A 57671-nucleotide genomic window follows, 5' to 3' on the forward strand; every position below is an offset into this window, starting at 1 on the left:
CGAGCGGTTGACGCGGGCGAAGACCTGCGTGCCGAGCCGCGTCTCGATGGCCGTCATTGTCTCGCGCAGCATGAGCCGGCCGGAGACAAGATGGAGCATGACGTAGTTGTCCGCCGCCTCGACGCGCACGATCTCCTCGGGCTTGAGGAATACGAGGCGTCCGTCGGCCTTGACCGTGATGCGATCAGGGGGCGCCTCGGGCGCCGGGGCGGGCACGGCGGCGCGCCGGCCGTGGACGACGGCCTGCGCGCGGCGCAACGCCTGCTGGCAGCGCTCGCGGTCGAAGGGTTTCAACAGGTAATCCACCGCCGCCACGTCGAAAGCATCGAGGGCGAACCGATCATGGGCTGTGGCAAAAATAACGGCCGGGCGCGTCTCGGCCGGAAACTCCGCCAGCACCTGCAGGCCGTCGCAGCCGGGCATCTGCATGTCGAGGAACAAGAGATCAGGTGCATCGCGCCGGATGGCGGCGATGGCCTCGGTGCCGCTGCCGCATTCTCCGATGATCTCGATGGCCGGCTCGGCCTTGAGGAAGCTGCGCAGGCGGTCGCGCGCCAGCGGCTCGTCATCCACGATGAGGGTGCGGATTTTCATGGTGTGAATATGGGACTCATGGGGCCTATGGGACGTATAGGGCCTATAAGGGGATCAGTATCCGCACCTCCAGCCCGCCCTCGGGATGGTTCGCGAGCGTGAACTCGTGCCGCTCGCCGTAGAGTTCGCGCAGGCGGGCACGCGTGTTGGCGAGGCCAATGCCCTCGCGGGTGAAGCCGCCGGGAGGGATGCCCGCGCCGTTGTCCCGCACGGTGAGCAGGATCCGGTCGCCCTCGCGGCGCGCGGTGATTTCGACGCGGCCCTGCCCGGAACGCGGCTCGGTGCCGTGGCGGATGGCATTTTCCACCAGCGGCTGGAGGATCAGGCTCGGCACCTCGGCGTCGAGCACCGCCGGGTCGGCGTCCACGCGCGCGGTCAGCCGGTCGCGGAAGCGGATGCGCTCGATCTCAAGGTATTTCTCGATGAACGCCACCTCGTCGCGGAGCTTCGTGAGCGGCTGACCCGGGTGGTGCATCGTCAGGCGCAGCAGCTCGCTGAGGCGCACGAGCATCTTGTCGGCGGCGTGCACGTCGCTGTGCATGAGCGAGGCGATGCCGTTGAGCGTGTTGAAGAGGAAGTGCGGCTTGAGCTGGCGGAGCAGCGACTGGAGGCGCGCCTCGGTGAGATGCTTCTCCAGCTCGAGCGCGTGGACGGTGCGCTCATGATATTTGCGGTAGTAGTCCACCGCGTGGCTGATCGTCACGATGACGCCATAGACGAGCAGGTTGAACGGGTAGGTCTTCACCAGCAGCGGCTGGAACACCTCGGCAAAGCCGACCGCTTCGTCCGCCAGCCAACCATGCACCACGCCGACGGCCGAGCGCAGCAGCACATAGACGAGCGAGCACACCAGCGCGGCGGCGAGGTGGATGCCCGCCGTGCGCCAGACCTGGGTGCCCTCCGGCGGATAACGGCGCGCAACCATGAGAATCGGCACCGACAACACGGCCCACACATACCAGTCGCCGAGGGAGTAGCCGATGGCCTGACCCCAGGTGACCGAGCGTCCGAGCAGCGTGCTCGACAGGTAGAACTGGCTCGCGAACGCGAGACCGACGAGCGTCCAGAACGCACCGATGCCCGCAAAACGGAGCAGCGAGCGACCGGGCTGGGAGGAGTCGGGCATTGCGTGGAGGGGTCGGCGGCTTATGTAGGTGGCGAACCATTTCGTGTCCACGACCTTTCGCACCGGATAGTGAGCGCCCCCGCCGCCAGTCCCCGCCCCGCCCCGCCGCCGGTCCGGCCGCCCGTGCCGACCGTGGTGTCGCCGCTGCTGCCGGTGCTGCTGCCGCTCGTGATCACCGCCATCGTGCTGAGCGTGCTGTTCGCCTGGCTTTTCCCGCCACCGGCCGACACGGGCGCGCCGGCGGTGCGCTTCACCGATGTCACGGCGGAATCCGGTCTGCGTTTCCTGCATCAGCAGGGTGGCACCGACGCCCCGACCACGCTCGGTGGCGGCGTGACCGTGCTCGACTTCAACCAGGACGGCCGGCCGGATCTCTTCTTCACCAACGGTGCTCCCTGGCCGTGGGAGGAATCCCTCGACAAGCGCCTGACCGCCAGCGCGGCCTTGTTCCGCAACGACGGCGAGGGACGCTTCACCAATGTCACCGCCGCCGCCGGTCTCAACACGCCGATGCAGGGCATGGCCGGCACGGCCGGCGACTTTGACGGCGACGGCCTCACCGACCTGTTCGTCACCTGCGTCGGACCCAACCGGCTCTTCCGCAACCTCGGCGGCGGCCGCTTCGAGGACGTGACCGAATCCGCCGGCCTCGCCGGTGAGGAGAATACGTGGAGCAGCGGCGCCGCCTGGCTTGACGTGGACGCCGACGGCCGCCTCGACCTCGTGGTGTTGCACTACGCCCGCTGGCCGCAGGAAGTCGGCCTCGGGGCGGCGTTCGGTGTCGCCGCGATGGGCCGGTCCTACGGCACGCCGACCGGATTTTTCAGCGCCCCGCCCACCGTGTGGCGCAACCTCGGCGACGGGCGCTTCGCCGCCCTGCCCGGCTCGGCGGGCCTGCGCGACACCGATGCCGAGACGGGCCGCCCCGTCGCCTGGCCGCTCGCGCTCACCCTGCTCGACGCGAACGGCGACCGCCGGCTCGACCTGCTTGTCACCTATCACCAGCACGCACCGTCGCTCTTCCTGGCGCGCGGCGACGGCCGCTTCGGCAAACAGTCGGTGGCGACGGCCCCGCGCCAGGAAGGTGCCGCCGCAAGCTTCGCCGCCACGGGCGCGCTGCCTCCCGGCCCCGCCGCCGGCGATGCGGAACGGCTGCGCGCCCTGCTGGCCCGGAATCCGGCGCCCGCCGCCGACCCGGGACCGCTCGCGCTTGGATCCCGGCTGTCTGTGGTCGTCACCGATCTTGATCTCGATGGGCGCACCGAGATTTTTTCCGGCGAAGGCGCCGCTGAGCCGGGTGTGAACCGCTTCGAGAACGGCCGGGATTTCGTCCGCCACCCGCAGGTGTTCTGGCCGCGCGGCGACACCTGGCAGCCGCTCTTCAGCGGCGAAACGGACACCCCCGCCCTCACCGCCCGCGGCGTGGCGGCGGCGGACTTCGATGGCGACGGCGACCCGGATTTCGTGATCGCGCAGAACCACGGTGCGCCCGTTCTGCTGCGCAACGACCTCCGCACGCCGGCCCCGTGGCTGCGGCTGCGCCTCATGGCCACCCGCAGCGAACCCGCCGCCGGCGGCGCCCGCGTCGAGGTGCACACGCCGCGCCGCGTGTTCGCGCAGACCGTGGCACCCGCCCTCGGCTACCTCGCCCAATCCGACGCCGCCCTCACCTTCGGCCTCGGCGAAGACACCCGCGTGCGCAAGGTCGTCATCCAATGGCCCTCCGGCCAAGTGCAGGAACTCAAGCCCGATGCCCTGAACCGCACGCTGGAAATCCGGGAGCCTTGAGGGCGAAGTGCCAAGTATCAGGTTACACGAAACAAGAAGCGGCACAACCGATCCGGCATTGTCTGCGCCGCCGGGCATCGTCTTTCGTCAACGCGGCCCCTGATACTTGTTACTTGAAACTTGTTACTTCCCGTGGAGCCTCTGGTTCCATGAGTTCCTGTCCCTGCGGTTCCGGTTCCACCTTTGAAGCCTGCTGCGGCCCGATCCTCGGCGGCGCGCCCGCCCCGACGGCCGAAGCCCTGATGCGCTCGCGCTACACGGCCTACGTGAAGCACGACGTCGCCCATCTCGAGCGCTCGCTCAGCCCCGACCAGCGCAAGGACTTCGACGCCGCTGCCGCCAAGCAGTGGGCCGAGTCCGCCGAGTGGCACGGCCTCACCATCCTCAAGACCGAGCAGGGCGGCCCCGACGACAAGCTCGGCGCCGTGCACTTCTCCGCCAAGTTCAAGATGGAGGGCGAGGAACGCGAACACCTCGAGATCGCCCTCTTCGGCCGCGACGACGGCCGCTGGGTCTACACCGGCCAGGTGGACGAGCCCGGCAAGACCGTGCGCCGCGAGACGCCGAAGATCGGCCGCAACGACCCCTGCCCCTGCGGCAGCGGCAAGAAATACAAGAAGTGCTGCGGCGTCGCCGCGTGAAGAATCAAAAGGCGGACCCTCCGGTCCGCCTTTTTAGTTTAGCACAGCGCGCCTAGGCACGGACCAAGTGGGCCGGGCCCAGACGCATGAGCGCCTCCAGCCCCATGCGGCCGTTGTGGTAGGGGCATTTCCAGAAGCCGACCTTTTCGTGCGATTGGATGACCTGGCCATCGCGCGTGACGCCGCGAAACCATTCGCCGTGTTCCCGGTCGATCAGGTGCGTGGCGATAAACTCCCAGGTGTTCTCCGCGGCGGCGAGATAGCACGCCTCGCCAGAGATCTGCCACGCGTTCAGGAAACCCACAACCGCCTCCGCCTGCGGCCACCATTCCTTGGCGCCGTCCACGATGCCGCCCGGGGCACCGAGGTTGACGATGCCGCCGTCGGCGTCCGTACCCTCGGCGAGGGTGACGTCGGCGATCTTCAGGGCGAGGGTGCGGGTGCGCGCGATCAGGTCCGCCTCGCCCAGCACGTCGGTGGCGCGCGTGAGCAGCCAGGCGGCCTCGATGTCGTGGCCGTAGGAAATCTTGTCGGAGGTCGGCCGCCAGTCGGTGGTGAAGAACAGGCCAAGGTGGCCCGTGCGCGCATCGACGATGCGCGTGAGCATCACTTCCACGAGTTCGCGCAGCGCGACCCGCAGACCGGCGTCGGGCCATAGCTGCAGCAGCCGCGTGTAGGCCTCCATCACGTGCAGCATCGTGTTCTGCGACTTGGGGTCGTTCTGATCCACCTCGCTCAGGCGCATGTCGGCGATCGGCGCCCAGTCGCGGGCGAAGGCCTCGAGGTAGCCGCCGTGCACGCGTTCGCGCGCGTGGTGCTCCAGCAGCAGGTAAACGGCGACCGCCTGGTCGAGGGCGCGCCGGTCGCCGGTGGCGGCGTGGTATTCGCTCAGCGCGTAGATGGCGAAGGCTTGTCCATAGACCTGCTTGCGGTCGCGCTGCACGGTGCCGTCGGCGTGAATGGACCAGAAAAAGCCTCCGTGCTGCGCGTCGTGAAAACGGCCCAGCAGATCCGCGTGCGCAAGGTCGGCCATCTCGCGGTAGGCGGGATCGCCGTAGGCGCGGAAGGCCGCCGCGTAGGTCCAGAGGATGCGCGAGGTCAGCAGGGCGCCGCGCCCGACACCCGCCTCCACGGCGAGGTGGTTGCTCAACTGCCCGTGGAACGTGCGGGCGGGCGTGTTGACGACATGCCGGATCCAGAACGGCAGGATATTGCCGCGGAGATCGGCCTCGATGGCGCGGAGGAGGTCGCTCGGAGTAACAGAAGGGGACACGTGGAAAGAAGCGCCATTGAGCCGCCCCGGCCCACCCCTGGCAAACCTCCGACGCGGAATCTTAATTCCGGAAAAAAGGATCATGGTCCGGCCGGCCTTCGGCGGAAGCTGACCTTGAGTCCCGGCGGCCGGCCGGCCATCTTTGGACATGCTCTCCGCGCACCGGCCGGCCTCTCTGCTCCTTGCCTGCCTGCTGGCGCTTGCGCTGCCCAACTCGCCCGGCGCTGAAGCCAAGGAACCGCGCCCGGCCAAGCTCAAGCGCCTCGACTCGGCGCACACCATTCCGGACGAGGCCACGTGGCGGCGGCTGGCCGCGCGCACGGAGTCCTCCGCTTTTGCCCGCACCGAGTCGGTCAAGTTCCTCCTGGATTTGGAGAGCCGCCGCCGGCTCTGGTTCACCGACACCGAGCGCTATCCCTATCACTACTACTTCGCGATCGAACGCCTCTCCGGGCCGGGCCGGCCGGTCAAGGAACACGACCTGTTCAACTCCTTCGAATACCGCGACGCCGGCCGGCGCTTCGAGATGGGCACCATCACGCACTACCTCGACTCCGGCCTCTGGACGCTCGAGCTGTCGAGCTCCGACACGCTGTCCGGCGAGCGCATCCTCCGCCTCTACGAAACGCTCCGCGCCGCGCTGTGGATCGGCGACCGGCTGCGCTTCCGGCCGCTCTCCGACCTGCAGGAGCGCAACCTCGCCGCGGTGCGCGACCGGCTGCCGCTGGCGAACACCGAAGAGGTGTTTGCCGGCATCCGCTACCAGCCGCTCACCACCGGCCGGACCTTCGGCCACCTGCGGATCGTGCGCGGCCCGCTGGACGTCGCGACTGTGCGCGCCGACCAGATTTTGGTGCTGGAGCAGCTGCCCGAGGAGATCCCCGTCAACGCCGGCGTGATCTCAGCCGAGTTGCAGGCCCCGCTCGGCCACATTGCGATTCTCTGCGCCAACCGCGGCACGCCCAACATGGCGCTGCGCGAGGCGCTGAACCGGCCCGACTGGGCGGCGCTCGACGGCCAGCTCGTGGAACTCGTGGTCGGGTCGCAGGAGTTTTCGCTCCGTCCGGCCGACCCGGCCGAGGCACAGGCGCACTGGGCCAAGCGCCGCCCCAAATCCATCAAGGTGCCGCAGCTCGACCCGGCCGAAACGCGCCTGCTCGACGTGAACAGCCTGCGCCTCAAAGACACCCGTTTCGCCGGGGCCAAGGCCGCGCAATTGGGCGAAGCCTCGCGCATCAAGGGCCTGGTCACGCCCGGCGGCTTTGTGATCCCGGTCGCGCACTACCTCGCGCAAGTCCGTGCGAGCCGCGCGCTCGACGATCTCCCGGCACGCACCGCCGCGGCGGATTTCATCGCCGACTCGAAAGTCCGCGCGCAGTGGCTCCAGCAGGTCCGCACCACCATCGAGGCACACCCGGTGGACCCCCAGCTCGTGCAACAGGTGGCTGAGCGCATCCGCGCGACCGCGCCCGGCTCGCGCTGGATTCTGCGCTCCAGCACCAACGCCGAGGACCTCGCCGGCTTCACGGGCGCAGGCCTGTACCGCTCAATCCGGATCAAGGCCGGGGCGAGCGACGCCGACATCGCCACCGCCCTCCGCGGCGTGTGGGCCAGCGTCTGGCAGCAGGGCGCATTCGAGGAGCGTGCGTGGCACGGCGTGGACCATGCCGCCGTGGCGATGGCGGTGCTGGTGCAGCCCTTCGTGGATGGCGCCGTGGCCAACGGTGTGGCCATCACCGCCAACCCCTTCACCGAGGACCGGCCCGGCTTCCTGATCAACGCCCAGGTGCTCGGCGGCAGCGTCACCGGCGCCGGCGGCAACGAGATCCCCGAGCAGCACATGATCTACACCTTCACGGACCAGTTCGAGTTCGAGGTGCTGTCCCGCAGCTCGCGCTCGGGCGGACAGCCGCTGCTGACCGAGGCCGATCTCCAGAAACTGGCGCCTGCCCTGCAAAAGCTCCACAGTCACTTCCTCTGGCGCTGGCCGGGATCCGCCAACGCCGTGGACGCCGAGTTCCTCATCGCGGGCGAGGACCGCCATGTCGTGATCCTCCAGGCGCGCCCCTACACGGTGAGCTACAAACGCCTGAAGGTGGAGTGAGGAGATTCACGATCTACGATTGACGAATTACGATTTAGCCGGATCCGAAACGGGCTGACCATGAATCGCTGCATTTAAGCAGGAGCCGCGTTGGAGCGTAGCGACAACGTGGTCTCATTCGGCCACGCTTTCGTCCCGCGGACACGAGACTCAAGCACGGCTACACCTTGGTTGGATACACGGCATGCCGCCTACGGCTTCCAGCGATACGCGCGGACCTTGTGGTCAAGCACATGCGGGATCACGAGCAGACCCTCGCCGACCAGGTAGGTGTGGTCGGCCGTGCCGCGCCCGAGCGAGAGCAGCACGGCGGACTCACCGTCCGCGGTCACCTGCAACAGGTCGCCCGTCCACCAGTCAGTCACCGTGTAGCCGCCTCGACCGTCCGGCTCGATGCCATCGATGCGGCCGATGGCACTGCGGCCGATGCGGCCCAGCCGGGGCGTCTCACCGAAGGTCACCAAAGAAAGGTGCCCGGGCTGTTCTTTGCCGTCCGGTCCGCGCACGGTCCAGCCGCCGAGGAGCAGGCGGTCCTGCTCGGCCTTGAGGCCGTTGAGCCCGCCGGTCTGGCTGCGGTCCACCTTGAACCACGCTTCGAACTTTCCGCCGCCGAGCCGGAAAATCGTGCCCAGCCGGTTGCTAAAAACATAGATGTTGCCCGCCGCGTCCGCCGTGCAGTCGTTGAAGGAACCCGGGCCGTCTTCGGGCTGATGCCGCGCCATGACGGCGCCGGTCGCGGGATCGATCTCGACCAGATCCGCGTTGTCGCCGACGTAGAGCCGGCCGTTGGCCAGCGCGAGACCCTTCGGATCCTGCAGCCCGGCGATCCATTTCAGCTCGAGAATCCGGCCGTCGGCCGAGACGCGGCTGATGAAACCGTCGCCCGGCGCCGCGCCTTGGCCGTAGGCACCCATGTTGGAAACATAGAACTGGTTCCGGCCCGCATCGAAGACCGCGGATTCCGGCGCACTGAACCCGCTGGCCTCCCAGACCAGCTGCGGCGCCTGCGCAAACGCGCGGACGGCAATGACGGCACTAAGGACGAGACAACGGGCGGGGAAGGTCATGGGGGCTGGGGTTGCCCGAGCCTAGCCATGATCCCTGCCGACACAACCGGAGGTCGCGTCACACCCCGCGGTTGCTGCGGGACAGCTGCGGTTTTATTCCGGCCCGAGCTCGTAGCTGATCTTGCGTTCGGCGATCTCGCGCAGGGCCGTGTCCTCGGCCGAAAGCTTCTCCAGCGATTCGACGAGCGGCCGGCTGCCGCGGCGCAGCTGCTTCACGCGGCGCGACACGACGTTGACCAGGATGTAAGGATCCGGGATGACTTCCCGGGCTTGGAGGACGTAATCATCTCTCATGGTGGTGGGGGTTCAGAGTCCGAAAGGCAGGCAACGTTTGAGCGGGGCAGCATGGCCGGGAGCGACCAGTTTGTCCTTGGAGGCGCGACGCTTCGATTTGGTGCTCTTGTTGGCGAGCAGGTGGCGGAAGCCGGGCGTGCGGCGGATCAGCTTGCCGGTGCCGGAGAGCTTGAAGCGTTTCGCGACGGATTTTTTGGTCTTTTGCATAAATTGAGTTCAGGCGGCCGGACCCGCCGGGTGGCCGCCCTCGCTTTCCCAAGTCGCCAGCGCCCCGGGTAATCCGGTCAGCGCCGCATCGAGCACAGCCTCCTGGCGATCCATGTCGGACTCGCCGGTGAGCTCGATGCGCGCCCGCTCATAGTCGCCCTGGGAAATCTGCAGCGGCGCCCGGCCGGCCTGCACCGCCATCTCGCGGGTGCGGGCATGCACCATCTCGCGCGTCACCCGACGCGGGGCCGGAGCGGACGTGTTTGGGCAGGCCGGCCGGTGGGCCTGGGAGTGATTCATAACAGATCTCACCCGCACGCCTTTCCGCCACGGATCGGAATGGGGCGGGCGAAGAGAGGAAGGATGAGGGGCATGATGGGTGGCGAAGATTGCCGGCCGGACAGAACGTTCGGACGCGCAGGAGCGGCGCCCCGCGAACACCAAGAAGCCCCGGCTTCATTGTCCGCACCGGCATTCTCTCCTGAGTGGGAACATTTTAGGCGTGAGGTCCGGACAACGCGAGAGGGATAACGAAGTAATCTCCGCCGCGTGGCCAAAGCGTTCGCCGGCCATGCGATTGGACCGATTATAGGCTGACGCAAAAGTCGTCAGGTCAGCGGATCACGGCATCGTTGCGGAGATAAGTCGTTGCTGTGGCCGCACCCCGGATCCGACATTTTCCGCCCTTGACCCCTCCCAAGGGCGGGGCTTCTTTGGCCCCTCCTTGCCTGGTGGTGTAATGGCAGCACAGATGACTTTGACTCATCTAGTCATGGTTCGAATCCATGCCGGGCAGCCATTCGACGCGCCGTCCGAGCACGGCTTGTTCATGGCCTGCGGCCGGCATACTCGAATTACATGAACGTGTTATTCGCCTAATCGCGACGAATGGCCCTGAGCAAGGGCCAACGGCCCACGTCGAAGGGCACGTGTGTGGTCTACTTTCTTCGACTGCGCTCGGGCACTATTTACATCGGTGCCTCTGAGGATCTTGAGCAATGACTAGACGATCACGCGTCCGGCCAAGCCTGTCGAACAACTCAACTCGACCCACCCGTCGCGCTCCTTCGGGTCGAAGAATTCCAGACATTTTCGGGAGCCCGAACCCGCGAGGCTCAACTCAAGCGGTGGTCTCGTGCGAAGAAAGAAGCACTGCTCAAAGGTGAATTCGAACGCCTCCACGCGCTTAGCCAATCTCGCGAAAAGGCTAACTGCCAAAACGCGCAAAACCGACCGCGAGGCGATTAGCCTCACGAAAGTTCGCATTTCCCTCCGGACCGGTTGCCAAAACTCTCTGAGTTTTGGCAACCGGACATGGATGAGAACCTTGGTTCGACGACCGGAGCGCAGCGGAGGGAGAAGGATCGACCGCAGGTCGAGGGCGCAGCCCTGAGCGAAGCGAATCAATCCATGCCAGGCAGCCATTCGACGCCGTTCACCCGTGCTTCTGCCAGTCGAGCTTGTGCGAATCCACCCAGCGGTAGTGGTCGGCGTATTTCAGGCCGGCCGAGGATGCCTCGTCGAGGACGACCGTGGCTCGCTCGTGCCATTGCAGCATCGAGGCGGGGCAGATGGCGGAGAGCGGACCCTCGACCATGGCGCTTACGGCACGGCACTTGGCCGGCCCGAAGGCCAGGAGGAGCAGGCGCCGGGCGTCCATGATCGTGCCGACACCCATCGAGATCGCGTGGCGCGGCATCCTGGAAAAATCGCCGAAGACCGCGCTGTTGTCGCGGAGCGTCTGCTCCGAGAGGATCTTGATCCAGGTGCGGCCGCGCAGCGAGCCGGTGGGCTCGTTGAAGCCGATGTGGCCGTTGCGCCCGAGCCCGAGCAGCTGCAGGTCGATGCCGCCGGCGTCGCGGATGCGCTTCTCGTAGTCGCGGCACTCGGCGTGAAGGTCGGCGGCGGTGCCGTCGGGCACGTGCGTGCGCTGCGGGTCGATGTTGATGTGCCGGAACAGATTCTCGCGCATGAACCAGCGGTAGGACTGGTCGTGCGCGGCGGGCAGGCCGACGTATTCGTCGAGGTTGAAGGTCGTCACGCGGCTGAAGTCGAGGCCGTCGTTCCTGTGCAGGCGGATCAGCTCGGTGTAGAGTTGGAGCGGGGTGCGGCCGGTGGCGAGGCCGAGCACGCAGTCGGGCTTCTCGCGGACGAGCTTGGCGATGATGCGGGCGCCGAGCGCACAGCCGACGTCGGCGTTGGGTTGGATGAGGACTTCCATGGTGGCGGGGGATTGAAGAGTCGGCGGAGCGAGGGAAAAGGCGTGGCGGAGCCGGTGCGTTAGACTGTCAGGACCGCCCCCCGGTTTCACGGAGCGCCAGCGCGTAGAGCAGCCAGGCGCCGTGCGGCAGCCACTGCTCGCCCCAGCGCCAGTTCTGCGCGGGATCGGTCGCCTGCGGTGTGGGCGCGAAGGCGATGTCTCTTTCGTCGGTGAAGCCGCTGGTGATGCCGTTGCAGACACCGCCCGGCGCGTTGTCGTAGGGCGGCGAATAAACGGGATTGTTCCGGCCCCGTCCCTGCAGCATGCAACGGTCAAAGGGGTTGGCCCCGAGAACCCAGTCCGTCCAGCGGCGGGCGGCCGCGGCGGGCGCAGGGTCACGCGTCGCCGCACCCAAGGCCTGCGCCGCGGCAGCGAGCGAGGCGAGGCGGGCGTTCTCGCCCTGCCACCAGTAGCCGGATGGATTCTCGTGCGGGTAAAACCACTGCACGCGGCCGGCGACACCGGCGGTCTTCACCCAGTGCGGCGGATAGCCGAACGGGTTATTGTATTCCTGCCCCAGCGCGAGTTGTGCGCACACCAGCTCCTTGGCCACATCGCGCGCCGCACCGGCCTGCGCGTGACCGGGCAGCGCATCGGCCAGACGCAGCAACGCCACAAGCGGCAGACCGGCATCGCTGGCGTGGAACCACGAACGCTCCCCCGCCCCGTCCGCCGCGAGCCAAACGGTGCCGTCGGTGGCGCGACGTCGGGCGACAAGGCTGGCCAGCCGCTTCTCCAACTCGGCCGCGACGGACGCGCCCGGCGCGACCGCTTGCAATTCGACCGCCGCGAGCAGCGCGCAGGTGTCGTCGATGATGTTCTCCTGTCCGTCGTCGAGATAGCCGAGGCCGTGCTGTTGCAGGTGCGCGAAGCCCTTCTGCGCGGCCGCGAAATAGTCGGCGCGGCGGAACTCATCTCCGTCGCCGAGCGTCGAGGCGAGCGCGAGCGCGGCGGCGGCCATACCCCCGCCCTGCCGCCAGCCGGCCTGGTAGTCGTCGTATTTGTCGCCCTTCTGCGTGCGATAGGAGCACAGCTCGCGCGCCGCGGGATCCTTGGACCAGCGGTCGAACACCGTCACATGCCAGAAACCCGCGGGGTCCTGCATGCGCACGAGCCAGTCGGCGCCGTGCAGCGCCTCGGCCTGGATGCGCTCGAGAAAATACGGCGGCGCCCCGGCCGCCCGGCAGAGATGCCACGCGCGCGCCAGCACCCACACGACGAGCGGCGTCTGCTGCGGGTTCATGAAGTTGGCATACGAGAGATGGCTCAGGTATTTGCTGGTGTCGCCCGAGGCGTCGAACCAGCCGCCGCGCACGTCGCGCACCGCCCCGTCACCCACCCGTTTCGCACGCCGGTCCGCCCGGTCGTAGATGCCGGCACAGCGCTGGCCCTTGAAATAAAACAAGAGATCCGACACCAGCGCCTGCCCGAAGAGGCTTTCCGCTATTTCGAAGCCTTCGCTCTGACCCGTCGCGTCCGCCGTCGCCCACCGCAACGCGTAACGACCCGGCGCGCGCACGGCGCTCACGTCCGCCCGCCACCATGGGCCGACCGACCAGCCGGCCACGCCGCCGGCAAAGGTCGCGGCGCCGCGCCAGACCGTCGCGCCATCGGGCAGGCTCACGAGCGCCAGTTCCCGCCAGCTCGTTTTCTCCGGCGCGTCGATCAGCAGCACCTTCGCATCGTCCGGCGCGTAGCCGATGTGGTTGAAGAGGATTTTCATACAAATCCGGAGCTTCAGCAAGACTGGGCCAGCATCCCCACGCCGCAGGCTGCTGCGACTTTTATGCTTTTTGTGACCATGCCCCTCATCAATTTTTCCCGGGCAACGAGGCGAGCACGAGGAACAGCACGGCGTCGGCCTGCGCGGTGATCGTCGCCTCCTGACACATGAAATCGGTCTCGTTGTCGAAGAAGACGCCGGCCGGCGTGTTGAAGCGGTGGAAAGGATCGCTCGGCGAAATCTTGAACCATTTGCTCAGCTCGTCGTGCAGCTTGCGTCCGCCGGGCCCCTCGGAAAGCGCGCCGGTGGGGAACACTTTCAGCATCCGGTAAACCGGACTGTAGAGCTGGCGCACGGTGTTGGGGAGCTGCTCATCGAAGAGGAAGGACACGCCCCAGTTGTTGCGGCCGAAGGTGTAGTCCACGATGCCCCAGTAGAGCGCATCCAGCTCCGGAGCCGGTCCGTGCGTGCGGGCGGTTTCGCGCGCGGCGTTGGCGATGCCGACCCAGCGCGCGAGGCTGCCCCACACGTAGCGGCTCGGCAGGCCCCAGGGCGCACCGCGCTCGCGGACGTGCTGCACGTAGCCGGCCATTTCGTCACGCAGGCGCTGCTTCGCCGCCGCGTCGTGCGGGGCGAGCGCGGCGTTGGCCAGCCAGTTCCAGTCGCCCCAGCCCACTTCCTTGGCGGCGGGCGGCGCATAGGCTTTCGCCTGCTCCAGGTAGGTCTCGTCGTCGGTCAGGGCAAACAGCTCCATGGCGGCGACGGCCATCTGGTCCGTGGGATCGGGGTCGCGGTAGAAATCGTTCACCTTGTCGCGCTCGAAGGCCGTGGGCACGGTGTCGGCTTCGCGGGCGCGGGTATAGATTTTTCGCGCCATCACGCTGTAGCGCGCCATGTCGTCCGCGCGACCGAGCTCCCCGAAGGTCCGCGCGCCGAGGGCGAGGGCGGCGGCGGTGGCACCCATGTGGACGCGCGACAACGCGCAGAGCGCGGGGCGCCGGCCGTCGAGTTTGTCCTGGTGCGGCAGGCGCAGGCCCTGGCTGTGGTCCTCGGCGTTGGCGACCTGGATGATGAAGGTGTCACGGTCGGGATGGACCTTCATGAGGAACTCCAGCCCGTGCCGCGCCTCGTCGAGCACGTCGGGCAAGCCGGAGCCACCGGGGGCCTTGGCGAAAAGTTCCGGTTTCAGCCGGTAGGCCAGCAGCAGATGGTAGGCGGTCGCGGCCTGGTTGAGGGTGAACTTGATGTAGTCGCCGGCGTCATACCAGCCACCGAGCGCGTCCACGGTGCGCGCCGGCTCCGCCGGTTTCCATTGGCCGTTCGCCGGATCGCCGTCGGGCACGAAGACCGGTGCGTCGGCGTCGCCGGGATGCGACAGCGGCCGCAATCCCGTGTCCGGCGAACCCGAGCGCGCGCGCCGCAGATGCAGCAGCGGCAGCGAGACCATCCGCTCGTAGGGCGCAGCCGCGATGCGGAACGTCGCCGGCGCCGCCCCGGCCGTGATAAACGTGTAGTCCCCGGCCTCGCGCAGCGCGCTGAAATCCGCGGTGTGGTTGTAGGCAAAGGGCGTATGATCACCCGCGCCGGTCGTGCTGGGGCCAAAGGTCCCGTGTCGCACCGTCGCACCCGCGCGCGTGACCGTCCACGCCTGCCCGGCGAGGTCGGCGTCGCTCAACGCCAACAACACCTTGGGCTGACCGGGCGCATAGCCGGCCTGGTTCCAGCGCAGGAAAAGCTCCGCGTGCAACGGCGCAGCCAGCGCCAGCAAGGCGAGGATCAGGAGGTTGAGGTGACGCCCCATGAGGCGGCCACGTTGGGCACGGCACCGCGTATCCGCAAGCCCGCGCGCACAGATTACCTGAACAATTTCACGCCGGGCATCCGGCCGCCGCCGAGGGGCCGCCATCTCCCCCCTTGACGCGGCTTTCCCGCAATCGTTTCATCAGCGCCGCATGTGCGCCAAAGCCTCCACTCCCGTCAAATACAAGCGCGTCGTCCTGAAGCTCAGCGGCGAGGTCCTCCGCGGCAAGGGCAGCGAGACCATTGACGCCGCCATCCTCGAGCGGATGTGCGAACAGGTGAAGGAAATCCATGACCTCGGCGTGCAGGTGTGCGTGGTGATCGGCGGCGGCAACATCTTCCGCGGCCTCCAGGGCGCCAAGCGCGGCGTGGACCGCACCACCGGCGACTACATGGGCATGCTCGCCACCGTCATCAACGGCCTCGCGATCATGGACTGCCTTGAAAAGATGGGCGTGAAAACCCGCGTGCAGTCGGCCATTCCGATGAACCAGATCGCCGAGCCCTTCATCATGCGCCGCGCCATGCGCCACCTCGAGAAGGGCCGCGTCGTCATCTTCGTCGCCGGCACGGGCAACCCGTATTTCTCCACCGACACCACCGCCGCCCTCCGCGCCTCCGAACTCCACGCCGACATCATCATGAAGGCCACCAAGGTGGACGGCATCTACGACAAGGACCCGAAGAAGCACGCCGACGCCGTCAAATACGAGGAGCTCACCTTCATCGACGCCCTCAAGCAGCGCCTCAACGTCATGGACTCGACGGCGTTCTCCCTCTGCCTCGACAACAACGTCCCGATTCTCGTCTTCAACCTCGACGACGAACACGCCATCCGCAAGGCCGTCGCCGGCGACAAGATCGGCACCCTGGTTCACGGGTGACCCGTGAACCGTTGAAGTTTAAATTGGCAGTTTAAGTTTACCCCGCCCAGAACCCTGACCCTATCTCCCATGAGCAACGCGACTCTCTCCGACGCCCAGGCCCGCATGAAGAAAGCCGTGGACCACACCCTCCACGAGTTTTCCACCATCCACACCGGCAAGGCCTCCCCCGCCATGGTCGAGTCCGTGCAGGTCGAGGCCTACGGCTCGATGATGCCCCTCAAGGGCTGCGCCGCCATCACCACGCCCGATGCGCGCATGATCCAGATCCAGCCCTGGGACAAGGGCCTGATCCGCGCCATCGAGAAGGCGCTCCAGATGGCCAATATCGGCGTGAACCCCGTCGTGGACGGCAGCGTCGTGCGCCTGCCCTTCCCCGAACTCTCGCGCGAGCGCCGCCAGGAATTCGTGAAGACCGCCCACCGCCTCGCCGAGGAGGGCCGCGTCGCGGTCCGCCACGTCCGTCGTGACGCGATGGAAGCCGCCAAGAAGCTCAAGAAGGACGGCAAGATTTCCGAGGACGACGAGAAGCGCCTCGAGAAGGACGTCCAGACCGCGACCGACAAGGCCATCAAGGACATCGACTCGCATCTCGCGCACAAGGAGAAGGACCTGCTGACCGTCTGACCGCAGCGGTCCGAGGAAGGAGCCAGGCTCAAGTCTCAAGAAGGGCGGGATGCTGATCCCGCCCTTCTTTATTGGCGGACCGCCATCTCCAGGGCGACGCAACACGCGCACGGCTCTTCGCAACCCGTGCGCGGCGCGGACTTGCGCCTTCTGGCATGCTCAAGGAGTCGCCGGAGAATTCCAGCGCCCCCACCCCGCCCCAGTCATGAGCCACCCCAAGTATCTCTATGTCTCGCTGATGCCGGAGTCGCTGGTCGCCTCGCATCTCGCCCCGGAGGAATTCGGCGCCTACGTCGCCACCGGCTCCAAGAAACGAGCCCGCGGCCAGGCGATTTTTTTCAAGCTCACCGACGCCCACGCCGGCGGCCTGCTCACCCCTGACCATGTGCGGCGCATGGACGAGCGCCACCCGCGCCGCTCGCTCTACCTCTCCATCTACCGCGTGCTCGAGCGCACGCCGATCGAGGCCTTCGAGTCAGCGCACCTCACGACCGACGACGGCCGCGTGCTCACGCTGAAACCCGCGCCCTACGTGCCCGCGGCCGGCCCGCGCTTCCACCTTTACCAGGAATTCTGCCCGGTCACCCCGCGCGTCGTCAGTTCGCTCGAGCCGCGGGAGTTTGCCGCGCGCATCACCGATCCGGCCGAGCCCGTCTCGCTGCCCGCCCTCGTCTTCGCCGAGCTGCAACTCGGCCGCCTGGGTGACGACCCCGAGGCCGCCGACACCAACAACCTGCCCTACCCCAACCTCGAGCACCTGCGCGACTGCCTGCGCGAACTCCGGCTCAAGCACGGCAAGCCCACCAAGACCGTCATCCGCTACCTGCAGCAGGACGTGCTTTTCCGCACGCTGACCGGCGGCCTGTGCCTCGCCGCCGCCGGCGGTCAGTTCGCGTGGTTCCCGATGCCCGCGCAGGAGGAACTGGAAATCCACCACTTCCCCTGGTGGCGCTCCGCTCTGCGCTCCTTCGGTGCCTGAATCTTCCCAACCCTCCCCCCATGCGCGCGCTGTTCAACCAACTGTTTCGCCAACGCCGGTTCGCGAACTCCACCCTGTTCCTGCTCGCGGCCGGATTCCTGGCTGCGGCCCTTGCCGGTCCGCTCTGCGGGCAGTCCGGTGAGGCCGCCGCAACGGCCGGGCCGGCGGAGCCCGGGTTCCGGATGTTTGGCCTCTTCACCGATCCGCGCTACAGCCGGCTGGAGATCATCTCGCTGATCGTCGTGCTGGTGATCGCCATCGCCGGCCTGCTCTACGCATGGATGCTGGCCAAGCAGGTGAACGCCGCCGACCAGGGCACGCCGCGCATGCAGGCCATCGCCGCCGCCGTGCGCGAGGGCGCCAACGCCTACCTCGCCGCCCAGTTCCGCAAGATCGGGCCGCTCATCATCCTCATCACCCTGGTGCTCTACTTCACGACCCCGAGCGACGAGACCGCCTTCAAGCTCGGCCGCGCCGGCGCGTTCCTCATCGGCTCGCTCTTCAGCTGGGCCGTGGGCTTCGTGGGCATGCGCCTCGCGACCATCGGCAACCTCCGCGTCGCCGCCGCCGCCCGCCGCTCCTACGGCGAGGCCATGCAGCTGGGCTACCGCACCGGCACGGTCACCGGCATGCTCACCGACGGCCTCGGCCTCCTCGGCGGCACGCTCATCTTCCTCGCCTACGGCGAACAGGCCTACGAGGCCCTCCTCGGCTTCGGCTTTGGCGGCACCCTCCTCGCGCTCTTCATGCGCGTGGGCGGCGGCATCTACACCAAGGCCGCCGACGTCGGCGCCGACCTCGTGGGCAAGATCGAGAAAAACATCCCCGAGGACGACCCGCGCAACGCCGCCACCATCGCGGACAACGTCGGCGACAACGTCGGCGACTGCGCCGGCATGGCCGCGGACATCTTCGAGTCCTACGAGGTCACCATCGTGGCGGCCATGATCCTCGGCCTCGCGACCTTCGGCCACAAGGGCGTCATCTTCCCGCTCCTCGTCCGCGGCATCGGCGTGCTCGGATCCATCATCTCCACCTACACGGTGAAGGCCGGCCCCAGGGACACCTCCGACACGGCGCTGAAATCCGTGCACAACGGTTTCTGGATCGGCTCGATCATCTCCGTCGTGGGCTTCTTCATCCTCGGCGCGTTCTATCTGAAATTCGACGCCGCCTACCTTGCAGCCAACCCCATGGCCCGCGCCGGCTTCCCGGGCGGCGACCCGCAGGCGCTGCCGCTCTGGGCCACCTTCGGCCTTGGCGACACCGACCTGCGCCCCGTGCTCACCTGCTTCATCGGCGTAATGCTCGCCATCGCGCTGAACAAGGTCACGAGCTACTTCACCCACACGACCCACGCGCCGGTCAAGGGCCTGGCCAAGAGCTGCCAGACCGGCCACGCGACCAACATCATCCAGGGTTTCGCCGTCGGCTACGAGAGCACCGTCGCCACCGTGCTGGTCATCGCCGGCGCCATCCTTCTCTCCTACCTCTGCTACATCGGCACGCCGCCGCTCTTCGTTGCCTATGGCGTGGCCATGACCGGCATCGGCATGCTCACGCTCACCGGCAACACGATCTCGATGGACGTGTTCGGGCCGGTCGCGGACAACGCCAACGGCATCGGCGAGATGGGCTACGACCCCGAGGCGATGGAGAAGGCCGAAAAAGGCTCCTACCGCCGCGCCCGCCAGATCCTCGCCGACCTCGACGCCGTGGGCAACACCACCAAGGCCGAGACCAAGGGCATCGCGATCGGCTCCGCCGTCATCGCCGCGGTGTCGCTGTTCTCGTCGTTTATCGCCGTCATCGCCGTCGGCAGCGAGGACAAGATCTCGCAGCTCACGACCGAACAATACCTCGCCGAGGCCGGCAAACTCACCGTCGCGCACCCGATGGTGTTCATCGGCTTCCTCATCGGCGGCGCCGTGCCGTTCCTCTTCAGCTCGATGCTTATCCGCGCCGTGGGCCGCGCCGCCTTCCTCATCGTGAAGGAGTGCCGCGCCCAGTTCCGCGACCAGGCCATCTGGGCGGGCACCAAGAAGCCCGACTACGGCCGCGTCGTGGACATCTGCACCTCGACGGCGCAGAAGGAGCTCGTCGGTCCCGGCTTCCTTGCGATCCTCACCCCGCTGCTCGTCGGCTTCCTCCTCGGCACGCAGGCGCTCGGCGGCTTCCTCGCCGGCATGATCCTGACGGGCCAGCTGCTCGCCGTCTTTATGGCCAACGCCGGCGGCGCGTGGGACAACGCCAAGAAGTTTATCGAGGACGGCAACTACGGCGGCAAGGGCTCGGAGGCCCACAAGGCCGCCGTGACCGGCGACACCGTGGGCGACCCGCTCAAGGACACCGCCGGCCCGGCGATCAATCCTCTCATCAAGGTGATGAACATGGTCAGCCTCATCACGCTCGGCCTGGTCATGAAGTTCAACGTCATCGATCCATCCGCCGGCCCCGGCGGCCGGGTCGTCGGCGTGCTTGTCGTGGTGGCCTGCATCGCGGCGATCGCGTGGTCCATCTGGCAGAGCAAGCGCGAGACGAAGGAGATGAAGGAAATGGAACAACAGTTCGGCTGAGCCGCGGGCTGGCCGGTCTCCACCCCGGCCAGCCATGGACCACCTTCTCGCTGCTGTGAGCGGGAGGGCCCTCGTCCCGACGGGCCGGCAGGTGGAGCCCGCGCTCCGCGCGGGCTTGCTGCCAGTAGCCGCCTGGGAGCGCAGTCCCTCGACAGGCTCGGGACCCCTTCGGCGGCTGCTCAGGGCCTGAGCTTGTCGAACGGCTTGAGCTTGTCGAAACGGCGACAAGGTGGTCCGTCCATATCCACGGTCCGCCGGGACGCGGAGCCTCCGCCCAAAGCCGGTGGGTGCGGAGACCGACCCTCCACGCCGCCTTACTTTCCGCGGATCGCCGCCAGGACCAGTGCACCGATGGCCTCGGCCTTCGTCTGGCCGGGGATGTGCTTGGCGAACTCGATCGAGAACTTCGGCCGGTTCGAGAGTTGGGCGACGAACTCGGGCGGCAGCGGCTTGCCGGTCTCCTTCGCCTTCGCCTCGGCCTTCTCGCGGATCTTGCGCACGAGGAACGGCTCCTCCGCCCCGGGTTCGCCCGGGGCCGCCGGCGCGCCCTCCAGCTTCAGGCGCAGATACTGGTTCTCGCCCGACGACATGGATTTGTCGTGGCGCACCGCCACGACCTCGGCCCGTGCCACCCGCTCGACCTTCGTGCCCCAGGGCCGGCGCTTCGTCACGACCACGTCCGCGGCCTCGATCCGCACTTCGTAGGCGTCGAACCACACGCTGCCGGCGAAGAGCGCAATGATCGCGCCAAAGAACAGCGTGATACCCCACACCGGCGCCGGGATGCGCTGCGTCCAGAACCACGCGAGCAACGCGACGATCCCGAGGAAGAGCACCGCGGTCGTGAGCTTCGTCCCGGGCAGATGGCCGGAGCTGAAGTGAAACGTGTCGCCCTCGCGGCGCACGCCGCAGGCGGCCAGCGCGGCGCCGTCGAGCGCCACGGGCGTGTATTCCTCCAACACGGGCGCGCCGGCCGCCGGGGGCGGCGCGGGCGCGCCGGTCGCGAAGACCGGCACCTTGAAACCGGTCGCAAAATCCACGCCCGCGGTCGCAGCCGAAGCGGCCAGGCGCCAGATGATCTCGTTGTTGCGGTCGCGATCGTCCGTTGGCGGCTGGCCGGCCGGAATGTAGAAAAGCACCGGGATGCTGGTGCCGCGCGCCGCGGCCATCCACTTGTCGCGGGCGATGAGCTCCTCGCGCTCCCAGAGGACGTTCTCGCGCACGCTCCGGTTCTTCCCGCTGCCGCGCACCTCGCGGCGGATGCACTTCAGCGTGAGCCGGGCATCGGCCTCGGGAATCACCCGCGCCGGCACCTCGATCACGCCGCCGAGGTAGCCGCCGATCACGCCGGGCAGCGACGAGGGCACGAAGCGTGCGCGGCCGTATTTGCGCGCGCGCATGGTCTGGTAGATGGCCACCCACAGGAGCAGCAGGCCGACCGCCGGAAACAGCAGCACAAAGTATTCGCCGGGCTTGCCGATGCCCTTGGTGAGCATGGCGGCGGTCGCGGTCCAGCTGATCAGATTCCAGACCAGGGCGAAGAACCAGATCACCACCGTGCCCGCTTCCGCATCGGCCTCGATGGCGGGCCCCGCCCACTCCTGCTTCCATTTCCACGGCTGGTCCGGGAACTGCGCCTTGCGTTCCGTCGTCGCGGCGATCTCCCGCGAATACCGCCGCGCCAGCCGCCACATGAAGAACGCGCCCACGACCATCAGGAGGCCGAGGATCGCCGGCACCAGCACCTCCGGCACCGGCCGGTGGCCGAACCGTCGCAGCTGGGTCGCCGCCAGGCTGAGCAGGCCGCCACCGCCCAGCAGCAGCACGGCAAACATCACGTAGCCACAACCCCGGTTCTGCGTGCGGTCATCTGCCATGCCGAGAAGCCAAACCGCTTGCCGCGTCTCCGTCGAAACGATTCTGGTTACACGGCCCCAGGAAAATTGCAGCGACTGGGCCGGATTTTCCGCCGTGTGTTCCGCCGGGTTTTCCCTTTACTCCCGCCCATGCCCGACGAACCCGATCCGCCCCGCAAGGTTTACGGCTTCAAGGAACGCGACTTCAAACGCGACAACGCGCCCGCGACCGGCGGCGAGGCGATGCCGACGGCCAAGGACCTCGCGAAACTTGCCGGCCATCACCACAACCCCGGCCAGCGCACCGGCCGGGCCAAGGCGGATGACCCGAATGACGTTTACAAGGTGCTGGAACAGAACCGGCAGGCCGCGGACGAACACGGTCTGAACGAGGTGGAGATCAAGAAGGTGAAGTCGCGCCGGAAGCGCGATTTCTGGCTGATCCTCGTCGGCGGCAACCTCGCCATCATCGGCGGAGTCTATTTCAGCGGCATCAGCGTGATCACCCTGGTGTTCGGCCTGGCCGGGCTCGTCATCTTCAGCCTCGGGCTCAGCTGGATCATGTGGCAGGTGATGGACAAGTATTGAGACACCCGCTCCGGTCTTCCTCTGGATTCTTCGCCACACTCAGAGTGGCAGATTAGTAAACGTCATCCCAAACGTGTCATGCTGAGCGCAGCGAAGAATCCAGAGAGCGAATCCACGCCCGCCTCTACCCCTCAATGCTCCAGCGGACGCAGCACGAGGCGGTAACCCATGTAGTCGAGCGCACGGCCGGAGGCCTGCACCTCAATGCGGGAGGCGGAGCGGCAGTGGACGGCACCGACCTTGAAGTGGCCGCCGCGCAGCACGACATCGCGAGGATTCTTGGCGTTGTAAGTCCATTCGGCGACGTTGCCATGCATGTCATAGAGCCCCCAGGCGTTGGCCTTGAGCTTGCCGACCGGCGAAGGCGCAGTGAGGCCGGCCCCGCGCATGTAGTGGGCGAGCCCGGCGAGACCGGGATCATCGTTGGCCGAGAAATTGCGCCCGTCGTTGAAGCTGGTGGCCGTGCCGGCCCGGCAGGCGTATTCCCACTCGATCTCGGTCGGGAGGTCGGCAACGTATTCCAGTTTCTGCTGCTTGAGCAGGGCGTTGAGCTTTTCCAGCGAGCCGCCACCGCCGGTGATGTCGCGCCAGGCGATCTGCTCGACCGGACGGGTGACGTCGCCGAGCGCGCGGCTGCTGCTCGGGTTGCGGCCGACGAGCGCCTGGTGCTGCTGCTGGGTCGTCTCGTATTCGGCGAGATAGAAGCCGGCGGTGATCTCCGCGTGGGTGGAAGGGAGGTCGGAGCGCTGCAAGCCGGGCTCGCCGGTCTTGCTGCCGTAGCTGAAGGAGCCGGGCGGGATCCACTTGAACTTCACCAGCACGCCGCCGCCGAAATCCACAACCACCTCGGGCGGGGGCGGAATTTTTTCCATCGCGAGGGGCACCGACTGCGTGGACTGCTGGATTTCCACCTCCTGGGCAAAGTCCTTGTAGCGCGGGGCCGTGGCCGTGACGGTGAGGCGACCGGGCCGCAGCTCAAACGTGGCCGCGCCGGATGCATCCACGGCGAGGGTGTCGTTGTTCACGCTGATCTTGGCGTTGGCGGGCAGGCCGGTGAAGCGCACCGGATGCGGCGGCACGAGTTCAAGGGGCACGGTGTCCTCGGCGGCCTCCGGGTCGAGGCCGACCTCGCCTTCCCAGTCGAGGTAACCCGTGGCCCGGACCTTGATGGCAAATGTTCCGACCGGCCCCTCGATGACCACACGGCCACTGGCGTTGGCGGTCTGGGTGCGCGTGCGATAAATCACCTGGGCGCCGGCGGGCAGACCGGTGAGCGCGAGCTTGCGGGACTGCGGAGCAGTCGGCGCTTGCGGGGTCGCCTGAATAGGCCCGGCCGGCGTCGGCGCGGTCGCGGCGGGCTCGGACTTGGCCACCGCCTGGATTGGGGTCGCCACGAGCGGGGCCGGCTCCGACGTGCCCAGAAACTTCCACGCGGCGAAGCCGCCCACCGCCACGAGCACGGCGGCGATGACCGGCACGAGCGGCCCGCTCTTGCGGACGGGTTTGCCGGAAATGAGTTGCAGCGCCTCGAGCGCGGCGGCGGCCGTCTGATAGCGGTTGGCCGGGTCCTCCGCGAGACAGGTGGCCATGAACTTGTCCCACTTCGGGTCGAGGCCGGGCACGAGCCGAGAGGCCGCCTGCGCCAGACCGTGCGGCTTCTTCCCGGTCAGCAGGTAATAGGTCATGATGCCGACCGCGTAGATGTCGGAACGCGCGTCGGACGGCCGCATGTTGCGCGCCTCGGGCGACATGAAGTCGATCGTGCCGACGATGGCGCCGGTCGTGGACACGCTGTCCCCCTGGAAGGGCGAGGCCGTGCCGCCGGCCTTCTTGTATTCCTCCTCGGCGGCGACACGCGCCAGGCCGAAGTCGGAAATCTTCGCCTCGCCGGTCTTCTCCATCAGCACGTTGGCGGGCTTGAGGTCGCGGTGGATGATGCCGGCCTTGTGCGCATGCGAGAGACCCTGGAGAATCTGGCCCATGATGCGGGCGACATCGGCGGCGGGCGCGCCCTTTTCCTTGGCCGCATGAAGCTTGAACCAGTCCTCGAGCGAGCCGCCGTCCACATACTCGAGCACGAGGTAGAGTTTCCCCTGGCTCTCGCCGAAGTCGGTGACGTTCACCACATGCGGGTCCTTGAGGCGGGCCACCATCTCGGCCTCGCGCTTGAAGCGCGACACGAACGACGCCTCCTGCGCGAGCTTCGCCGGCAGCACCTTGATCGCGAACTTCTTCTTCAGCGCGATGTGCTGGGCGAGATAAACCACGCCCATGCCGCCCGCGCCGAGCACTTTCTCGATCTTGTATTGGCCCACCACATCGCCGGCGTTGAATACTTCGCTCGGCACGGCGGCCTGGCTGCGCGGGGTGAACACGGTCCTTTCAATCGGCTCGTCCATGGTGGGGGCAAAGCATACAACGCGCCCGGCGGGATTTTATCCAGTCAGAAACCAATCCCGGTGTTGACCCTGCTCCGACGGAAGGGCTTAAGTCTGGGCACTATGACGCGCTCCTACGTCCGCTGTGTCCTGGTCCTGGCGGGGATCCTGTTCAGCCACCTGACGGTCTCGGCCGTCGAATTCTGGGTCCGCAGCACCCCCGACGGCGCCATGGTGACCATCGAGGGCAAGTCCCTGCCGGCGCCCGCCAAGTTCGACCTCAAGCGCCGCGACGAGCCCTACACCATCGTCGTGCAGAAATCCGGCTTCCAGACGGAGACCGCCTCCTACTCGACCAAACAGAAGCTCAAGGAGATCACGGTCGCACTTTCCCCGCTCACCCTCGACCGCGAGGTGTCCATCAAGTCCAACGTGGAGGGCGCCACCGTCACCATCGACGGCAAGGCCGCCGGCACCACGCCCTTCACCAAGACCGTCACCTTCATCCGCACCGACAAGAACTCCCCCTGGCAGTCGCAGCTCGTGACGATCGCCAAGGCCGACTACCAGACCGAGTCGCTGCGCCTGACCGAGGACAAGCCCGCGCCCGCCCCCGTCACCCTCGCCCAGCTGCGCATCGAACGGACGTTCCTCGTCAGCGCCAAGACCCCCGACAACGCCCCGGTCGAGGCCATCATCACCCTTGGCGACCGCGAGATCGGCGCCGCCCCGCAGAAGGTGCCGGTCACCTTTACCCGCGCCGACAAGACCAAGCCCTGGCCGGTCTTCAAGCTGAAGGCTGAGATCCCCACCATCTACCAGCCCGTCGAAACCGAGCTGAAGCACGACGGGTTCGACAATGTCGCCCTCACCCTCAAGCCCGTCACCGAGGTGCTCGTCGCGCTCTACGCCCCGGCGATCGAGATGACCGCCACCGGCGCCAAGCTTGCCGTGGACCAGTCCGCCCGCATCGGCACGCTCGACAGCAGCGAGCGCGGCGCCGACATCACCGGCCTTTCTCGCCTCACCCGTTTCACCCGCCGCGACCAGAACCCCACCGCCCCGCTCCAGGCCCTCAACGGCTACGCCATCACGCCCGACGGCCAGTCCGCCATCCTCGCCCTCACCGCGCAGGATGACGCCGGCAAGTTCTTCTCCGGCCTCTTCCTCAAGCGCGTCGAGGATGACGGCGGTGGCGTCGCCCGCCTCATCGACAACAACAAGCGCTACTTCGACTCCGCGCCCATCATCGCACCCGACTCGAGCAACATCCTCGTCTTCCAGTCCAACCGCGGCGACCTGAACAAGCCCGACGTCTTCCGCATCGGCTTCAGCGACAACCGCACCTCCGGAGGCGTCTCGCGCATCACCAACGACCAGCGCTTCAACTACTCGCCCACCTACACCGACAGCAACCGCGAGGTCGTCTACCTTTCCATCGAGCCCAACTACCCGCTCGCCCAGCCCCAGCTCAGCACGGTCAAGATCGACGGCGCCCTGCCCACGCAGTTCCAGATCACGGCCGACGAGGTCAGCCACCGCGAACCCACCAAGATCTTCTTCACCCGCCCCGACCAGTCCAACGGCAAGAAGCAGATCTACTCCGTCGAGCCCGACGGCCGCCTCGAGACCGCCATCATCTCCGACGACTCCTTCCTCAACGCCAACTGCTTCAACCCTGTCGCCAGCTACACCAACCCCGTCCGCATCCTCTTCGTTTCCGACCGCGACGTGGACGACCAGGGCCGACGCAACAACAACATCTACGTGATGAACGCCGACGGTTCGCAGATCCAGCAGCTCACCGCCAACGGCTCCGACGACATCATGCCCGCCTGGTCGCCGACCGACCCCGACACCGTCTATTTCCTCTCCAACCGCGGCGGCGCCTACAACCTCTGGCGGTTGCGGATCAAGTAAGACCGCAATGACGCCCCTGCCCCAAGCTTGGCTGGAGATGGCCGACGGCCGCATGCTGTGGCTGGACAAGGGCGTCAGCACGCTCGGCCGCGGCGCAAGCAACACGCATGTGCTGGACTTGCCCGGCATCTCCCGCAGCCACGCCATGGTCCAGCCCGGCCCCGGTGGCGGCCACCTCCTGGCGGACCTCCGCAGCACCAATGGCACCTACCACAACGGCCTCCGCCTCGAGCAGACCGTCCGGCTGCGCGACGGCGACAAGATCGAGCTGGGCGACGTCGTGCTCGTTTACCGCTGCCAGCAGGGCTCGGGCGGCTCGGCCGACGCCGGCGCGACCTCCGTCATGATCCACTCGGGCAAGTGCTGGCTGCTGATGCTCGACATCATCGGTTTCACCTCCCACACGCAGAAAGTCGGCGCCGAGGCCGCGACCGAGGATTTCAAGAAATGGCTCGAGCAGGTGCGCCCCATTCTCGTGCGCGCCGGCTGCACGATCAACGCCTACCTCGGTGACGCCGTCTTTGCCTACTGGCGGCACGACAAGCACCCGTACGCCAAGGTCGCCACCGCGATGCGCGAGCTCGTCGCGCTCCAACCCTCCAGCCCGCGCCCCTTCCGCATTCTGCTCCATTTCGGCAACGTCCGCATCAGCGGCGGCCTGCAGGGCGAGAACCTCGCCGGCTCCGACGTGATCTACCTCTTCCGCATCGAGAAGTCCACGAAGCCGCTGGGCTCGACGTGCGTGCTCAGTGAGGCCGCCGCCGAATCCCTCGCCCTAACCGAGACCGCCCGCAACCTCGGCCGCCACGCCGTCACCGACTACGAAGGCACCCACGGCTTCTACAGTTTGGAGGCCTGACCCGTAGCCGCGCCTGAATCCCGTCGCGGGATGAAAGCGTGGTGGCTTGCTCCGGACCGCATTCAGGTCTGCGGCTTGGCCGCCTGCTCAGCATTGAGGCGCTCCTGCCGCTTCTGGCGCAGCCGCGCCAAGGCGAGCGCGCCGAGGGCACCGAGGAAAAGCGGGCTCGCGGCGCCGCCGCCGCCACCGCCACCCGAGGAAGGCGTGGAGGGCGCGGACGGCGTTGACGGGGTCGAGGGTGTGGTTGGCGGCGTCGGCGTGGACGGGGTCGTGGGCGCGGTGGCCGGGCTGGAAAAAAGCCCGAGCGAGGGCCGGCCGCCGAAGCGGCTGCTGAAGGCCGGGAGCACGTAGTCCATGTCGCCGGCGGTGACGCCGAACCACGTCAGCAAGTCGCGCGCGTATTCGTCCACCGAGACGCCGGGGATCAAGCGGCCCTGACCCGTGTCGATCGCCGCGAGGTTCTGCAGGTCGGGGTAATGGCCGGCCGCAGCGTCGCCATAGACCTTCCCGCCGCCGACGGCGCCGCCCATGACGAGATGGTTGCCACCCCAGGCGTGGTCGGAGCCGTTGCCGTTGGAGGTGAGCGTGCGCCCGAAATCGGAGGCGGTGAAGAGCGTGACCCGGTCCGCGTAGCCGGTCTCGTTGAGCGCCGCATTGAAGAAGCCAACGGCCTGGCTGACGGTGCGCAACATGGTCAGCTGGTTCTCGACGACCTCGTCGTGATGATCCCAGCCACCGAGTTGGACGAAGAAGATCTGCCGGCGCGCGCCGAGGCGGCCGTTGGCCGCGATGATGCGGGCGATCATGGCCAGGTTGTTGGCGAGGGAATTGCCGGTGGGAATCGGCGTGGTCAGCGTACTGGTGCCGACGGCGGCGGAGAAGTCGTAGTAGGAGTCGATCGCGTCGCGCGTGCTGTCGGCGTAGGTCTGCTCGAGCAGGTTGCGGTAGCTCTGGTCCACGAGGTTCTGCACGCCCTTGGATCGGGTGGCCGTCAGGTTGTTGGTAGCGGTCGGGCTGTAGCCGCTGAGCGCCGTGGCGCCGGAGGAACCCACCGAGTAGGTGAAGGCCTGCTGGCCGGTGAGGAACACGTTCTGCCCGGAAAGGGAGATGTTCATCGAGACCAAACTCGGGCCGTTGAGCGAACGGATGATATCCGCCGCACGGCCGCCCCAGCCGATGGCGGTCCGCTGGTCGGGGATGCAGGTCTGCCACTGCTTGATCTGGTCGGCGTGCGAATAGAGCGAGAGCGGCAGGTTACGGCCGGCCTTCACGTCGGCGAGCGTCGTCGGGCGGACCAGCGAGCCGACATTTGACACGAAGGCCAGGCGTCCGGTGGTGAAGAGGTCGCGCACCTCCGTCATCGACGGATGGATGCCGAGCGTGCGGCCGCCGAGATTCCCGGGGGTGATGGAGAGCAGGGTTTCCTTCGCGATGGCGAGGTTGCCGCGGACCTTGGCGTAGGCTTCGTATTCGCCGCTGGTGGTGGGCACCAGCATGTTGAAGGAGTCGTTGCCGCCGGCGAGGAACAGGCACACCAGCGCCCGGTAGTCGCCGCCGGTGCCGGTGCTCTGCGCCGCAAGGGAGTTGGCGAGGCGCAGCGTGATCAAGGTGGACATCAGCGCCGTCGAGCCGACACCGGCACAGCTGGCCTGGCCGATGAACTCGCGACGCGTGAGAGGGCGGGAAGAGGAGCTCATGGCGGGGTCACTTCAACACGGCAAAGTCGGGGGAGATCACGATGAGGTAGGCTGCCATCCGGGCCCGGGTCAGCTGCAGCGTGCTCCCGGAAGGCACCATCGCGGGGGTGATGCCGTTGACGGCGGTGAGGATCTTCTCGCGGCTCGCGGTGCTGAGCGTGCCGTGGGTCAGCAGCAGGTCGAGGTTGTCCACGAGGGAACCGGCGTTGTCCGCAATCGCCGCCTGCGGCGCGAGGTCGAGCGAGAAGCCGCCGGCGGTGGTGTGGATGAGGTTGTAGAGGTTGTTCGGCGTGGTGATGCCGAACACGGAGTTCAGGATCTGGAACTCGGGCGCGAAGAGCCCGGCGTCGCCGATCGGCCCGGCGGGCTGGTAGTCGGGCAGGTAGAAATTGAAGACCGACGGCGACGACAGCGGGAACTGCCCGAGCGTGTTCTCCGAGATCGAGGAGCCGAAGTCGTAGGGCAGCACCGTGCCCGAGAGCTTGTAGCGGCAGGCGCGGAGCAGGTGCGTGACGCGCAGGAAGGGTTCGCGGAGCTTGCCGTGCTCGGGATCGGTGAGGAACGAGAGGTTGCGCGCCTCGGCGTCGAGCAGGATGGCCTTGATCACCGCCACCATGTCGCCGCGCTGGCCGCGGCCGTTGTTGGCAAAGGCCGCCGCCACGCGGCCCACGTAGGCGTCGGAGGGATTCGAGGTGACCAGCCGCTGGATGAGCAGGCGGCCGATGAAGGGCCCGGTGTTGGAATGCTCCACGAGGTTGTCGATCGCGTCGCCCACATCCTGGAGGCCGGTCTGCCCGGCGGGGAGGGTGGCTTTGCGCACGCCCGGGTAGCTGAGCAGGGTCTTGGCCCCGGTGTCGTGCTGCAGCTCCCACATCTCCATCGGCTGCGTGTAGTTGGCCGGGCTGACCCGCGGGAAATCGACGCGCCCCGTGCCGGTGCCCACGGAGTTGGGATTGTTGTCCTCATCGGTGAAGCCGGTGAAGACCCGCGCGAACTCCGTGATCTGCTCGTTGGTGTACGCCTCGACCGGGCGGCCGCCCGCCGCGGTCACGTAGGTGCCGTCGGGGTTGAGCACATACAGGCCGATGCTGAAAAGCTGCATGCACTCCCGCGCGTAGTTCTCGTCGGGGCGGGTGCCGGTGGTGGCGTTGGCCTTGCGGTTGCGGTAGTGCGAAAGGTAACGCCCCATCATCGGGTGCCGCGTGACATCCATGAGCAGGTCGCGGAACGAGCCGAAGCAGCCCCGCAGCAACATGTCGTAATAGCTGCTGGAACCCTCCGCGGCGTTGCTGATGGTGGAGACGTTGTCGGAGATGACGAAAATCTGGCTGAGCGCATAGGCCACGCGCTGCCGGAGCTGGTCGTTGCCGGAAATCATCACCTGGTTGCGGGCGCGGCGGTTCTGGGCATTGCCGATCGAGGTGATCTGCCCGGCGGCAAGGGCGCCCGTGACCACCGGCACGGCGAAGGTCGCGGGCTTGGCCACCTCGCGGTCAATCCAGGCGCTGTAGTTGTAACCAAGATCGCGCAGCTCGGCGATCGCCTCGGTGGTGGGACCGAACGTGGCCTGCGCGAGGAAACGGGAGGCCTGCTCATCGGCGCTCAGCGTGGTGTCGGGCGACACGGTCTGGGCGAGCAAGGGAGTGCAAATCAGCAGCCAAACCAAACGGGATACGAAGCGCACGGTGACGAGGGTGACAGTCGCCAGCATGGCCCAATTTTTCGGAAGGTCGAGGCCGCTGATGCCAAGAAGTGGTCAAAATTGTTCCGCGCCTCCGACCTGCAGCGTCCATCTCGAGGGCGATCCCGGGGGGAGGACACCCCGGCTCCAGGCCAATGCCGACCTGACCCGGATATTTCACCCCAATGAAAGACGTTGAATCAGAAATATCCATTTTGCCTTCGGCAAAAGCGACTACGTCGCGGTAAACCCCGACAAGGTCGGCCCGACAAGGCGCATATTTCTCACCTCTGGGTGCGAGATATGCGGGCTAAAGGTGGTTGCGCTTGAGTCCGGCCCCCGCGGGATGAAAGCGTGGCGGAGGACGGACCACGTTATCGCCGTTTCGACGAGCTCAAGCCGTTCGACAAGCTCAGGCCCTGAGCAGCCGCCGAAGGGGTCCCGAGCCTGTCGAGGGACTGCGCTCCAACGTTGCTACGCGATTCAGCTGCCGAGGCGGGCGGAAATCGCCCAGCGGTAGAGCTGCACGTAGTGGCCGGCGCTGGCGCGCCAGGAAAAATCCTTGGCCATGCCGCGCTGCTGGAGGCCGGCGTATTCGGCGCGGCGATCATACCACGTCGCACAGGCCCAGCCGATGGTGTTGGTGAGCGCCTCGACACTGGCGTCGCGGAACACGAAACCCGTGCCATCCGGCCAGCCTTCGTTGAAGTTCTCGACCGTGTCCACCAGGCCGCCGGTGGCGCGCACGATGGGCGGCGTGCCGTAGCGCATCGCATACATCTGCGTAAGGCCGCAGGGCTCGGAGCGGCTGGGCATCACGAAGAAATCGCTGCCGGCCTGGATCAGCCGCGCCAGCGCGCCGTCGAAGCCGATGTGCGCGCCGAAGCGCCCGCGATAGGCGCCGGCGGCCCAGTTGAAGTCGTTTTCGAGCCGGGCGTCACCGTTGCCCAGGAGCACAAACTGCACGGCCATCTTCTCCATGATGCCGGCCATGGCGTCGGCCAGCAGGTCGAGGCCCTTCTGCGACGCGAGCCGCGAGACGACGCCGAATACCGGCAACTCGGGGCGCACCTCGAGCCCGAAGCGCTCCTGCAGCCGGGCCTTGCACGCGGCCTTGCCGCGCAGATCGGCGGCCGAGTAGTGCGCGGGCAGGAAGCGGTCTCGCGCCGGGTCCCACGAGGTGTCGTCGATGCCGTTGAGAATGCCCACGAGGTCGCCGGCCCGGTAACGCAGCACACCGTCGAGCCCGAAGCCGCCCTCGGGCGTCTTGATCTCGCCGGCGTAGGTCGGGCTCACGGTGGAGAGCTTGGTCGAGTGATAGAGCCCCGCCTTCATCAGGTTCACCATGCCGTTGGACGTGATGCCGTCGCGGGCCATCTCGCTCCACGGAAGCCGCGCAAAATTGACGACGCGCTCCGGCACCCAGCCTTGGTGCTCAAGGTTGTGAATGGTGAAGACCGTCGCGGCACGCCCGAGCGGGGTGTCACGCAGGGTGGAATTGAGCATCACGGGCAGCAGGCCGGTCGTCCAATCGTGACAGTGGATGACATCGGGGTGCCAGCCGAGCTGCTCGCACAGGGCCAGGGCGCCGCGACAGAGAAAAGCGAAGCGCAGGTCGTTGTCGGCGTGCGCGCCCCAGGGGCCGGTATAGACCTCGGGCCGGGCGAAGTGGTCGTGGTTCTCCAGGAAATACGCCGGCACCGCCGAGCCCGGCAGCACGGTTTGCCAGGTGCGCGCCCACTGCGCCGCCCCACCCACGTCCACCCCGAGCGGATCGGGCAACGCCTGCCACTCTCCCACCCGCTTCACCGAGCCATAAGCCGGACAGATCACGCGCACATCGTGGCCGAGGGCAGCCAGATCCTTGGGCAGCGCGCCCACCATGTCGGCCAAACCGCCGACCTTCACGAACGGCTCAACCTCGGGAGTGACAAAGAGGATTTTCAGGGAAACCACGGTGCAAAAGAAAACCGGAAGCGGGCGGCATGGACGAGTCTAAATTGGCCCGGGTCAGGTGGAGGCGGGACCATCGGTCACGCGACAACCAAGTCACGCTTCCGTAACGGTTGCGTGAAGTTGCAGCCGGCCTGGCTGAGGACGGTCCGGGGTCAGATGCTTGGGTCCGCAGCAGCGCTTGAATCCCGGCTTGGCGGGATGAAAGTGGGGTCGCGAGCGCCACCACCTTGTCGCGGCGCTCCCATGCGGCTACACGCGTGCCATGCGATCGAAAGCTGGAGGGTCGGTCTCCGCACCGACCGCTCTTCAACCTTGGCCGGTGCGGAGACCGGCCCCCCACCACGGCAGGTTCCACCTGATCACTTCCGCGCCACGGGATAGCTCCCCAGCCACTTCACCAGCGGGCACTTCTTGCTGAGCTCCTTGAGGGCCGCCTGCATCGCCGGGTCGTCGTAGTGGCCGGTGACGTCGAGGAAGAAGATGTAGTCCCACGGCTTCAGCTTGCTCGGACGCGACTCGATGCGCGTGAGGTTGAGCTTGCGGCGGTTGAAGGGCGCGAGCGCGTGCAGCAGTGCGCCGGGCTCGTGGTGCAGCGACACCAGCAGGCTCGTCTTGTCGTGGCCGCTGCCGGCCGAGCCCGAGGCCTCGCGGCCGAGGAAGACGAAGCGCGAGGTGTTGGTCTTGAGATCCTGGATGTGCGTGGCGGCAACCGGCACGCCGTAACGCTCGCCCGCCAGACGCGGGGCGATGGCGGCGGCGCCCTTCTCCTTGGCGGCGATCTGCACGCCGTAGGCCGTGCTGTCCACGTCCACGAGCTGCGCATGCGGCAAATGGCGCTGCAGCCAGCGGCGGCACTGGGCGAGAGCCTGGTCCTTGGAATAGACCTTCTTGATCTTCGCCAGCGGCTCGTTCGAGAGGAGCGTGTGCTCAATTTCCTGGTGCAGCTCGGCGACGATCTTGAGGGGGGTCTCGACGAAGAGGTCGAGCGAGTCGCGCACGGAGCCCTCGGTGGAATTTTCCACCGGCACGACGCCGTAGTCGGCCTCGCCCTTTTCGACGGCGGTGAAGATGTCGGCGATGGTCGCCATCGGCCGGTAGTCCACGCTGGAACCGAACTTGCGGAGGGCGGCGGCGTGGGTGTTGGTCGCCTCGGGCCCGAGGTAGGCGACGCACATCGGCTTCTCGAGCGAGATGGCGGCCGACATGATCTCGCGGTAGATGGCCTGGAGGGCGGCGGGCTTGAGCGGGCCGGTGTTGGCGGCGGCCACGCGGCGAAGGACGTCGGCCTCGCGCTCGGCGACGTAGATGCGGGACTTGGCGCCGCGCTTCAGTTCGCCGATCTTCTGGGCGCACTTCAGGCGCGTGTTGAGGAGCCGCACGACCTTTTGGTCGATGGCGTCGATCTCGGTGCGAATCTGGGCGAGTTCCTTCTTCATGACTGGGCGACGGAGCGAAAAGTAGGGCCGGTCTATGACCGGCAGATGGGAGAGATGGAAAGTTGGCGGAGGGAGTCCGGTCGGAGACCGGACCTACAGGGTGGCGGTGCGTGGGGAGCGGCGGGCAGCATGGAGCGCCTTGGCGTCCTTAATCAACCCCGCAAGCACGGCGGGCGTGACGGCCTGCTTCGGGTCGTCGCCGAGCCCGCGGGACGGCTCGACATGGGCCTCGATGCAGAGGCCGTCGGCGCCATAGGCCACGGCCGCGAGCGCACAGGCCGGCACATAGTGGGCCTTGCCGACCGAGTGCGAGGGATCGACGACGACGGGCGCCCAGGTGCGCTCCTTGAGCAGCGGCGTGATGGATTCGTCGGGGTGGTTGCGGTAGCCATCGAGGCCGGGCTGCGTGCCGCGCGGGCAAAGGATGACGTTGGGGTTGCCGAAATTGACGATGTATTCGGCGGCGGAGATGAACTCGTTGAGCGTGCCGGTGTGCATGCCGCGCTTCAGGAGGACGGCGACGGGTTTGCCCGCGATGGCGGCGCCGACCTGGCGGAGGAGCGAATAGTTGAGGGCGTTGCGGGCGCCGATCTGCAGCACCTGCACGCCGGCGGCGAGGGCGAGCTTCAACTGCTCCTCGTCCATCACCTCGGTGTCCACCGGCAGGCCGGTGCGGCGCGAGCCCTCCATGAGGATGTCGAGCGACTTGTTGTCACCCTGGAAGGCGTAGGGGTTGGTGCGGGGCTTCCACACGCCACCGCGGATGGCGTGCGCACCGGCCTCCTTCACGGCCGCGGCAGTCTCGTAGAAGAGGTTGGGGTTCTTCGGGTCGATCGTGCAGTGACCCGCCATGATGAGCAGATCCTGGCCGAGCGTGACGCCTCCGACCTTCACCCGGTGCCGCGCCAGGTCGGACTTGATGTCCATCAGCTTGTGCGGCGACTGGATCGTGTCCACTCGGTCCACGAACTCGAGGCCCTCAAGCCGGTTGATCATCAGCTCGTGCCGCTCGTCGCCGACGATGGCGTAGATGGTGCGCACATCGCCGACGATGGGCTGGATGCGGCAGCCGAACTCACCGACGATGGCGCGGAGCTGATCGACTTCGGGTTCAGTGAGGCGGTTGTTCTTCGGGAGGATCATGGCGGGGGATGAGGCTGGATAGCGAAGGTTGCGGGAGGGGTGGAGCGGAAAATAAAAAAGCCGCCCGGGCGGGCGGCGGTGGGTCGGGAAGGTCTGGGATTGGGTTCAGACGTTGCGCCGGGACAAGCCGCCGTGGTTCTGCGGGGTAAAGTAACCCGCAAACGTAAAGCTAAAGTTGGCGGCGAACCGGTTCATTGGCCAATGACAGAGCCCGGCCGAAGGCTCGCTGTCAATGCTGGAGGGCACGTCTCCCGATGTGCCGCGGCCCAGCTGGAGCTGGGCCCTCCCAAAGGGATTCGCCCTCTAAAATTCACGCCCCGCCCGCCGCGCATGCTCGCGGGCTTTCGCCAGCGCTCCGGCCCAGGCCGAAGTCTGCCCGCAGGCCAGCCGCGCTGCCGCGCGAGCGCCGAGCACACCGACGATGTTGCCCGTGCCGTTGTAGCCGCCCACGGCCCAGATCTTCGGGCGGACTTCTTCCAGGATCGGCAAACCGTCGGGCGTATAGCCGACCGAGGCGGCCCACCGATGCGTGATCGGGGCGCGGACTTTGAGGTGTTGGCGGAGAAACTTCTCCTGCAAGGCCTGGATGCGCTCGGTGGGAAAATCGTCCGCCGTCCATTCCTCGCCCAGCGCGTGATCGCGGAACCCGCCCAACGCGATGCTCCGGTCGGGCAGCTGCTGCCAGTATTCATAACCCTGCCGGTAGTAAACCGGCCGCGGAAAGTCCGCCTCCGGCGCCGGGGCGGTCGCGAGCATCTGCAGGCGTGCCGTGCGCACCCGGCCGGCCAGTTCGGGCAGCACCTGTTCCAACCGGCCGTCCACCGCCACGATCACCGAATCGCAATAGACCGTGCCCTTGTCGGTCACGACGGAGCCCGGCACGATTTTCCGCACGGCAGAATCCTCGTAAAGCCGCACCTCGCGCTGGCGCAGGCGCTGCGCCACGGCGCGCACCCGGTGCAGCGGTTGGATGACGCCATCCGTGGGGAGCAGCAGCCCCTCGCCCTCGGGTCCGGCGTAGGGCTCGGCGGCGAAACCGCAGTAGCGCAGCGCCGCGAGGTGCTTGGCGCAGTCGGCCTTTTCGTCCGCATCCGCGGCGATGCGCAGAGAACCGGTCACGCGCACGATGGCGGGCATGTCTTCGGCCTGCCGTTCGATTTCCCCGGCCGTCAGGCGGTAGAGGGTGCGCGCGGCCTCCTCGCCAAACTGCGCCACCGTCTCGTTGAAAAACTTCGCCAGCCCCGCGAGCACGAAGCCGCCGTTGCGTCCCGCCGCGCCCGCGCCCACCGAAAACGCATCGAGCCCGACCACCGCCACGTCCTGGGACACCAGCTCCTCCACCGCCGCCAGACCCGAGGCCCCCAGGCCAATCACGCAGACATCGGCGCGCTGCGGGCCGGTGAGCTTCGGCAAGGGGCGCCAGTCGCGGTCATCCCAGATCGGCGTGTTCATGCGGGCGAGTGTGCGCAGCCCGACGATGCCCGCCAGCGGATTGTTCCGCCGCGTGGGCGGCCGGCTCGCCCGTTCGACAAGTTCAGGGCCTCGAGCCTGTCGAGAGGCTGGCGACTCTCCGTTGGCCTGCGTGGCGTGAGCCAGCTCACCGCCCACATTCCAGCCTCACCAGATGTAACCGAGCGAGGTCGTCAGGCGCTGGTCGGCGCGGAGGTTGGCATCAATGACCGAACGGTCATAGTCGTATTCAAAGCGCAGGTTGAGCGACATCTTGTCGGTAACCTTGCTCTGCAGCCCGCTGTTGAACTTAACGCGGTAGCTGCCCTCGGCGGGCGCGTTCGCCACCGTGCTGCGCACGCCGAGCGCCCCTTTGTCGGAGATCATCAAACTCGACTCCTGGGTGAGCTTGACCCGGCTGTTGAGTTCGTAGGCGTAATCCTGGAAGAAAGAGCCCAGCAGCGCCGTTTCGGGTTTGGCCTCCTCCCGGTCGAGATACTGCAACACCGCGCCCAGGCCGACGTTGGCCTTGTGCCGCTTGCCGTCCACCACCCGGTAACCGCCGCCCACCTGTTGCTCCAGGCTGAGGTCGATCTTGCGCACGCCGTCCTCGGCATAAGTGGTCAGTGCCTGGGCGAAGAGCCGCTTGTTGATGTCATAGCGCCAGCGAAAATCGGCCTCGCGGCGGTCGGTCACCGTCTTGCTGTCGGCCTCGGTCTCCAGCAGCTTGGCCGTGCCACGGAACGTGTTCTTGCCCTCCTTGCCGTCGATCTGGAAGCGGGCCGACAAGTCCTGCTTCTCCTTGGCGCCGGACTGCTGGGAGAACCCCACCTCGACCTGCCGCTTCCACTTGGGCACGGTCGGTTTCACGGCGGTCGAAGCCTCGGTCTTGGCCACGGGTTTGTCCGCCACGCCTTCCGGCTTCGTGGCGGGATCAGCCTTCAACGCCGAACGCGGCACTTTCAGCCGGCCGAGCTGCGGATGCTGCACCTCGATAAACACACTGTCCTCGCTGATCACCGTGCCGGTCAGCCGGTCGCCGTTGGCCAGCGTCCAAACCTCGGCCCGCCCGGCGATTGCTGCCGTCAGAAGGAGGATCAGGGAGGCGATTCGGGCGAAGGGAAAAGCGGTCATGGATTTCATCCTAGCAAAAGTTGGTGCGGCCGGGAACCCCGGATTTCGGCGAATTTGACTCACAACCGACGATTTCGTTCCGGCGATTGACGCAGAACGTGCCGGCCGCCTTGATGCGGGCGCTCCGTCGCATGAAACCCCTCTACGATTTTTCGCAACTCGCCGTGGACCGCACCCTCGCCCCGCGCGACGGCATGCTGGCCAAGGACGCCGACGCCGTGCTGACCGAGCAGTATTTCGACCTCGGGCGCCGGGCACTGGAGCTGATCCACTTCTCCGCCGAACTCTGCGACAAGCCCCATTACCCCAACATCCTCGACCTGCCCTGCGGCCACGGGCGCGTGCTGCGCTGGCTGCGGGCGCACTACCATTACGCCAACATCACCGCCTGCGATCTCGAGCGCGACGGCGTGGATTTCTGCGCGCAACAGTTCGGCGCCAAGCCGGTTTACTCCGAGGTGGATCTGCACCGCCTGCCTTTCCAGAACCAGTTCGACCTGATCTGGGTCGGCTCGCTCGTCACCCACCTGCGTCACGACCGCTGGCTGGCCACGCTGGACTGCCTCGTGAAGTGGACCAAGGAGTGCGGCGTCATCGTCTTCACCACCCAGGGCCGCACCGTCTCCAGCCTGCTGGCCCGCGGCCGGCGCAACGTCGCCGAAAACATCGACAAGCCCGCCCTGCTCGAGGAGTTCGCCCGCACCGGCTTTGCCTACCAGCGCTACTTCGAGAGCAACGCCGAGGAGGACTACGGCCTCGCCCTCTCCTCGCCCGAGTGGGTCATGCGCACCCTGCAACGCTACCCCGATGTCATCATGCGCGCCTACCTCGAGGAAGCCTGGGGCATGCAGGACGTCGTCATGCTCTACAAGAAGGCCGGCCACTACGAACCGATCCTCGGCGTGCCGGAGATGAATGCGCAGGCCGAGCCCGGGCCAGCCAAGCCCGCCGCCAAATCCGGCGGCCTGCTCGGCAAGCTGTTCGGCAAGTAACAGGCTCGGGGTGGAACCTGCGCTCCCCGCAGGCTTGGGAAGGCCGGTCTCCGCACCGGCCGGTGGAGGGCCCAGCTCCAGCTGGGCCGCGAACATCAAACAGGTCGCGAGGAACGGCTCAGCTGGAGCTGAGCCCAAGAAACCACCTCACCGCTTCCCCACAAACTCCCAGCACAACACCGCCGCCGCCGCCGACACATTCAGCGACTCGACCGTGTCGGCTCCGGGGATCTTCAGCAACCGGTCACACTGCGCGGCCAAGGCGGGGGCGATGCCCTTTTCCTCGTTGCCGAGGATGATCGCCGGCGGACGCGGCAGCCCGCGCTCCTTCACCTGCGCGGGCGAGAGCTGGTTGCCGCTCAGGCTCGTGCCGAGCAGGAAATGCGTGCGCTTCAGCTCCGCGCAGAACTCCGGCAGCGCCGGCACGCGGTAGAACTCTACAAACTCCATGCCGCCCTCCGCCACGCGATGGGCCGCCTCGCCGGGCAACGCCTGCTGCGGATGGTCGGCCACGATGACCGCCTTCACCCCGAAGAACGCCGCCGTGCGCACGATGGCGCCGACGTTGTTGGCGTTGCTCACGCGGTCGAGCAGCAGCAGCGGGGCCCGATCCTTCGCCCAGCCGGCCAGCACCTCGCGCGTGACCTTCTTGAGCGGACGCTCTCCGATCACCGCCACGATGCCGCCGTGGTGGACGGTGCCGGCGATCTTCTCCAACTCCGCCGGCTCGACTTGGCGGTAAACTTTCCGGTTCTGCGCCAGCAGCCGGCACATCTCACCCGCGCGCTTCCCGGTGGGGGCGTCAAAAAACAGCCGCCGCACCTCCGTCGGATGGCGCGCGAACAACGTCGAGACCGCCTGCCAGCCGCAGATGTTGATTTCTTTTTGCTTGGGAGCGATGGGAGCTTTCATGAACCGGCCGCAGCGTGGGGTCAGTTCACTGAAGGGTCAACGACAGTGCTTCCCCGGCGCAGCGCCGGTCCTTTCGGACCTTATCTCGGATAACCGATGGACATCAGGGCGCCTGACCGTATGCAGAGTGCGCCGATGCACACGACCTCCCGACCGAAGAAACGACCACACTCCGGCCCCGAAACCGCCCCCTCCTGTCAACGGCCATGAATCTGGAACCAGCCGACGGCCCCGTCGGACACCGCACGGCCAGACGATTGTTGATCATGCTCATCTTTGGCGATGCGACCTTCGGCACGCTCCATGTGGTGAACGAACACACCGCCCTGCTGGGCGATCCGCGATTCGACATCGGGCTGGATCGCGGTTACCCGGAAATCTACCAATACTTGAAATATCTCTGGGCCGGAATGATCCTGACGCTTCATTCCTTCAGACGGGCGGCGTGGCCTTACCTGTCGTGGGCATCCGTCTTCGCCTATTTTCTGATCGATGACGCCGTGCGCATTCGCGAGCGCTTCGCGGGCCGGGTGACAGCCAATTTCGATTTGATCCCCATCCTGAACCTGCGGCTCCAAGACTACGGCGAAATGATCATCGCCGCGACCGCCGCCTTGCTGCTGCTGATCCCGTTGGGGTGGACCTACCACAAGGGACCGACGACCTTCCGAAAATTCTCTCAAACACTCTTCGTCATGGTGCTGATGCTCGTTTTCCTCGGGGTCTTGGTGGATGTGGGCCATGTCGCGATCGAACGGCACGTGGGTGAAGCGATCTTCTTCGTGGTGGGCATGATCGAAGACCTGGGCGAGATGCTCGTGGCAAGCATGATGCTGTGGTATGTGTTTGCGCAGTCGCGCACCCAATTTGCTTCGCCGCCCGGCCCCAAGCTTTGGCTCAAGCGCCTGTTTTCACGGACCCAGTGGACGTAAGTTCCGCACGCCCCTGATTCCGCGCGGAGCACCACGGGCTGGCCCGAAAGAGCCATCATACCAGCTCGCACGCCCCACCTGCGCAGGCCGCGACCTGTTTCAGCTCGGTGATGTCCTCGGACTCCTCAAGGGTCGTGAAGTCCACCGGCACGTAGCCGAGGCGGTTCCACTTCTCGATGTCCTCCGGGGTCGCCACGCCCTCGCGCGGGGCCTGGGCATAGACCTTGTCGCCACAGTCCTGGAACATCGCCACGCCGGTGAAATTGTGCCGGTGGTTCCAGATGTAGTCGGCGACGGCGGGCCACTCGTCGGGCTTTACCGAGACCGTGCAGGACACGTTGTGATGCAGCCCGGGCGAATGCTCCTCGTGGCGCCGGCCGGCCTGCACCCAGTTTTCCTGCACGAGGCGGATGTAGTGCAGGTGCTTCGTGGCGGACAACTCGTCGCGATAGACGCCGAACACCGGTCCCTCCACGGGAAACGTGATCACTTCCGTGCGGCCGTTGAGGTCATAGACGCTGGGCTCGACCATGTGCGGGTTGGCCCGGCGGAAATGCCGGTAAACCGGATCGTGGACGTTGACCTGCACGCGGCGGAAGTAGCGCCGCGCGTGGTGCGGATGCAGACCGCTGCTGGTGCCCAACAGCAGGCTGGCCGTGCCCTCGGGCTTCACGCAGGTCGTGCGCGCCGCGGGATTGATCCCCAACGCGCGGGCGATGACGGCGTTGATACCCTTCACCACGTCCGCCCCGGCCCGCAGTTCGGCGGCGTCGAGCAGCAACTCGGGTCGGTCGAGGATGCCGCAAAGGGAAATCCCCAGCAGCGCCTCGCGCTCGGTGATGAGCTGCGAGACCGGCGACAGGTATTTGAAATCGGTGTAGCCTGCCTGCAGCGTGCCGATGAGCGACGCCAGCGCACAGAGCCGGTGGAAGGCCGTCCGGTTTTCCGCAGCCGCGGCAGAGACGGTCGCCAGGTTGCAAAACTGCACGCCGGTGAGCACGTCGCCTTCCACGAGCGGGCCGGTGTGCCCGAGCTCGCGCAGACGCGCGATGGCGGGCTTGTCCAGCTTCACGCGCGGGTGCAGGCCGATCTCGACGCAGGGGTTCGCGCCGTAGTCCTCGTCCTCCACGAAATAGAAACCCGGTTCGCCGAACTCCTTTTGCTGCTCGAATAGCTTCTGGAACTGCTCGCGCGTGGCCGTGGCGCGCACGACGACGGCGGAATTGTTGCTGGCCACGCGTTGGGGATTTTCGGCGAGCCAGTTGCCGGTCTTTGCCGCAGCCATGTCGGCGTCGTCCACCGAGAAGAGGCAGATCGTGGCCGAGCGGCGCACCCCGCCGGAGAGCACGGCCTTGGCGGCCCAGCAGAGGATGTCGTAGGCCTCGACGGTCTTCAGACGCCGGCCGGCCGCGCCGCGCAGGATGCGGTCAATCCGCGTGAGCGAATGGAACAGCGGTTCGGGTCCGGGCGCCTTGCCGCCCGTGGTGCGCAGGGGCGCGCCCTCGGGGCGGATGTGCGAGTAGTCAAAATCCACGCCGCGGCCGGCCACGGCGTTTTCCATCAGCACATGCAGGGCATCGCCCCAGCCCTCGATGGTGTCGGCGATGACATGGCGCACCGCCGCCTCGCCCTCGCGGCGCGGCGCCAGGGCCGGCAACCGCGAGACATGCCGCTGCTGCACGGAGAAACCCACGCCACAGCCGCAGAGCAGCAGGTAAAACGCCTCGCGGAAGGCCTCGAGCCGGTCGAGGTAGGTGAAGGCGCAGTTGTAGATGCGGGCGTGCTTGCTGAGGATGGCCTCGCCGCCGAACTGCAGCGAGCGCATCGAAGGCAGGATCTCGCGCGCCTGCACGGCCGCGAAGGCCGCACGGATCGCCGCGTGCAGCGTGCGGTGCCCGCCAAGCGCGGCGGTCTGCGCGGACGTGATCTCGCCGGCTGCCACCGTATCGGCCAGAGCGTTGGCCAGCGGCCGGTCGGCGTAATGCGCGAGATGCATGTCGCGCACGCGATGCACCGCCTCGGTCCAGGTTTCACGGCGGCGTTTCTCGGGGACGTAGCGGGCGTAACGGGAAATGGCGATGAAGTCCTGCAGACCGTTCGAGACATGAACCTTGGGGTGATGGGAATGAGACATGGCGGGTGGTTGGGTGGGTGGGTCATCCGCGGGAAGCAAAACGCCTCCGCCCTCTCCAGCGGTGCGGCTTCGCGGAGCCTTCGTTCAAGTCCTCGCGACGGCCACGGTCAAACGCCCGCGCGGGCACTGGCCGACTTATGATCGCGACTCATGGTCGCGTCCGGCGCGCCGCAAACGGTGCGCAGCAAAAAATGCGGCGCGCTCACGGCCTGCTTAATCCTTTCACCCACGGATTGTGGCCTCAGCCCGCTGGCCACCCCACCCGTGGGGTTTCCGCTCAGGCGCGCTCGCCCACGAGAGTAAACTCCTCGCGGTCGTGATAAAGATGGCGAATGCGCAGATTCGTCGCGTGCCGCGCGAACGGCGAGCCCGCGGCGCCGACCTCGCGCAGCAGCGCCAGCGGGTCCACGTGGCCGAACTTCAGGTTGATCACAAAGCGCCGGCACCAGCCGCCCGCGAGCCACGGCGCGACGATGTTCTGCACGACGTGGTGCGGTTCCTCGACGAGGTCGCAGAACAGCCAGTCAAAAACCTCGCCTTCCGCCGGGCGGAATTTGAACGCGTCCTCCATGCGGTGTGCGATCAGCGGATGCCCGAGCGCGCCACCTTTGAGCGGGCCGTTGTCCACCGCGATGACCTTCGCGCCGCGCTTGGCCGCGCTGTAGCTCCAGCCGCCGGGCGCGGCGCCGAGATCGACCACCGTTTCACCCGGCTGCGGCTCGCGGCCGAGCACGAGGTAGGCTTCCTCGACCTTGAGGTAGGAGCGCGACGGCGCCGCGTCGTCATCGGCCATGCGGCGCTGCCCCCCCAGCACGGCCTCCCGCGCAGCAAACACCCGCCCGAAGTCCGCGAAAAACACGAAAAGACCCCGCGCCCGCCCCGGCCCGCGCGGCAGATCCGGTGTGGCGAGCTTGGCGACGCGGTTGAGCTTCTTGCGCAAAAGTTCCTCGAACGCCTTCTCCACCCCGCTGGCCCGGCGGCCAAGGCCGACCACCTCGGGCACAGTCGCGAAAAAGCAGGACCACGCCGAATCGATGCGCTCACCGCGCAGGCTCTCCAGGAAAAAGTCCGCCAGCTGCCGCGCCACCTCGTTGACCGACTCACCCCGGAACTCCCGCGGCGCGAGCAGGGTGACCTGCGGAAAGGCCAGGTTCGCGATCTCGCCCTCGGCCGCCAAAGCCCAGCCCGGTCCCTTTTCCGAAACCGCCAGCCCGGCGCCCGCGAGTTCGCGCTCGAGAAAGGCTTCGTAACCGTGCTGGCAGAGAGAGAGCATCGCCGCAGCTTTGCTCCCGACTGTGCCGCCGCGAGGCGAAAATCTCCGTGCCTTTCCCTCCGGCCTGCGCTTGCCTCTCCCACCCGCCATGCGCCAGCCGACCTCCGATCTTCGCATCCGCACCACGCGTCCCCTGCTCTCGCCCGCCATCCTCGAGGAGGACCTGCCGCTGGGGGAGGCCGGCGCCGCGCTCGTGCAAACAGGCCGGCGCGCCGTGGTCGAGATCCTGCATGGTCGCGACGACCGGCTCGTGGCCGTCGTCGGTCCCTGTTCGGTTCACGACCCCAAGGCGGCGTTGGAATACGCCCACAAGCTCAAGCCCGTGGCCGACCGCCTGGCCGCCGACCTGCTGGTGGTGATGCGCGTGTATTTCGAGAAACCCCGCACGACGGTCGGCTGGAAGGGCCTGATCAACGATCCGCGCCTCGACGGCAGCTTTCAGGTCAACACTGGCCTGCGCCTCGCCCGCCAGCTCATGCTCGACGTGAACGCCGCCGGCCTGCCCATCGGCACCGAGTTCCTCGACACCACCCTCGGCCAATACTACGCCGACCTCGTATCCTGGGGCGCCATCGGCGCGCGCACGACCGAGAGCCAGATCCACCGCGAGCTCGCCTCCGGTCTCTCGATGCCGGTCGGTTTCAAGAACCGCACCGACGGCGACCTGCAGGTGGCGGTGGACGCCATTGTTTCCGCGCGGCACCCGCACTGCTTCCCGTCGCTCACGCGCGAGGGTGCCCCCGCGATTCTCGCGACCTCCGGGAACCCCGACTGCCACCTCGTGCTCCGCGGTGGCGCAGCCGGGCCCAACCACGATGCCCTGCACGTCACGCGCTCCGTCGCCCTGCTGACCAAGGCCGGCGCGGTTCCGTCCGTGCTCGTGGACTGCAGCCACGGCAACAGCGGCAAGCGCCACGACCAGCAGCCGGCGGTCGCGGCCGACGTCGCCGCGCAGGTGGCCGGTGGCTCGCGCGCAATCTTCGGGGTGATGCTCGAGAGCAACCTGATCGGCGGCGCCCAGAAACACGAGCCGGGCCGCCCGCTGACTTACGGCCAGAGCATCACCGACGCCTGCCTCGGTTTCGGCGAAACCATTCCCGTGCTGGAAAGCCTCGCCGCCGCCGTCGTGGCGCGGCGCAAGCACCGCTGAGGCTTTCAGTCGGTCTTGGTGCGCTCCGCCTGACGCTGACGGCGCACCAGGTTCAGATTGGCCACGGCCGACGGATCTCCCGGACGCAAGCGCAAGGCCTGCTCGAAACAGACCTCCGCGCGGGCCAGTTGCCCGGACTTGGCCAGCAGCACCCCGAGATTGAGCTGCGCCTCGGGCAGGCGCGGATCGAGGCGCACCGCCTCTTCCAACAGGCGCAAACCCTCCCCGGTCCGGCCCACTTCGTCGAGGAGTGAACCCAAGGTGGAAAGCACGCGGGCATCCCGCGGGGCGCAAACCCGGGCCCGCTCCGCGAGCGTCACCGCTTCGGCGATCCGGCCGGTCTGGTGGGCGATGATCGCGAGATTGAGATGGGCGCGCGGATTGTCCGGCTCCAGGCGGGCGGCCGCCTGGAGTTCGGTTTCCGCCTCCTGCCAGCGACCGGCCGTCAGGAGGGCGTTGCCAAGATTCTGGTGCGTCGTTGCGGAAGCTGACGCGACGTCGGCCACGCGTTGCCAGAGCGCCACGGAATCCGCCCAATAATCCGCCTGGCGGTGCGCCTGCCAGCCCAGCAGACCCGCGGTCAGAATCGTCGCCGTCGCCGGCAGCCACGCAACCCGGGACATCAGCCCCGTGCGCGCCACCGTCCACACCCCCATCAGGAGCAGCCCGATGCCCGGCACATAAAGGTAGCGGTCCGCCACCGCGTGCTGTCCGGCGCGCAGCACTCCCGAGGAAGGCAGGATGAGCAGCAGGAACCAGCCCCAGCCAAGCAGCAGTTCCGGGCGCGTGTGCCGCCACCGCCACCCCAGCCCGGAAATCCCGGCGAGCAGCGCCACGGCCGCCAGCACCTGCAACGGCGAGTGTCCGAGTCGTTCCTCGTAGAAAACCGCCAGATCCACGGGCCAGACGTAGAGTCCGAGCGAGGCCACGATGTTCACCGGCACCGAGGCCAGCCGCCGCCAGTCGGGCGCCTGCATGGCCGCCACGTCGTTCGCCGCCGGAGCGACCCACGGCAACACCGTGAAGGCGAGCAGCCCGGCCGCCACCAACACCGCCGGCAGGTGGCCACGCAGCCAGCGCCCCCAGGCGCCCGGTGCGGGTGCACGGCCCAGCGGCCAGCGATCGAGCAGCATGAGCAACCCGGGGAAAGTTCCGAGCATCGGCTTGGCCAGCATGCTCAGACCGCAGCCCACCAGAGATGGCCAGCGTCCGGCGGGCTGCGAGTAGGCGAGCAACCCGGTCAGGAAAAAAGCCGTGCTGAGCGTGGTCTTCAGCTGGGAGGCCCAGGCGGCGACCTCGACGTTCACGGGATGCACGGCGAAAAGCAGGCCCGCCGCGAGGCTGCACCCCGCCCGGCCCGTGAGCCGGCGCAACACCACGACAAGGAGTCCGGCGTTCAAGGCATGCAGGGCGACGTTGGCCACGAGGTGCGGTGCGGGAGCGACCCCGCCCACGGTGGCGACGGTCATGTGCCCCAGCCAGGCCAGCGGTTGCCAGAGCACCGCGTCCTTGTTGGTCCAGGCCCAGCGAAAACCCTCCCATGTCAGCCCGCCGGCCACGCGGGTGTTCTCGAAGATGAACATCGGGTCGTCGAAGTTCACGAACCGGTGGTGCGGCACCCGGTGATAGACCGCCGCCACCGCCGCGAACACGAGCAGCCACGGCCACGGGCCCGTGAGGCACCGCCAAGCCTTGGGTTCAGGAGACGAGGTTCGCACGCCTCCGTGCATGCACACACCGGCCGGGCGCGGCAAGTGCGGCGAAGCTCCGGAATCTCCTCGCCAATCCGCGCAGGCGTTTTCAGAAATCCGTCCGTGCTCCGCCGGTCACCCGCGTCCACCTTCCCCCGCCTGCTCCTGCTCGCCTTCCTCGCGTTGCTGGCGGGTTGCGCGACCGACACCAAGAAGTCCGACCAAAAGCCCGCGCCCAAACCGCCGGTCGCCCAGCCGGAGCCCAAGCCCGAGCCGCCGCCCGAAAAGCTCCCGCGCGTGATGCTCGGCATCGACGTGCTCGAGGCCGAGGGCTTCAAGGCCATCGCCGGCAAGCGGCTCGGCCTGCTCACCCACCGTGCCGGCGTGAACCGCCGCGGCGAGACCACGATCGACGTGCTCCGCCGCGCGCCGCAGTCGAAGCTGGTCTGCCTGTTCGCCCCCGAGCACGGCCTCGAGGGCCAGGTAAAGGCCGCCGAGAGCTTCGGCGACTCCGTGCACCCGCCCACGGGCCTGCCCATCTACTCACTCTACGGAAAGAACAAGCGCCCGACCAAGGAGCAGCTCAAGGGCCTGCACGCCGTTGTCGTGGATCTGCAGGACATCGGCGTCCGCTCCTACACCTTCATCAGCTGGATGCGCTACACGATGGAGGCCTGTTTCGAGGCCGGCGTGGAGGTGATCATTCTCGACCGTCCCAATCCGCTCGGCGGCCTCAAGGTGGACGGTCCGCCGCTCGATCCCGAATGGATGAGCGATGTCGGGGCGTTCCGGGTGCCTTACGTCCACGGCCTCACGATGGGCGAGCTGGCCACGATGGCCAAAAACGCCCCGCGGGTGCTGCCCACCATCAAGGACAGCGTGCGCGCGAAGGGTAAGCTCACCGTCATCCCCATGCGCGGCTGGACGCGCAGCATGCGCTGGCCCGAGACGGAACTCACCTGGGTGCCGACCTCGCCGATGATCACCACCTACGACGCCATCATCGGCTACGCCATGATCGGCCTCGGTTGCGAGCAGACGCCCTGGGCACAGCTGGCCTTGCCGGCCGGACAGAGCTCACCGTATCCGACCCGCGGCATCAGTTATCCCAAGAAAACGCCGGAGGAGATCATCGCCGCGCTGGAACCGTTCAAGATACCCGGCATCCGCTTCGTGAAGCGCGAGACCCGGGGGGGCAACGGCAAGCCCAACGCCGGCGTGTTTGTGGAAGTAGTCGATTGGGACGCCTGGCGTCCCACGGAGCTGTCCTTCTACATGCACAAGCTCGCCGAGAAGTGGTCGCCGATGAAGCTCTTCGGCACGCTCACCAGCGGCCAGCAGCGCACCTTCCAGATCCATGTCGGCTCCACCGCCTGGTATGACGCCCTGAGCAAGGAGGGCATGCGCGTGGACCCGGCGCTCTTCGTGAAGAACTGGAGCGAGCGCGCCAAGATTTCCCAGACGGCCAGCAAGAAATACTGGCTCTATCCCTGAGGCCGACCCCGGTCCGTCATGCGCGCTTCGCCGGAGTCACTCATCGTTCTGGCGCTCCTGCTGGGCGGTGGGCTGTGGCTCGGCGCCCGGGCGACCGGGCGGGCCGGGCCGGAACGGCTGGCGTGGGTACTCCTGCCGCTGCTACTCGGCGGGCTCGCCGTCGCGTACTGGGAAACGACCGCGCTGAACACACGCTGGACCTGGAGCGCCTGCCGGCTGGCCCCGACGATCGGCCTGTTTCACGGCCAGCCACTCTATTCGCCGGAGCACAGCGGCGCCATCAACGGCTGGCTTTACGGCCCGGTCGCCGCGCTCGTTTGGACGCCGGCGGCGCTCGCCGGCTCGCCCCTGGCGGCGCTGACGATTGCCGCGCTCCTCAACCAGATTTTTCTGCTCACCCCACTCCTCGTTGCCGCGCAGCGCCTGGCGCCCACACGCGTCGCCGGCGGGGTGGCTTTTGTGTTCGGCGCGGCCGCGCTGCTGCAGGTTTATCCCACCTGGTATATGGCGTCCGCGCTCAACGTGGATGCCATCGCCGTCGGACTCGGCGCCGGGTCGTGCCTGCTGCTGCTCACGGACCAACCGCCGTCGCGCCGCCGGCTCGGGCTGGCGGCCGCGCTCAGCGTGCTGGCCGTTTGGACCAAGCAGACCGAAGCGCCGCTGGTGCTCGCCCAGGCCGGCTGGCTGTGGCTGCGCCACGGACAGGCATCCGCCCGGAGCTATTTACTGGCTTACGGCGCAGCGTTGTTGGCGACGGCAGGAGTGTTCATCCTGTTTTTCCCGCTGCCCGACCTGATCTTCAACCTGTGGACGGTGCCCTCGGCCCATGCCCGGCCCGGCGGCTGGCAGGCAGCGTGGGCGGAAGTTACGGATCTCGGCCGCTACTCGGTGCTTTTCTGGCTGCCCTGTGCCGCGGCGCTGTGGATTCGGTTCCGGGATCGGACGACTGTTGGAACTGACACAAACCGGTGGCATCCGCTGTGGCTCCCGTTGGCGGCCGCCACCGTGCTGCTCCCGACGGGGATCCTGGCGGCGATCAAGATCGGCGGCGACCGCAACTCCCTGCATTCCGTCTATTACCTCGCGCTGGCCGCAGTCTGTGCCGTCGCGCAGGGCTGGCCGACCGTCGCGCATCGCCGGGCGCTGGCGCAGGCGGTGGTCATCCTGCTGCTCGCCACCGGCACCGCTTTGCTAGCGGTTCGCCAGGTCGCCGGCTACCCGCACCTCACGATGCTGCCCGCACGTTGTCTGAGCGAGGAGGCCTGGAGCCATGCGCGTACCCAGCCGGACCGGGTGTATTACCCGTGGGACCCGCTGGCCTCGCTCATGGCGGAGTCCCGCGCCTATCACTTCGAATATGGCGTCATCGACCGGATTCTCGCCGGCCGCCCGCCGAACGAGACCCACATCCGGGCGCATCTGCCCGGCCAGCTTGACCAGGTGGTTTATCCCAACGCCGACCACCAGCAGACGATGCGACTGCGCTACCTGACAGAGTATCGTTTTGCCACCGCCACCGCGGACTGGCTCATCTTCCGCCAAAATCCGCCCACCCGCGTCGCCCAACCCTGAGCATGACTTTCCCTGCAAGCCTTCTCAGCTGGATTGACCGTCACCCCGGGGTGCAACTCGCGGTGGTGGCCGCCGTGATTCTCGCGGCGCTGTTCCAAACCGTGCGCCCACTGGGGCATGGCCCGTCCGCCACCGAGCGGGGCCACGACTGGGCCTGGGGTTGGGTAATTGCCGCGGTGCTGCTCGCCGGCCGCTGGCCGATGCTCCTGTTGCCGCGGGAATTTAATCAGGACGAAAGTCTGCTGCTGGCCGGTGCGCACGCGCTGGCGCACGACCCGGTGTTTTGGCGCTCGGTGGAGGGCGGCACCGTTGGTCCTCTGCCCTTCTTCGCCCTCTGGCCGGCGGGCTGGTGGTGCGACTGGACCGGCTATTTTCCGGCCCGGATCACAGCGGTCGCCCTGCTCACGCTCAGTCTGCTCCTCGCGCACCAATGCCTGACCATTCTGCTCGACCGGCGCTCCGCGCGGCTGGCGGTGCTCGCGGCCCTGGCGTTCGAGGCCCTGACCCTGTCGCTGGAGCTCGTGCACTACTCCACCGAGCTGGTGCCCCTGGCGCTGCTGAGTGCGGCCGGCTACGCCGCGGTGCGCCGCTGGTCCCTGGGTGGGGGCCGCGGCTGGAACTTTCTCGGCGGCGCGCTGCTGGGCGCACTGCCTTTCGCCAAACTCCAGGCCGTGCCGCTCGGGTTGGGTTTCGGCGGCGGCTGGCTGCTCGCAGAATTCCTGGCCGGGACGCGCAGTTCGGGCCGGCATCGCGTTTACCTGCTCGCGGGCGCCCTGTTGCCCGCCTTGCTCTTCTCCAGCCAGATCACGCTCGCCGGCGAGTGGGAGAACGTGCTCATCCCCTACTTCGCCTACAATGTCTTCTACACTGAACAGGGATTGCCGGCCGGACGCCTCGTCGCCGAAATCCTGCGCCTGTCCCGCGAGTCGGACAGCCTGCTGCACGTCTGGCTGCCCGCGGTCATGGCCTGGATCATTCTGCTGCAGTTCGTCCGCCACGGTCCGGCTCCGGCCGCCCGGCTGGGCGGGATCGCGCTGGCCAGCTGCGCCGTCGGCCTGGCCTGCACGCTCTACCCCGGCAAACCGTTTCTGCACTACTGGCAGTTCATGGTGCTGCCGCTGCTTTTTCTGCTGGGCGTAAGCCTGCACCGGGCGCTGCACGGCGCCGACACCGCCCGGACGCGGCTGGTTGCCGTCACGGCGACCGGTTTCTTGGCCCTGCTGCTGGGCACGCGGGCGCGCAGTCCGAATCCCTATCTCGGCAACCTGGCCTATTTCTCCGCAGCACCCCGCACCGAGCTGTCGGAACGCGTGCACCGGCTGGCCCGGCCGGGCGACACGCTCGCCGTGTGGGGCTGGTCGAGCTACGTGTTCGTGGAAACCGGGCTGCACCAGATCACCCGGGAAGCCTGCTCGGTGCGCTCGCTGGAGCCCTCGCCCTACCTGGAGTTCTACCGGCTCCGCTACCTGCGTGACTTCCTCCGCAAGCAACCCGACCTCTTCCTCGACTCGGTCGGCCCGAACAGCACGCGCTACCTCGATCCGCAGGCCGGCCACGACCACACTTTCCCCGCCCTGGCCGGGGAAATCCGCGCCAACTACATGTTGGTGGATGAATTCAACGGCGCCCGTCTCTACCGTCGGCGGGCACCGGGCAATTGAACGGAGGGCTCAGCGGTTCGCCGCCGTCCATTTCGCATAGTCGGCGCGGGACATGAATTTCAGCGAGGCCGAGTTGATGCAGTAACGCAGGCCGGTCGGGCGCGGACCGTCGTCGAAGACATGGCCGAGGTGGCTGCCGCAGACCGCGCAGTGCGATTCAATGCGCGTCATGCCAAAACTCGTGTCGCGTTCCTCGCCGAGGAAGGCCTTCTCCAGCGGTTGCCAGAAGCTCGGCCAGCCCGTGCCGGAGTCGAACTTGTGCTTCGCATCGAAGAGCGGGGTGTCGCAGCCGACGCAGAAATACACGCCATCGGCCTTGTGGTCCCAGTAGGCGTTGCGGAAGGGCGGCTCGGTGCCCTGCTGGCGGGCCACGCGGTACTGCGCGGGCGTGAGCCGGGCGCGCCATTCCTCGTCGGTGCGCTGCACCTTCGCCTTGCTCAGGTCGATGACGACGTTGGACGGCAGGCCGCAGGCGGAGATTTCGCCCGGGGCGCATTCGAGCGTATCCTTGGCGGAGGGATTTTGGGTGGATTTCATTTCAGCGAAGCCCAGCACCCCGGCGGCAAGCAGAGGCAGCAGGAGCGGAAGACAGGTTTTCATGTTCCCTGTCAGAGTAGCCAGAAACGCCGGTTATTCCACCCGCACCCGCACCTGGCCGTCGTGGAATTCGTTGACCAGCGGCTGGCCGGGTTTGACGGCCTGGGCGCGGGCCACCGGGCGGCCCTGCTCGTCGCGCACGATGGCATAGCCGCGCTTCAGCACCGACTGCGGGCTGGCCGACTCGAGGCGCTTCCACAGCGCCAGCAAGCGGTGCGACTCCAGTTGCACGCGCTTTTCCGGCGAGGCCGACGCCAGCCGGGTCCGGGCGGAAACCAGCGCCTGCCGGCCGCGCGACGTCGAGTCGCGGAGCGCCGCAGCCAGCCGGTTGCGCAGGTCGTCGAGCCGGAGGTGGTTTTGCTCGATGGCGGCGGTGGGCGACAGCAGGCGCAGGCGGCTGCGCAGGTGATCCAACTGCTGCCGCGCCTGCTCCAGCCGGGTGGCGGCAATGTCGTCGAGGTTGCCCCCGGCGTTGTCCAGCCGCTCGACGCAGGAAAGATAGTGGCTCGAAATGAGCTCGGCCGCGCCGCTGGGCGTCTCGGCCCGCACATCCGCGGCGAAATCACACAGTGTGTAGTCGATCTCATGGCCCACGGCCGAGATGATCGGCACGCCGCACGCGGCCACGGCGCGCACGAGGGATTCCTCGTTGAAGGCCCAGAGATCCTCGATGCTGCCGCCGCCGCGCCCGATGACGAGCAGGTCGAAGTGGCCGAGCGCCTCCGCCGTGCGCAACAGCGCGGCCATCTCCGCGGCGGCGCCCTCGCCCTGCACCTTGGCCGGCAGGACGACGAGCCGGCCGGTCCAGCGCCGGCGCTGGAGGATGCGGATGAAATCCTGCACCGCCGCGCCCGTCGGCGACGTGATGAAGCCCACGGTGCGCGGCAAGAGCGGCAGAGGCTGCTTGCGGTCCGCATCGAAGAGGCCCTCCGCCGCGAGCCGCTGCTTCAGCTGCTCGAACTCCTGCTGCAGCCGGCCGGTGCCGTGCTCGATGAGCGCGCGGGTGATGAGCTGATACTGGCCGCGCGCCTCATAGACATCCACCTCACCGTAAACCAGCACCTGCAGGCCGTCGCGGAGTTTCACCGCCTGCCGCGCGGCATCGCCGCGAAACATCACGCAGCTGAGCTGCGCGCCGGCGTCCTTGAGCGAAAAATAAACGTGGCCGCTGGCCTGCGCGCGGAGATTGGAGACCTCGCCCTGCACCCAGCACGGCGGCAGGCCGCCCTTGAGCAGCTCCTTCACCCGACGGGTGAAGTCGGTGACGCTCTGCACCCGCCCGGAGTCTTCGAGACTGGGGTCGGCCGGTTTCATCAGGGGGATTTTCTCTTCGCGCCGTAGTGCTTCCGCACGAGGTGTGCGCCGGTCATCAGCGCCAGCAGAAGCAACAGCGACACGAGCGCGATCTTGCCCTTGCCGTGCAGCAGGGCCTCGCCGAAGAAAATCACCGCGCCGTTGATCGGCAGCTGGATCAGGCAGGACACAACCAGATACCGCACGAAGGGCACGCCGGCCAGACCCAGCAGGTAGTTTTGCGCCGGAAAGGGCACACCCGGCGTCACCCGCAGCAGCACGATGAGGTCGGTCACATCGCCCGAGTCCACCTGCGGCAGGCGGTAGCCCAGCCGCTTGACCAGGGCCTCCAAAACCGGCCGGAAGGCCCGGCTCGCGAGCACGTAGCTGAGGGCCATGTTCAACGCGATGGCGGAGAGCGACAGTACCATCACCAGCGGCAGGCCGAGCTGCGGACCAAAGACCGAGCCGGCGGTCAGCGAGAAAAACGACAACGGCGCCCCGACCGCGGGGAGCAGCAACATCGCGAGGAAGAACGTCACCGGCCCCGCGCTGCGGATCAGGCCGAGGCCCTGCTGGACCAGCGCCATCACGTTGTAGCCGCGGGCCAGCAGCACGGCGCCCACCAGCACGACGGCGGCGACGATCGCGAGCTTGAGCAGGAGCGCCCGGTTGGGGCGTGCGGCAGTTTCGACCATGGGTGCGACGATGCCGCGCCTGTTTGCCCAGCGTCAAGGGCGCCTTGCCGTGAAATCTGACTCGCCCCCGCCGCGCGCCCGCCCTGTCATGGCCCGTCGCGCATGAGTTCCGTCCTACAGGATCCGACCCGTCTTCCCCTCCGGGTTATGCTGGGCGCGGGACTGGCCGCCCTGGCCTGGCTGACCCTCGCGGAAAGCAGCGCCACCCGGATGTTCGCCACGCCGTGGAACGGGGTGCTGGTGGCGATCGTCGCGCTGCCGTCGCTGGGTCTGTTGCTCCGCCTGGGGGTGTCGTCCGGCACGATGAATCAGCCGGCGCTTGCCTGGCTGCTGACGGCCGGACTCGCGGGTCTGGGACCAACGCTCAGCGCGCTGGCAAGTCCTTACCGTGCCCCGAGCCTGCTGTCGGCGGGGCTGCCCTTGTCCGCGATCTGCCTGTTTCTGCTCGTGTATGACTGGGTGCTGACCGACGAGGCCAGGCGACGCGCGCAACTGGGCCGGTGGCTGGCCGTCGGGGCGGGTTTGGTCGCGCTGGTGAGCGCGCTCTACTGGGTGCGCGATGTGGCCGAGCGGCTCGCCGCCGGCCGGACCGTCGCTTCGCTTTTCGAGACGCGGAACCCGCATCCGCTCGGTCACTCCAACTACACGGCCGGGCTGATGCTGCTGGGCCTGCCCTGGCTCGCGCTGCTGGCCTGGCGGGAAAGGGGCTGGGCGCGAACGGCAGCGACCATGGGCGGCCTGCTCAGCCTGCTGAATCTCTTCGCCTGCGGCAGCCGGGGCGGCTTGCTGGGCCTCGCGGCCCTTGCCGTCGCCGGGGTGGCCATGGCGCGGATTGGCTGGAAACGATTCTTGCTCGCCGCCGGCCTCGCCGTGGTGTTGGCGGGATTGCTGGCCGTGGCCAACCCCCGCGTGCGCGCCCTGCTCGGACCCGCCGATCCCGCGGCGGCGCCCAACGCCAGTGCGGTGCAGCGCCGGGCGATGTTCGACGCCGCAGTGCGGATGGGCGCCGACCGGCCGTTCCTCGGCTGGGGACCGGGCACGACCCCGCTTGCCTACCCGCGCTACCGCCAGTCGCTTGACGGCGGCGCGGAAAACGTGCTGCAGCTGCACAACACCCCGCTCCACGTGTGGGCGGAGAACGGCGTGCTCGGCCTGCTCGCAGCGGGTCTGTTCACCGGGCTGGTCGCCCTGAGCTGGCGGCGCTCGCCTCCGGCCGCCGCCACGCTCGCCGGCTACGGCGTATTGGCGCTGACGGATTTCCAGCTCGACGTGCCGGTGATCGCCGCGGCCATTGCGGTGCTGGGCGCTCTGCTGGCCCGGCCAGCCCCGGCGGTCGCCGGACGTTCACTCCGCCTCGGGGTCAGCGTGGGCGTGGCGCTAGCCGCCGGTGCCATCCTCGTGCTGGGCGGACGCGATCCCGCGCCGGCCCTGAACGTCGAGGCCCTGCGCCTCGCCCGCGACCCGGCGCAACACGCCCGTGCCGTCGCGTTGCTCAACGAGTCGCTCGCCCTGAATCCCGACCAGGAAATCGCCCACTTCAACCTCGCCTGGCTCCTGGTCGTGCCGGAGCCGGCGAAAGCCGAGGCGCATTTCCGTGCGGCCGCCCGGCTCGTGCCGGACAAGGGCGGCGTCTATTTCGGACTGGGCTTGGCGCGGCTGAACCAAGGCGACCGCACCGGTGCCGCGCGGGCCCTCGCGCTTGAATGCATCAATGAGCCGCTCTTCCTCGCCTCGCCGTGGTGGACGGTGCCGGAAATCGGCACGCTGCGTGACGCATCCTCCCGCCACTTCGCCCACCTCATCGCCCAAATCCTTCCCCAACTTCACCAGATCAAGGCAACATGGAGCGAGAAACACGCTGCAGCCCTGCTGACCTTGGCCCCGCGCTTCGGAGAGGTCTCCGCGGGGCCCGAAACCAGCTACCGCCGCACGCGCCTCGGCTATCCCGTGCTCATGCGCAACGCCGACCTGGCTCCGCCCATCGATCTCTACGATGTGCGCGAGAACCCGCGCTTTGCTGCCGCGCTCCCGTTCCCGCTGCCACCCAAAGGCTGGTTGCCCTCCCCGCTGCTGCTCAAGCTGCTGGACGAGGCCGTCCCGGTGCGCCAGTAAAGCCCCATGCCCGGCGCCAAGCCCGACACCCTGCGTGAGACCACCCTGCCCGCCCTGCTGCTGGGCGGAGACCTCGTGGTGGCCTTCGCCGGCCTGAGCCTTGGCTGGTGGCTGCGTTACCACTCGGCGCTGGGCCTGCTCGGTCTCGACGTGCCCGACGCACGTTTCGCCGCCTACCTGCCGCTCGTGATCATGGGCGTGATTTTCCTCGTGGCCGCCTTCGCCCAGCAGGGTCTCTACGACGGGCGCATGCTTCTCCGCAAACAGCAGAGCCTGAACCTGCTCGCGCGCGGCACGGTATTCTGGGTCGTCGTGTATCTGGCGTTCTCGCTGGTCATCAAGTTCGACCCCCCGATCTCGCGACTCTTCGTGATCATCGCCGCGCTCGTCACCCTGCTGCTGCTCGGCCTGTGGCGGGAAATTTTCTACCGCGTGCTCACGCGCCCCGCACTCCTGCCGCGCCTCCAGCGTCGGGTCGCCCTGCTCGGCTGGAACCCCGCCGCCTACGGCCTCGTGCAGGAAATGCAGAAGGGCCCGGCCCATCCCTATGCGGTGGTCGGCTGCATTGACGAAGGCTCCGGCGTCGCGGACTGCCCGCTGCCCCGGCTGGGGGTGGTCGGAGACCTCGGCACCGTGCTCATCAGCGAACGCATCGATGTCCTGATCGCCGCGCACCTGGACATCCCGGCGGACAGACTGCGCGCCATCACGGCCGTCTGCGAACGGACCTACGTGGAGTGGAAGGTCGTGCCGGCGGCGTTCCCGATTTTCCTCACCGGCCTGCGCCTGCAGACCGTCGGCAGCGTGCCCGTGATCGGCGTCGAGGACCTGGCCATTTCCCGGCTTTTCAACCGCGCCGCCAAGCGCCTGATCGACCTCACCGGCGCCCTGGTCGGGCTGATCGTCTCCACGCCCGTCATCGCGGTGCTGGCGGCGCTCATCAAGGCCGAGTCGCCGCGCGGCCCGGTGTTCTTCCGCCAGACGCGGATCGGCGCCGGCCACCAGGAGTTCACGCTCTACAAGTTGCGTTCCATGCGGCCCGATGCCGAGGCCAGCGACCACCTGAACCAGAGCACGCAGAAAAATGACGCCCGTCTGCTCCGCATCGGCGGCTGGATGC

At 67.7% G+C, this 57671-nt stretch carries 44 protein-coding genes and 1 tRNA gene (2 of these 45 cut by a window edge); 19 read left to right on the forward strand and 26 right to left on the reverse strand.

Features of this window, described 5'->3' with window-relative positions; all coding sequences use genetic code 11:
• Both ESB00_RS17045 and ESB00_RS17050 read right to left on the reverse strand, forming a co-directional pair.
• Window positions 1-594, reverse strand: partial view of a LytR/AlgR family response regulator transcription factor gene (locus ESB00_RS17045; RefSeq protein ID WP_129048991.1) — the 5' portion only. The gene continues 141 nt to the left of window position 1, outside the view; 594 of the gene's 735 nt are visible here — the first part of the coding sequence; the start codon lies at window positions 592-594; its stop codon lies beyond the left edge, outside the window.
• A gap of 43 nt (window positions 595-637) precedes the next feature.
• Window positions 638-1720 carry a sensor histidine kinase gene (locus ESB00_RS17050; protein ID WP_129048992.1) on the reverse strand — a complete coding sequence of 361 codons (1083 nt, stop codon included), beginning with the start codon at window positions 1718-1720 and terminating at the stop codon, window positions 638-640.
• A gap of 69 nt (window positions 1721-1789) precedes the next feature.
• On the opposite strand from ESB00_RS17050, the gene ESB00_RS17055 reads away from it, so the two are divergent.
• Window positions 1790-3508 (forward strand): CRTAC1 family protein, encoded by a 1719-nt coding sequence (locus ESB00_RS17055; RefSeq protein ID WP_164976278.1) that lies wholly within the window; start codon window positions 1790-1792, stop codon window positions 3506-3508.
• Window positions 3509-3657: 149 nt separating this feature from the next.
• Window positions 3658-4149 (forward strand): YchJ family protein, encoded by a 492-nt coding sequence (locus ESB00_RS17060; protein ID WP_129048994.1) that lies wholly within the window; start codon window positions 3658-3660, stop codon window positions 4147-4149.
• A gap of 52 nt (window positions 4150-4201) precedes the next feature.
• On the opposite strand, the gene ESB00_RS17065 is transcribed toward ESB00_RS17060, so the two are convergent.
• Window positions 4202-5422, reverse strand: coding sequence for an AGE family epimerase/isomerase (locus ESB00_RS17065; protein WP_246026513.1), 1221 nt, complete (start codon window positions 5420-5422; stop codon window positions 4202-4204).
• Window positions 5423-5570: 148 nt separating this feature from the next.
• Between ESB00_RS17065 and ESB00_RS17070 the strand changes: the two genes are divergently transcribed.
• A complete protein-coding gene (locus ESB00_RS17070) occupies window positions 5571-7526 on the forward strand; it encodes a PEP/pyruvate-binding domain-containing protein (RefSeq protein ID WP_129048996.1) in 1956 nt (651 codons plus the stop codon).
• 191 nt (window positions 7527-7717) lie between these two features.
• On the opposite strand, the gene ESB00_RS17075 is transcribed toward ESB00_RS17070, so the two are convergent.
• The 4 genes from ESB00_RS17075 to ESB00_RS17090 all read right to left on the reverse strand — a co-directional run bounded on the left by ESB00_RS17075 (window position 7718) and on the right by ESB00_RS17090 (window position 9394).
• On the reverse strand, window positions 7718-8593 hold the full coding sequence (locus ESB00_RS17075) for an SMP-30/gluconolactonase/LRE family protein (RefSeq protein ID WP_129048997.1): 876 nt from the start codon (window positions 8591-8593) through the stop codon (window positions 7718-7720).
• 93 nt (window positions 8594-8686) lie between these two features.
• Entirely contained in the window at window positions 8687-8887 is a 201-nt protein-coding gene (locus ESB00_RS17080; RefSeq protein WP_129048998.1) for a DNA-directed RNA polymerase subunit omega, read from the reverse strand.
• Window positions 8888-8899: 12 nt separating this feature from the next.
• Window positions 8900-9094, reverse strand: a complete 195-nt coding sequence (gene rpmI / locus ESB00_RS17085) for a 50S ribosomal protein L35 (protein WP_129048999.1) — start codon at window positions 9092-9094, stop codon at window positions 8900-8902.
• A 9-nt stretch (window positions 9095-9103) separates the two neighbouring features.
• Window positions 9104-9394: a hypothetical protein gene (locus ESB00_RS17090; protein WP_129049000.1), complete on the reverse strand. Its 291-nt coding sequence runs from the start codon at window positions 9392-9394 to the stop codon at window positions 9104-9106.
• Between the two features lie 425 nt (window positions 9395-9819).
• Between ESB00_RS17090 and ESB00_RS17095 the strand changes: the two genes are divergently transcribed.
• A tRNA-Gln gene (locus ESB00_RS17095) sits at window positions 9820-9893 on the forward strand.
• 636 nt (window positions 9894-10529) lie between these two features.
• On the opposite strand, the gene nagB is transcribed toward ESB00_RS17095, so the two are convergent.
• The 3 genes from nagB to ESB00_RS17110 all read right to left on the reverse strand — a co-directional run bounded on the left by nagB (window position 10530) and on the right by ESB00_RS17110 (window position 14878).
• Window positions 10530-11315: a glucosamine-6-phosphate deaminase gene (nagB, locus tag ESB00_RS17100; RefSeq protein ID WP_129049001.1), complete on the reverse strand. Its 786-nt coding sequence runs from the start codon at window positions 11313-11315 to the stop codon at window positions 10530-10532.
• A gap of 67 nt (window positions 11316-11382) precedes the next feature.
• Window positions 11383-13077, reverse strand: a complete 1695-nt coding sequence (locus tag ESB00_RS17105; RefSeq protein WP_129049002.1) for a glycoside hydrolase family 9 protein — start codon at window positions 13075-13077, stop codon at window positions 11383-11385.
• Between the two features lie 88 nt (window positions 13078-13165).
• The gene (locus ESB00_RS17110) at window positions 13166-14878 is read right to left on the reverse strand and encodes a glycoside hydrolase family 9 protein (RefSeq protein ID WP_164976279.1); all 1713 of its coding nucleotides are present in this window, start codon (window positions 14876-14878) and stop codon (window positions 13166-13168) included.
• Window positions 14879-15029: 151 nt separating this feature from the next.
• On the opposite strand from ESB00_RS17110, the gene pyrH reads away from it, so the two are divergent.
• The 4 genes from pyrH to ESB00_RS17130 all read left to right on the forward strand — a co-directional run bounded on the left by pyrH (window position 15030) and on the right by ESB00_RS17130 (window position 19943).
• Entirely contained in the window at window positions 15030-15761 is a 732-nt protein-coding gene (pyrH, locus tag ESB00_RS17115; RefSeq protein WP_129049006.1) for a UMP kinase, read from the forward strand.
• Window positions 15762-15830: 69 nt separating this feature from the next.
• Entirely contained in the window at window positions 15831-16388 is a 558-nt protein-coding gene (frr, locus tag ESB00_RS17120; protein WP_129049009.1) for a ribosome recycling factor, read from the forward strand.
• Window positions 16389-16593: 205 nt separating this feature from the next.
• Window positions 16594-17367 (forward strand): hypothetical protein, encoded by a 774-nt coding sequence (locus ESB00_RS17125; RefSeq protein WP_129049011.1) that lies wholly within the window; start codon window positions 16594-16596, stop codon window positions 17365-17367.
• A 20-nt stretch (window positions 17368-17387) separates the two neighbouring features.
• Window positions 17388-19943, forward strand: a complete 2556-nt coding sequence (locus ESB00_RS17130) for a sodium-translocating pyrophosphatase (protein ID WP_129049013.1) — start codon at window positions 17388-17390, stop codon at window positions 19941-19943.
• Between the two features lie 314 nt (window positions 19944-20257).
• On the opposite strand, the gene ESB00_RS17135 is transcribed toward ESB00_RS17130, so the two are convergent.
• Complete coding sequence (locus tag ESB00_RS17135) at window positions 20258-21820, reverse strand: hypothetical protein (protein ID WP_129049015.1); 1563 nt, start codon at window positions 21818-21820, stop codon at window positions 20258-20260.
• 129 nt (window positions 21821-21949) lie between these two features.
• Here ESB00_RS17135 and ESB00_RS17140 point away from each other — a divergent pair, with 129 nt between their 5' ends.
• On the forward strand, window positions 21950-22387 hold the full coding sequence (locus ESB00_RS17140) for a hypothetical protein (RefSeq protein ID WP_129049017.1): 438 nt from the start codon (window positions 21950-21952) through the stop codon (window positions 22385-22387).
• Window positions 22388-22518: 131 nt separating this feature from the next.
• Here ESB00_RS17140 and ESB00_RS17145 read toward each other — a convergent pair whose 3' ends face one another.
• The gene (locus ESB00_RS17145; protein ID WP_129049020.1) at window positions 22519-24786 is read right to left on the reverse strand and encodes a bifunctional serine/threonine-protein kinase/formylglycine-generating enzyme family protein; all 2268 of its coding nucleotides are present in this window, start codon (window positions 24784-24786) and stop codon (window positions 22519-22521) included.
• 102 nt (window positions 24787-24888) lie between these two features.
• Here ESB00_RS17145 and ESB00_RS17150 point away from each other — a divergent pair, with 102 nt between their 5' ends.
• A complete protein-coding gene (locus ESB00_RS17150; RefSeq protein ID WP_129049022.1) occupies window positions 24889-26685 on the forward strand; it encodes a PEGA domain-containing protein in 1797 nt (598 codons plus the stop codon).
• A 7-nt stretch (window positions 26686-26692) separates the two neighbouring features.
• Entirely contained in the window at window positions 26693-27544 is an 852-nt protein-coding gene (locus ESB00_RS17155; protein WP_129049025.1) for an FHA domain-containing protein, read from the forward strand.
• Between the two features lie 62 nt (window positions 27545-27606).
• Here ESB00_RS17155 and ESB00_RS17160 read toward each other — a convergent pair whose 3' ends face one another.
• The 7 genes from ESB00_RS17160 to ESB00_RS17190 all read right to left on the reverse strand — a co-directional run bounded on the left by ESB00_RS17160 (window position 27607) and on the right by ESB00_RS17190 (window position 38040).
• Window positions 27607-29241, reverse strand: coding sequence for a DUF1501 domain-containing protein (locus ESB00_RS17160; protein ID WP_129049028.1), 1635 nt, complete (start codon window positions 29239-29241; stop codon window positions 27607-27609).
• Window positions 29242-29248: 7 nt separating this feature from the next.
• Complete coding sequence (locus ESB00_RS17165; RefSeq protein WP_129049030.1) at window positions 29249-30952, reverse strand: DUF1800 domain-containing protein; 1704 nt, start codon at window positions 30950-30952, stop codon at window positions 29249-29251.
• 453 nt (window positions 30953-31405) lie between these two features.
• Complete coding sequence (gene glgA, locus ESB00_RS17170; RefSeq protein ID WP_129049032.1) at window positions 31406-32878, reverse strand: glycogen synthase GlgA; 1473 nt, start codon at window positions 32876-32878, stop codon at window positions 31406-31408.
• Window positions 32879-33237: 359 nt separating this feature from the next.
• Entirely contained in the window at window positions 33238-34314 is a 1077-nt protein-coding gene (pheA, locus tag ESB00_RS17175; RefSeq protein ID WP_129049035.1) for a prephenate dehydratase, read from the reverse strand.
• A gap of 93 nt (window positions 34315-34407) precedes the next feature.
• Window positions 34408-35457: a 3-deoxy-D-arabino-heptulosonate 7-phosphate synthase gene (locus tag ESB00_RS17180; protein ID WP_129049037.1), complete on the reverse strand. Its 1050-nt coding sequence runs from the start codon at window positions 35455-35457 to the stop codon at window positions 34408-34410.
• Between the two features lie 303 nt (window positions 35458-35760).
• On the reverse strand, window positions 35761-36909 hold the full coding sequence (locus ESB00_RS17185; protein WP_129049039.1) for an NAD(P)/FAD-dependent oxidoreductase: 1149 nt from the start codon (window positions 36907-36909) through the stop codon (window positions 35761-35763).
• A gap of 165 nt (window positions 36910-37074) precedes the next feature.
• Complete coding sequence (locus ESB00_RS17190) at window positions 37075-38040, reverse strand: DUF481 domain-containing protein (RefSeq protein WP_164976280.1); 966 nt, start codon at window positions 38038-38040, stop codon at window positions 37075-37077.
• 131 nt (window positions 38041-38171) lie between these two features.
• Between ESB00_RS17190 and ESB00_RS17195 the strand changes: the two genes are divergently transcribed.
• On the forward strand, window positions 38172-39032 hold the full coding sequence (locus ESB00_RS17195; protein ID WP_164976281.1) for a class I SAM-dependent methyltransferase: 861 nt from the start codon (window positions 38172-38174) through the stop codon (window positions 39030-39032).
• 147 nt (window positions 39033-39179) lie between these two features.
• On the opposite strand, the gene ESB00_RS17200 is transcribed toward ESB00_RS17195, so the two are convergent.
• Window positions 39180-39944: a TrmH family RNA methyltransferase gene (locus tag ESB00_RS17200; RefSeq protein ID WP_129049046.1), complete on the reverse strand. Its 765-nt coding sequence runs from the start codon at window positions 39942-39944 to the stop codon at window positions 39180-39182.
• 266 nt (window positions 39945-40210) lie between these two features.
• On the opposite strand from ESB00_RS17200, the gene ESB00_RS17205 reads away from it, so the two are divergent.
• Entirely contained in the window at window positions 40211-40876 is a 666-nt protein-coding gene (locus tag ESB00_RS17205; RefSeq protein WP_129049049.1) for a hypothetical protein, read from the forward strand.
• Window positions 40877-40931: 55 nt separating this feature from the next.
• On the opposite strand, the gene ESB00_RS17210 is transcribed toward ESB00_RS17205, so the two are convergent.
• Both ESB00_RS17210 and ESB00_RS17215 read right to left on the reverse strand, forming a co-directional pair.
• A complete protein-coding gene (locus ESB00_RS17210) occupies window positions 40932-43010 on the reverse strand; it encodes a recombinase (RefSeq protein ID WP_129049051.1) in 2079 nt (692 codons plus the stop codon).
• A 277-nt stretch (window positions 43011-43287) separates the two neighbouring features.
• Window positions 43288-44283 (reverse strand): SAM-dependent methyltransferase, encoded by a 996-nt coding sequence (locus ESB00_RS17215; RefSeq protein ID WP_129049053.1) that lies wholly within the window; start codon window positions 44281-44283, stop codon window positions 43288-43290.
• Between the two features lie 88 nt (window positions 44284-44371).
• Between ESB00_RS17215 and ESB00_RS17220 the strand changes: the two genes are divergently transcribed.
• Complete coding sequence (locus ESB00_RS17220) at window positions 44372-45433, forward strand: 3-deoxy-7-phosphoheptulonate synthase (protein ID WP_129049929.1); 1062 nt, start codon at window positions 44372-44374, stop codon at window positions 45431-45433.
• Window positions 45434-45438: 5 nt separating this feature from the next.
• Here ESB00_RS17220 and ESB00_RS17225 read toward each other — a convergent pair whose 3' ends face one another.
• Complete coding sequence (locus ESB00_RS17225; RefSeq protein WP_246026514.1) at window positions 45439-47151, reverse strand: tetratricopeptide repeat protein; 1713 nt, start codon at window positions 47149-47151, stop codon at window positions 45439-45441.
• Between the two features lie 96 nt (window positions 47152-47247).
• On the opposite strand from ESB00_RS17225, the gene ESB00_RS17230 reads away from it, so the two are divergent.
• Genes ESB00_RS17230 through ESB00_RS17240 form a run of 3 tightly spaced genes read left to right on the forward strand, consistent with a single transcriptional unit; the run spans window position 47248 to window position 51851 of the window.
• Window positions 47248-48618, forward strand: coding sequence for a DUF1343 domain-containing protein (locus tag ESB00_RS17230; protein ID WP_246026515.1), 1371 nt, complete (start codon window positions 47248-47250; stop codon window positions 48616-48618).
• A gap of 18 nt (window positions 48619-48636) precedes the next feature.
• Window positions 48637-50190, forward strand: coding sequence for a hypothetical protein (locus tag ESB00_RS17235; protein WP_129049061.1), 1554 nt, complete (start codon window positions 48637-48639; stop codon window positions 50188-50190).
• A 2-nt stretch (window positions 50191-50192) separates the two neighbouring features.
• Window positions 50193-51851 carry a hypothetical protein gene (locus ESB00_RS17240; RefSeq protein WP_129049063.1) on the forward strand — a complete coding sequence of 553 codons (1659 nt, stop codon included), beginning with the start codon at window positions 50193-50195 and terminating at the stop codon, window positions 51849-51851.
• A 9-nt stretch (window positions 51852-51860) separates the two neighbouring features.
• Here ESB00_RS17240 and msrB read toward each other — a convergent pair whose 3' ends face one another.
• The 3 genes from msrB to ESB00_RS17255 are packed head-to-tail and all read right to left on the reverse strand — an operon-like array spanning window position 51861 to window position 54439.
• Entirely contained in the window at window positions 51861-52451 is a 591-nt protein-coding gene (msrB, locus tag ESB00_RS17245; protein WP_218938776.1) for a peptide-methionine (R)-S-oxide reductase MsrB, read from the reverse strand.
• 30 nt (window positions 52452-52481) lie between these two features.
• Window positions 52482-53762: an exodeoxyribonuclease VII large subunit gene (xseA, locus tag ESB00_RS17250; RefSeq protein ID WP_129049066.1), complete on the reverse strand. Its 1281-nt coding sequence runs from the start codon at window positions 53760-53762 to the stop codon at window positions 52482-52484.
• Window positions 53762-54439 (reverse strand): TVP38/TMEM64 family protein, encoded by a 678-nt coding sequence (locus ESB00_RS17255; RefSeq protein WP_129049068.1) that lies wholly within the window; start codon window positions 54437-54439, stop codon window positions 53762-53764. The genes xseA and ESB00_RS17255 overlap by 1 nt, the downstream gene beginning before the upstream one ends.
• A gap of 102 nt (window positions 54440-54541) precedes the next feature.
• On the opposite strand from ESB00_RS17255, the gene ESB00_RS17260 reads away from it, so the two are divergent.
• Both ESB00_RS17260 and ESB00_RS17265 read left to right on the forward strand, forming a co-directional pair.
• Window positions 54542-56551, forward strand: a complete 2010-nt coding sequence (locus ESB00_RS17260) for an O-antigen ligase family protein (protein WP_129049071.1) — start codon at window positions 54542-54544, stop codon at window positions 56549-56551.
• Between the two features lie 6 nt (window positions 56552-56557).
• Window positions 56558-57671, forward strand: the 5' portion of a protein-coding gene (locus ESB00_RS17265) for an exopolysaccharide biosynthesis polyprenyl glycosylphosphotransferase (RefSeq protein WP_129049074.1). It continues 305 nt past the right edge of the window; only the first 1114 of its 1419 coding nucleotides appear in the window; it begins with the start codon at window positions 56558-56560; the stop codon falls past the right edge of the window.

This window comes from Oleiharenicola lentus (assembly GCF_004118375.1).
Taxonomy (GTDB): Bacteria; Verrucomicrobiota; Verrucomicrobiia; order Opitutales; family Opitutaceae; genus Lacunisphaera; species Lacunisphaera lenta.

Excerpts from the sequence above, each read along its gene's own strand:
- ESB00_RS17050 (WP_129048992.1), bottom strand. The coding sequence starts at position 1,720 with ATGCCCGACTCCTCCCAGCCCGGTCGCTCGCTGCTCCGTTTTGCGGGC.
- ESB00_RS17060 (WP_129048994.1), top strand. The coding sequence starts at position 3,658 with ATGAGTTCCTGTCCCTGCGGTTCCGGTTCCACCTTTGAAGCCTGCTGC.
- ESB00_RS17070 (WP_129048996.1), top strand. The coding sequence starts at position 5,571 with ATGCTCTCCGCGCACCGGCCGGCCTCTCTGCTCCTTGCCTGCCTGCTG.
- ESB00_RS17075 (WP_129048997.1), bottom strand. The coding sequence starts at position 8,593 with ATGACCTTCCCCGCCCGTTGTCTCGTCCTTAGTGCCGTCATTGCCGTC.
- ESB00_RS17080 (WP_129048998.1), bottom strand. The coding sequence starts at position 8,887 with ATGAGAGATGATTACGTCCTCCAAGCCCGGGAAGTCATCCCGGATCCT.
- rpmI (WP_129048999.1), bottom strand. The coding sequence starts at position 9,094 with ATGCAAAAGACCAAAAAATCCGTCGCGAAACGCTTCAAGCTCTCCGGC.
- ESB00_RS17090 (WP_129049000.1), bottom strand. The coding sequence starts at position 9,394 with ATGAATCACTCCCAGGCCCACCGGCCGGCCTGCCCAAACACGTCCGCT.
- nagB (WP_129049001.1), bottom strand. The coding sequence starts at position 11,315 with ATGGAAGTCCTCATCCAACCCAACGCCGACGTCGGCTGTGCGCTCGGC.
- ESB00_RS17105 (WP_129049002.1), bottom strand. The coding sequence starts at position 13,077 with ATGAAAATCCTCTTCAACCACATCGGCTACGCGCCGGACGATGCGAAG.
- ESB00_RS17110 (WP_164976279.1), bottom strand. The coding sequence starts at position 14,878 with ATGGGGCGTCACCTCAACCTCCTGATCCTCGCCTTGCTGGCGCTGGCT.
- pyrH (WP_129049006.1), top strand. The coding sequence starts at position 15,030 with ATGTGCGCCAAAGCCTCCACTCCCGTCAAATACAAGCGCGTCGTCCTG.
- frr (WP_129049009.1), top strand. The coding sequence starts at position 15,831 with ATGAGCAACGCGACTCTCTCCGACGCCCAGGCCCGCATGAAGAAAGCC.
- ESB00_RS17125 (WP_129049011.1), top strand. The coding sequence starts at position 16,594 with ATGAGCCACCCCAAGTATCTCTATGTCTCGCTGATGCCGGAGTCGCTG.
- ESB00_RS17130 (WP_129049013.1), top strand. The coding sequence starts at position 17,388 with ATGCGCGCGCTGTTCAACCAACTGTTTCGCCAACGCCGGTTCGCGAAC.
- ESB00_RS17135 (WP_129049015.1), bottom strand. The coding sequence starts at position 21,820 with ATGGCAGATGACCGCACGCAGAACCGGGGTTGTGGCTACGTGATGTTT.
- ESB00_RS17140 (WP_129049017.1), top strand. The coding sequence starts at position 21,950 with ATGCCCGACGAACCCGATCCGCCCCGCAAGGTTTACGGCTTCAAGGAA.
- ESB00_RS17145 (WP_129049020.1), bottom strand. The coding sequence starts at position 24,786 with ATGGACGAGCCGATTGAAAGGACCGTGTTCACCCCGCGCAGCCAGGCC.
- ESB00_RS17150 (WP_129049022.1), top strand. The coding sequence starts at position 24,889 with ATGACGCGCTCCTACGTCCGCTGTGTCCTGGTCCTGGCGGGGATCCTG.
- ESB00_RS17155 (WP_129049025.1), top strand. The coding sequence starts at position 26,693 with ATGACGCCCCTGCCCCAAGCTTGGCTGGAGATGGCCGACGGCCGCATG.
- ESB00_RS17160 (WP_129049028.1), bottom strand. The coding sequence starts at position 29,241 with ATGAGCTCCTCTTCCCGCCCTCTCACGCGTCGCGAGTTCATCGGCCAG.
- ESB00_RS17165 (WP_129049030.1), bottom strand. The coding sequence starts at position 30,952 with ATGCTGGCGACTGTCACCCTCGTCACCGTGCGCTTCGTATCCCGTTTG.
- pheA (WP_129049035.1), bottom strand. The coding sequence starts at position 34,314 with ATGAAGAAGGAACTCGCCCAGATTCGCACCGAGATCGACGCCATCGAC.
- ESB00_RS17180 (WP_129049037.1), bottom strand. The coding sequence starts at position 35,457 with ATGATCCTCCCGAAGAACAACCGCCTCACTGAACCCGAAGTCGATCAG.
- ESB00_RS17185 (WP_129049039.1), bottom strand. The coding sequence starts at position 36,909 with ATGAACACGCCGATCTGGGATGACCGCGACTGGCGCCCCTTGCCGAAG.
- ESB00_RS17190 (WP_164976280.1), bottom strand. The coding sequence starts at position 38,040 with ATGACCGCTTTTCCCTTCGCCCGAATCGCCTCCCTGATCCTCCTTCTG.
- ESB00_RS17195 (WP_164976281.1), top strand. The coding sequence starts at position 38,172 with ATGAAACCCCTCTACGATTTTTCGCAACTCGCCGTGGACCGCACCCTC.
- ESB00_RS17200 (WP_129049046.1), bottom strand. The coding sequence starts at position 39,944 with ATGAAAGCTCCCATCGCTCCCAAGCAAAAAGAAATCAACATCTGCGGC.
- ESB00_RS17205 (WP_129049049.1), top strand. The coding sequence starts at position 40,211 with ATGCTCATCTTTGGCGATGCGACCTTCGGCACGCTCCATGTGGTGAAC.
- ESB00_RS17210 (WP_129049051.1), bottom strand. The coding sequence starts at position 43,010 with ATGTCTCATTCCCATCACCCCAAGGTTCATGTCTCGAACGGTCTGCAG.
- ESB00_RS17215 (WP_129049053.1), bottom strand. The coding sequence starts at position 44,283 with ATGCTCTCTCTCTGCCAGCACGGTTACGAAGCCTTTCTCGAGCGCGAA.
- ESB00_RS17220 (WP_129049929.1), top strand. The coding sequence starts at position 44,372 with ATGCGCCAGCCGACCTCCGATCTTCGCATCCGCACCACGCGTCCCCTG.
- ESB00_RS17235 (WP_129049061.1), top strand. The coding sequence starts at position 48,637 with ATGCGCGCTTCGCCGGAGTCACTCATCGTTCTGGCGCTCCTGCTGGGC.
- ESB00_RS17240 (WP_129049063.1), top strand. The coding sequence starts at position 50,193 with ATGACTTTCCCTGCAAGCCTTCTCAGCTGGATTGACCGTCACCCCGGG.
- msrB (WP_218938776.1), bottom strand. The coding sequence starts at position 52,451 with ATGAAAACCTGTCTTCCGCTCCTGCTGCCTCTGCTTGCCGCCGGGGTG.
- xseA (WP_129049066.1), bottom strand. The coding sequence starts at position 53,762 with ATGAAACCGGCCGACCCCAGTCTCGAAGACTCCGGGCGGGTGCAGAGC.
- ESB00_RS17255 (WP_129049068.1), bottom strand. The coding sequence starts at position 54,439 with ATGGTCGAAACTGCCGCACGCCCCAACCGGGCGCTCCTGCTCAAGCTC.
- ESB00_RS17260 (WP_129049071.1), top strand. The coding sequence starts at position 54,542 with ATGAGTTCCGTCCTACAGGATCCGACCCGTCTTCCCCTCCGGGTTATG.